Genomic DNA, 55,109 nt, shown 5'->3' with positions numbered 1-55,109 from the left:
GCTGGCGGCGGCCGGGACCCGGATGCGGGGGCACGAGTTCCACCGGACGGTGCTGGAGCCGGGGGCCGGGCCGGTGCCCGCGTGGGGCATGCACCAGCCGGAGCGGCGGGTGGAGGGGTACGTCCAGCGGGGCGTGCACGCGAGCTATCTGCACACCCACTGGGCGGCGTCGCCCGGGGTCGCCCGGAGGTTCGTCGAGCACTGCCGGGCCCGGTGAGCGACCCGCCCGCGTCCGGTGCGGCGGCGCACGCGGCGCGGTGAGGAGCGGTGAAGCGCGGTGAAGCGCGGTGAGGCGCGGTGAGGCGCGGTGAGGCGCACAACGGCGTACGCGCGGCTCACTCCGCGATGCCCACGACCAGCCAGATGAAGCCCACGCCCCCGATGGTGCAGAGAAGGGTGGAACGGGCGGGATGGGTGTGGTGTGCCTCGGGAAGAATCTCCGCAGCGGCCAGGTAGAGCAGGGCTCCGCCGAAGAATCCGAGATAGCCGCCGAGCAGTTCCTCCGGAAGGGTGAACAGCAGCGTCGTCGCGGCACCCACGACCGGTGCCGCGGCAGCCGCGAACAGCATCAGGAGCGCCTTGCGGCGGGCGTTCCCGTAAAGACTGGTGAGGGTGTACGTGTTGAATCCGTCGGCGAAGTCATGACTGATCACCGCCAGGGCGACGGCCACGCCCATGGCCCCGCTGACCTGGAAGGCCGCGCCGAGCGCGATGCCGTCCATCAGGCTGTGGCCGACCATCGCGGCGGCCGCCGTCAGCCCCACCTGCGGGACGCGTTCGCCGCTCGCCCCGTGTGCCACCTGGCGTACGGCGAGCAGCCCCTCGACCAGATGGGCCACCAGGAAGCCGCCGACGAACAGCAGCAGGGCGGCCGGCACGCCGAACACCGGGCGGCCCGCGGCCTCCATCGCCTCCGGCAGGAGGTCCAGGCCGACCACGCCGAGCATCAGCCCGCCCGCGAAGCCGAGCACCAGATGGCGGCGGTCGGTGACGCGTTGCGCGACCCAGCCGCCGGCCAGAGTCATCAGGAACGCGCCGAGCGCGACGAACACCGCCATGGGCTCTTGCTAGTCGATCGAACCGGTCGACCGCATCTCAGGGTGTCCTTACCCGTGCCCCTGTCCTTACCCGTGTCCCTGCCCCTGCCCCTGCCGGTGTCCCTGCCTTTACCGGTACACCTGCCCGTGCCCCTGCCTGTGTCCCTGCCCGTGTCCCGGCCCGTGACGGCCTCACCCGCCCGTACGACGAACCGTGCGACCGCCGGATCCGTGACCGTATACGGAACGGCTCCCCCACCGCCTGATGTGACAGCCGCTTGAAAGGCAGGCTCCGCCATGACGAGAATCCCCCCTCCAGGAATCCGCCCATGACCGGAGCCTCCGCCCGCCCCGCCCCTCTCGCCCCCGAGCCCGGCGCGCGGAACCTGGTCGTCGGGGTCGGCGCGCGCCGGGGTGCGCCGCTCGACGAGGTGTTCGGCCTGATCGAGGAGACGCTGCGGAGCGCCGGACTGCGCACCGCCGACGTCGTGGAGCTGGCGACCGTCGAGGCGAAGGCGGACGAGCCGGGCATCGTGGGGGCCGCCGCCCGGCTCGGGGTGCCCGTGCGGGCGCATCCGGCGGCGGCGCTGGCGGCCGTGCGCGTGCCGAACCCCTCGGGTGCTCCGGCCGCCGCCGTGGGCACGGCGTCGGTCGCGGAGGCGGCGGCGCTGATCGACGCGGACGAACTGGTGGTGGAGAAGTCCGTCGCGCCGGGGGCGACCTGTGCGGTGGCGCGCCGGTTTCCGGCCGTCCTCGCGCCTTTCCCTGTTTCCGGCGAGAAAACTTCCCCCCCGCTCGTGACGGAAGGCCCGCGTCCGTTCACCATGGCAGCCATGAATCCCCCCACGCAGAACATCGAGAGCGCCGGGCCCGACCTGCGCCACCACGGTGACGCGGAGGTGCGCGGCGAGAATCTGACCGATCTCGCCGTGAACGTCCGTACCCATACGCCGCCGGAGTGGCTGCGGCAGCGGATAGCCGCCTCGCTCGTGTCGCTGGCCGCCTACCCGGACGGCACCGCGGCCCGGGCGGCGGTCGCCGAGCGGCACGGACTGCCGGTGGACCGCGTCCTGTTGACGGCGGGCGCGGCCGAGGCGTTCGTGCTGATCGCCCGGGCGCTCCCGGTCCGGCATCCGGTGGTCGTGCATCCGCAGTTCACCGAGCCGGAGGCGGCGCTGCGGGCGGCCGGGCACGGGGTGGGGCGGGTGCTGCTGCGGGCGGAGGACGGCTTCCGGCTCGATCCGGCGGCGGTGCCCGATGAGGCGGACCTCGTGGTGGTCGGCAACCCGACCAACCCGACGTCCGTGCTGCACCCGGCGGCCCTGCTGGAGCGGCTGGCCAGACCGGGGCGGACGCTGGTGGTGGACGAGGCGTTCATGGACGTCGTGCCGGGCGAGCGCGAGGCGTTGTGCGGCCGTACGGACATCCCGGGGCTGGTCGTGCTGCGCAGCCTCACCAAGACGTGGGGGCTGGCGGGGCTGCGGATCGGTTACGTGCTGGCCGATCCGGAGACCGTCGCGCTGCTCGCCGACGCGCAGCCGCTGTGGCCGGTGTCGTCCCCGGCGCTGGCGGCGGCCCAGGCGTGCATGGAGCCTAGGGCGCTGGTGGAGGCGGCGCAGGCGGCGGACCGGATCACCGTGGACCGGGCCCATCTGCTGGCCGGGCTCGCGGAGTTCAGCGAGGTGGAGGCGGTCGAGGAGGCCCGGGGGCCGTTCGTCCTGGTCCGGCTGGAGCGGGCGGCGGAGGTCCGTGAGCGGCTGCGGCTGCTGGGTTTCGCGGCCCGGCGCGGCGATACGTTCCCGGGGCTCGGGCCGCGGTGGCTGCGGCTCGCGGTGCGCGACCGGGCCACCACCAACCGCTTCCTCCAGGCCCTGGACCAGGCCGTCCAGGCGCTGCCCGCGCGAACGGGGCGCTGAGGGAGGCTTCATCGCGAAGGAGGCTTCCCTCCGGGGCTTCCCCGGGAGGCTTCCTCACGAGGGGGCCTCGCGAGGAAGCCTCCCGGCCCGTCACGGGGCGGCGTCCGTACGATGGAACGCCGCCCCGCAAGGGCCCGTGGCCGGGATCAGCTCTGGCTGCTGCCGCGCCTGCGCGCGACCACCGTGGCGCCCGCGCCGACCGCCAGCAGCAGGACCGCGCCGCCCGCGATGTACGGGGTGGAGGAGCTGCCGCCGGTCTCGGCGAGGTTCGCCGTGGCGGGGGCCTTGCCGGCGTCGGAGCCGGTCTGCGGCTTCACATCGGGGCCGTCGTCGCCCGGCTTCTCGGGCGTGTGCGGCTTCTTCGGCTCCTTCGGGGTCTCGCAGGTCGCCCCGGCCAGCGTGATCTCACCCTCCACCTCGGCCACGTTGAGTTCGAGCGGGTTCACCGCGACCTTGAGGCGGAGCGCGGTCGCCGCGGCCGTGCGCGAGGTGGTCTCCGTATGCGACAGGTCGAGCGTCACCTCGCCCACGCCGGGCACCGCCACCCGGGTCGGGCCGCCCGCGCTCAGCGTCACCTTCTTGCCGAGCACCGAGACCTGGCCGAGCACGTTCGACTCGGCGACGGGCTCCTCGCCGACCTCGCAGAGCGCCTTGGAGGTCACCTTCTCGACCTCGATGAGCGAGAGCAGCGGCAGTCCGGGGACATGGACGCGGGCCTTCGCCAGGTTGGTGTACCCCTCGGCCTTCTTCTCGTCGACGGTGGCGTTCGCGGTGGCCACGTCGGCGCGCAGGACGTTGACCGGCGCTCCGCCCTCCACCCCGTCCAGGTTCACGGTGAGCGCGGTCCGCTCGGCGCTGGCCGGGGCCTGCACCTCGTTGAGCGCGACCTTGAGGGGTACAAGGACGGACTTGTTGAGAAGGGACACGTCGAGCCCGGTGCGGAGCACGACCGCGCTCGCCCTGCCCTCGCCGCCGGTGGCGGGCGTCGCCGGGGCCGCCTGCGCGGGGACGGCCGCGGCGAGCAGGGCGACGGGAGCGGCGACGGCCGCCAGGGCAGCACGACGGAAGGTGTTGCTGTTCACGATGGTGGAACCCCCACAGGAGACATGGAGCCACCGGTGCCGTCAATGGGGGACATCGCGTGCACCGGTGGCCTCGACTCCGTGAATCTTTACGCACTGAGGGTGAACCGGCGGATACCTGAGGTGAGTTCACCCCAAAGGGGGGTTTCCGCGCGCATATTCGAATCTTTCGGCACGTACGTTTGCCGGTGTCACCCCTTCCCCACGGAACGGGCCGAACAGCGTGCGACTGCGCCGGAGCGTGCGCGGAAGTGCTTCAACGAGCGGGGACCGGGTCCGTCACTGCCTGTCAACACAGCGCCGCCTCACCCGATCACCCGCCCGTTCAGCACGATGTGGCGCGGGGCCGCCAGCACCCGGACGTCCGCGCGCGGGTCCTCGTCGTACACGACCAGGTCCGCCGGTGCGCCCTCCTCCAGCCCCGGCCGCCCCAGCCAGCGCCTGGCTCCCCACGCGGTGGCGGACAGCGCCTCCAGGGGCGGGATGCCCGCCTTCACCAGCTCCGCGACCTCGCCCGCGACCAGGCCGTGCGCCAGCGAGCCGCCCGCGTCGGTGCCGACGTAGACCGGGATGCCGGCGTCGTACGCGTTGCGCACGGTGTCGTAGCGGCGCTCGTACAGCCGGCGCATATGGGCGGACCAGCGGGGGAACTTGGCCTCGCCGCCCGCCGCGAGGTCCGGGAACGTGGCGATGTTGACCAGCGTCGGGACGATCGCGACGCCGCGCTCCGCGAAGAGCGGGATGGTGTCATCGGTCAGCCCGGTGGCGTGCTCGACGCAGTCGATGCCCGCCTCCACCAGATCGCGCAGCGCGGCCTCCGCGAAGCAGTGCGCGGTGACCCGGGCCCCCAGCCGGTGCGCCTCCGCGATGGCCGCCTCGACCTCGCCGCGCGGCCAGCAGGCGGTCAGGTCGCCCGCGTCCCGGTCGATCCAGTCCCCCACCAGCTTGACCCAGCCGTCGCCGCGCCGGGCCTCCCGGGCGACGTGGGCGACGAGGTCGCCGGGCTCGATCTCATGGGCGTAGTTGCGGATGTAGCGGCGGGTCCTGGCGATGTGGCGGCCGGCCCGGATGATCTTGGGCAGGTCCTCGCGGTCGTCGATCCAGCGGGTGTCCGAGGGCGATCCGGCGTCCCGGATGAGCAGCGTTCCGGCCTCCCGGTCGGTCAGCGCCTGTTGCTCGGCGGTCGCCGCGTCGACCGGGCCGTGCCGGTCCAGGCCGACATGGCAGTGCGCGTCGACCAGGCCGGGCAGCGCCCAGCCCGTGACGGTCCGCGCCCCGTCCGCGCCCGGCGGCCGGTCGAAGGCGATCCGTCCGTCCACGGCCCACAGTTCGTCGCGCACCTCGTCCGGGCCGACGAGGACCCGTCCCTTCACCCGCAGCACCCGCTGCCCCTCCCGGTCACGCACCTGATCACTCATAGGCGGCACTGTACGAGGCCCTCGATAGGCTGCCGGGGGTGTCCGGAGGGACCCGCCCGACCGTCGACCGGCCGACCGACCGCCGGCTGACCGACTACCGACCGCCAACCGGCCGACCGACTGCAGGCCGCAGGCGGACCGCATCCGACCCGACCGCCGACCGACCGAATCCGAAGAGAGCACCACCGTGACGCACCCCTTCCTCGACCTCCCCCCGCTGACCGCCGCGCACTTCGCGGCCATCGAGCGGCGGGTGGCCGCGCTCCTCGCCACCGAGCAGGACGTCGTCATCACCCAGGGCGAGGCCCTGCTCCCCCTGGAGGGCTGCATCCGCGGCGGCGCCCGGCCCGGCTCGACCGCGCTGAACGTGGTGACCGGCCCGTACGGGCAGACCTTCGGCAACTGGCTGCGGGACTGCGGCGCCGAGGTCGTCGACCTCACCGTGCCCTTCCACACGGCGGTGACCGCAGCCCAGGTCTCACAAGCGCTGGCCGGGCACCCGGAGATCGACTTCGTCTCCCTGGTGCACGCGGAGGCGGCGACCGGCAACACCAACCCGGTCGCGGAGGTCGGCGAGGCGGTCCGGGCGCACGGTGCGCTGTTCATGCTGGACGCGGTCGCCTCGGTGGGCGCCGAGCCGCTGCTCCCGGACGCCTGGGGCGTCGACCTGTGCGTGATCGGCGCGCAGAAGGCGATGGGCGGCCCCGCCGGGGTGTCGGCGGTGTCGGTGAGCGCGCGGGCCTGGGAGCGGTTCGCCGCCAACCCGGCCGCCCCGCGCCGTTCCTACCTCTCGCTCCTGGACTGGAAGGAGCGCTGGATCGACGGGGGCCGCAAGGCGCTGCCGCACGCCCCGGCGCAGCTGGAGATGCTGGGCCTGGAGGCATGCCTGGAGCGGATCGAGGCGGACGGCCCGGAGACGGTGATGGCCCGCCACGCCTCCGCCGCCGCGGCGACCCGGGCGGGCGCGGCGGCCCTGGGCGGCGGTCTGGAGCCGTACGTCCACGAGGCGCGGGACGCCGCTCCGGTGGCCACGACGCTGCGCGCCCCGGCGGGGACCGACGCCGCCGCGCTGGTCGCGCGGGCGCTGGCGGCGGACCCCTCGCTGCCGCTCGTCGCGGGCGGCGGGGCGCTCTCCAAGGAGATGATCCGGGTCAATCACTACGGGGCGGATGCGACGCGGGACGTGGTGCTGTCCTCGCTCGCGGCTCTGGGGGCGGCGCTGGCCGACGGGGGCCGGCGGGTCGACTCGGAGGCTGCCCGGCGCGCGGTGACGGAAACCTGGCCGGGCTTTTGATATTCATAATGCGGGGAGCTGCTTTATCGAAAGCAGCTCCCCGCATTCTTCTGCCCGCTTTCCCGCCCCCTAAACCCGGAAGTTTCCACGGGGCTCGAACTTCATGATTCGGACACGTCTCGCGAGAGTTACAACCCTGTGACCGACTCCACACGAGCGGCGTTATGCCCGAAAAATTCAGGACAAAGGATGCGAAATAGTACCCGCATCTCGGGGGAGCTCACGCCCGCCTGATAACACATATCGATGCCTCATCCAACCCTTTGCCTCGATGCAATTTAGAAATTTGCTGGGTAAATTCAATTCGCATGACCGCCGCACCAGCAGATTTTGCCCGTGCCCGAAGCGAATTCCTGAGCATCGACACCCCACGAGTGGAGGACGGAGCCGCGATCTGGCGCATCGCCCGCGACTCCCAGGTCCTGGACCTGAACTCCTCGTACAGCTACCTGCTGTGGTGTCGTGACTTCGCCGCGACGTCCGCCGTGGCCCGCGGCGAGGACGGCGAACCGATCGCCTTCGTGACCGGCTACATCAGGCCCGACCGCCCCGAGACCCTCGTCGTCTGGCAGGTGGCCGTCGACCAGGCGCACCGCGGCAAGGGACTGGCCGCCACCCTGCTGGACGCACTGACCGCTCGCGTCGCCGCCGACCAGGGGCTTTCCTGCGTCGAGACGACGATCACCCCGGACAACACCGCTTCCGACCGGCTGTTCACGTCGTACGCCCAGCGTCATGACGTACCGCTGGAGCAGGAGGTGCTGTTCGACGGCGGGCTGTTCCCCGAGGGGACGCACCTGCCGGAAGTGCTCTACCGGATCGGCCCCTTCGCCGCCTGAGCCCCGAGCCCCTCCGCCGCCGAGCCCCCGAGCCAGCCGATCCCCCGAGCCGCCGAGCCCCCTGAGTCCTCAGCGCCGCACGGCCGCATGGGCCGCACGGCCAGGGTCGCGCGTACCCGACCCGTACGCCCGGTCCTCCACGACTTTTCGCGCCGGTCCACCACCCGGCGCGGTCCCGGCCGTCTCCGTACGGCCGGGAGCACCGACCACACCGTCCGTCACACCCCCTCACGCAGGAGATCCGCTGTGACCATCACCCCGCCCGCACTGAGCGTCTTCGAGACCCTGGAGTCGGAGGTCCGCAGCTACTGCCGCGGCTGGCCCGCCGTCTTCGACCGCGCGCAGGGCGCCCGGCTGACCGACGAGGACGGCCACTCCTACCTGGACTTCTTCGCCGGGGCCGGCTCGCTCAACTACGGCCACAACAACCCCGTGCTGAAACGAGCGCTGATCGACTACATCGAGCGCGACGGCATCACCCACGGCCTGGACATGGCGACCACCGCCAAGCGGGCCTTCCTGGAGACGTTCCAGAACGTCGTCCTGCGCCCGCGCGACCTTCCGTACAAGGTGATGTTCCCCGGCCCGACCGGCACCAACGCCGTCGAGTCGGCGCTCAAGCTGGCCCGCAAGGTCAAGGGCCGCGAGTCCGTCGTCTCGTTCACCAACGCCTTCCACGGCATGTCGCTGGGCTCGCTCGCCGTCACCGGCAACGCCTTCAAGCGGGCCGGCGCGGGCATCCCGCTGGTGCACGGCACGCCGATGCCGTTCGACAACTACTTCGACGGTACGGTCCCCGACTTCCTCTGGTTCGAGCGTCTGCTGGAGGACCAGGGTTCCGGGCTCAACAAGCCCGCCGCCGTGATCGTGGAGACCGTCCAGGGCGAGGGCGGCATCAACGTGGCCCGCGCCGAGTGGCTGCGCGCGCTCCAGGAGCTGTGCCACCGCCAGGACATGCTGCTGATCGTCGACGACATCCAGATGGGCTGCGGCCGCACCGGCGGCTTCTTCTCCTTCGAGGAGGCCGGGATCGTCCCGGACATCGTCACGCTCTCCAAGTCCATCAGCGGCTACGGCCTGCCGATGTCGCTGTGCCTGTTCAAGCCGGAGCTGGACATCTGGGAGCCGGGCGAGCACAACGGCACCTTCCGCGGCAACAACCCGGCCTTCGTCACGGCCGCCGCCGCGCTCCAGGCGTACTGGGCCGACGGCCAGATGGAGAAGCAGACCCTGGCCCGCGGCGAGCAGGTCGAGCAGGCGCTCCTGGCGATCTGCGCCGAGGAGCCGACCGCGCAGTTCCGCGGCCGCGGTCTGGTCTGGGGCATGGAGTTCCAGGACCCGGCGCGTGCCGCCGCGGTCTGCGCCCGCGCCTTCCGGCTGGGCCTGCTGCTGGAGACCTCCGGCCCGCAGAGCGAGGTCGTCAAGCTGCTGCCGCCGCTGACCATCACCCCCGAAGAGCTGGACGAGGGTCTGCGCACGCTGGCCCGCTGCATCCGCGAAACGGCCTGACCCGGCACGTCCGGGGCAGGCGAGAAGGAGAGCCCGGGCCGCGAGGCCCGGGCCGCGCACGAGAGAAAGGCACCGCTCACCGTGATCGTCCGATCGTTCAGTGACATCGAGAACACCGACCGGCATGTGAAGTCCGCGTCCGGCACCTGGGAGAGCAAGCGCATCGTGCTCGCCAAGGAGAAGGTGGGCTTCTCGCTCCACGAGACCGTGCTCTACGCGGGTACGGAGACCTCGATGTGGTACGCGAACCACATCGAGGCGGTCCTGTGCACCGAGGGCGAGGCCGAGCTCACCAACGACGAGACCGGCGAGACCCACTGGATCTCGCCCGGCACGATGTACCTGCTGGACGGGCACGAGCGGCACACCCTGCGGCCCAAGACCGACTTCCGCTGCGTGTGCGTCTTCAACCCGCCCGTGACCGGACGGGAGGACCATGACGAGAACGGTGTCTACCCACTGCTGACCGAGGAGGTTTGAACCATCATGACCACCGAAGTACGCGCCGATCTGTACCCCTCGCGCGGCGCCGCCGAGATGACCACTCCCCGCCAGGACCCGGTCATCTGGTCCGCGCCGGGCGCACCGGGCCCGATCGCCGCCAAGGATCTCCAGGGCTACGAGCAGGACGGCTTCCTCACCGTCGACCAGCTGATCACCCCTGACGAGGTCGCCGGCTACCGCGCCGAGCTGGACCGGCTGGTGTCCGACCCGCTGATCCGCGCCGACGAGCGCTCCATCGTCGAGAAGCAGACGCAGAACGTCCGGTCCGTCTTCGAGGTCCACCGGATCAGCGAGGTCTTCGCCGGTCTGGTCCGCGACGAGCGGGTGGTGGGGCGGGCCCGCCAGATCCTCGGCTCGGACGTGTACGTCCACCAGTCCCGGATCAACGTGAAGCCGGGCTTCGGGGCCTCGGGCTTCTACTGGCACTCGGACTTCGAGACGTGGCACGCCGAGGACGGTCTGCCGAACATGCGGACCGTGTCCGTGTCGATCGCGCTGACCGAGAACTTCGACACCAACGGCGGGCTGATGATCATGCCCGGTTCCCACAAGTCGTTCCTCGGCTGCGCGGGCGAGACGCCGAAGGACAACTACAAGAAGTCGCTCCAGATGCAGGACGCCGGCACCCCGTCCGACGAGGCGCTGACGAAGATGGCCGACCGCCACGGCATCAAGCTCTTCACGGGCAAGGCCGGTTCGGCGACCTGGTTCGACTGCAACGCCATGCACGGTTCGGGCGACAACATCACCCCGTACGCGCGCAGCAACGTCTTCATCGTCTTCAACAGCGTGGAGAACGCGGCGCAGGAGCCCTTCGCGGCTCCGATCCGCCGCCCCGAGTTCATCGGGGCGCGGGACTTCACGCCGGTCGAGTAGCGTATAAGCGCAGGCAGTTCAGGGCCCGGGACGGTACGCCGTCCCGGGCCCCGCCGCGTAACTCGCTGGACCCCGCCGGCGGCCACGAGCGAGGGTGGCGGCCATGACTTCCCACGTACGGCACATCACCGTCGACTGCGCCGACGCCCACGCGCTCGGCAGCTTCTGGTCCCAGGTGCTCGGCGCGCCGCTCTCCGACGAGGACCTCCCCGGCGATCCGGAGGCTCTGCTCGAAACCCCCGGCGCGGCGATCCTCTTCGTGCAGGGGCCCGACGCCAAGACCGTCAAGAACCGGGTCCACCTCGACGTCCAGCCGCAGGACCGCACCCGGGACGAGGAGGTGGAGCGGCTGCTCGCGCTCGGCGCGACGCTGGTGGGCGACCACCGGAAGCCGAACGGGCGGGGGTGGGCGACGCTGGCGGATCCCGAGGGCAACGAGTTCTGCGTGGAGTGCTCCGACGCCGAGCGGGCCGCCCTGACCGCATCCCGGCTGCCGGTGACCGCCGACGACGTGACGGCCGCCGTCCGGCTCGCGGTGGACGCGCTGGCCGGAGCGCCCGCGGACCGCTGGGACACGCCCGCCGGGACGCTGGAGTGGACGTGCTGGGAGACGGTGGAGCACCTGAGCGACGACCTCTTCGCGTACGCCGTCCAGTTGGGCCCGCGTACGCCCCCGCTCGACAGCGACGTGCCCTACCGGTACGCGCCGCAACGGCCGGGCGGGCCGCGCAACGCCGTCTTCGCCGACCGCGACGCCGGGCCCGCCGGGCTGCTGGCGACCCTGGAGGCGAGCGGTGCGCTGCTGGCCTCGATGGCGCGGACGACGCCGCCCGGGGTGCGCTCGTACCACGGGTTCGGGGTCTCCGACCCGGAGGGCTTCGCCGCGATGGGCGTGCTGGAGACCCTGGTGCACACCCATGACCTCGCCGAGGGGCTGGGGCTCGCGTGGGCCCCGCCCGCCGCGCTCTGCGACCGGGTGCTGACCCGGCTCTTCCCCGAGGCCCCGGCGGGCGGCGACCGGTGGGCGGTCCTGCTCTGGGCCACCGGTCGCGCCGCGCTGCCGGACCACCCGCGCCGCGCCTCGTGGCGGTGGGACGGCAGGCCGCCGGGGGACGGTCAGACAGCGTCCAGCGCCGGGTAGTCGGTGTAGCCCCGGGCGTCGCCGCCGAAGAAGGTCGACGGGTCGGGGGCGTTGAAGGGGCCGCCGGCCTTGAGCCGGGCGGGCAGGTCCGGGTTGGCGAGGAAGAGCACGCCGTACGAGATCAGGTCGGCGATGCCGTCGTCGATCACGGTGTGGTGCTCCGGCCCGGTCGGCCCCTCGGAGTGCACGTTGATCAGGACGGCGCCGGTGAACGTCTTGCGCAGCTGGAGGGTCAGCTCGCGGATCGGGACCTGCTCCAGGATGTGCAGGTAGGCGAGGCCGAGCGGCTCGATCTCCTGGACCAGGGCGGTGTACACGGCGTCCGGGGCGGGCTCGTCGATGTCGTTGTACGGGTTCCCGGGCGAGATGCGCAGCCCCGTGCGGGCGGCCCCGATCTCGGCCGCGACCGCCGTGACGACCTCCACGGCGAACCGGATGCGGCCGGTCTCGGAGCCGCCCCACTCGTCGGTGCGCAGGTTGGTGTTGGGCGCGAGGAACTGGTGGATGAGGTAGCCGTTCGCGCCGTGCAGCTCCACGCCGTCGAAGCCGGCCTCGATGGCGTTGCGGGAGGCGGAGACGAAGTCGGCGACGGTCTGCCGGATCTCGGCGTCGGTCAGCTCGTGCGGCTCGACGAACTCCTTGGGTCCCTCGGCCGTGTAGACCTGGCCCGCCGCCTTGACCGGGGAGGGGCCGACCGGGACGAGGCCGTCCGGCAGCAGGACCGGGTGGCCGATGCGGCCCGCGTGCATGATCTGGGCGAAGATCCGGCCGCCCTCGGCGTGCACCGCGTCGGTGACCTTGCGCCAGGAGGCGACCTGCTCGGGGCTGTGCAGCCCGGGCGTGGAGGGATAGCCCTGACCCACGGCCGAGGGCTGGACGCCCTCGGTGATGACGAGGCCGGCCGAGGCGCGCTGGGCGTAGTAGGCCGCCGTGAGCTCGGTGGCCGTACCGCCGTCGCCCGCCCGGCTCCGGGTCATCGGGGCCATCACGATGCGGTTGGCCAGCGGGGTGCCGGACAGGTCGATCGGGTCGAAAGCGGTGGTCATGAGGGCTCCCAATACATTATATGGTCGGCCAAGCATTGGCGTTGAGGGCAACTGTAGCCCATTGCTTGGCCGACCAAGTTAAGCTGGCATGAAACCGTCGGGCATCATCGGAGTCCGACCGGCGCACCACCGAGGAGCCCCCATGAACACCGGCCCCGTCGTCCCCGCGGAAGCCGTCTGTACCGACGCGCTGCCCGGAGCGGCGCTCGGCGGACCCGTGGGCCACGCCGTCACCCGCGTCGCCCGGCTGCACCGGATCGCGGCGGGCAAGCTGCTGAGGGGGCTGGGGCTCTACCCCGGGCAGGAGCTCCTGATGACGCACCTGTGGGACTCGGGGCCGGTGCGCCAGGCGGAGCTGATCAAGGCCCTGGACCTGGACCCGTCCACGGTCACCAAGATGCTCCAGCGCCTCGAACAGACCGGGCACGTGCGCCGCCGCCCCGACCCGGACGACCGGCGGGCCGTGCTGGTCGAGGCGACGGACGAGAGCTGCGCGCTGCACGCGGCGGTGCGGGACGCCTGGGGCAGCCTGGAGGGGCACACGCTCGCGGGCCTGGACAGCGCCGAGCGCACGGAGCTGACGCGGCTGCTGGCGAAGGTGGAGGGGAACCTCTGCCGGGAGACCGAGGGGTGCCCTGAGCGGGGCTGAGGCTTCCCGGGGGAAGCGGGGATGGCGGGGCTAAGGCTTCCCCGGGGGAGGCGGCGCTGAGGGGGCGTTCCGCTCGTCGTCCCGTCCCGTTCCGCGCATCCTGAGCCCTCAACACCTCATACGTCGACGCGCAGCCAGGTGTCGCCCGCGCGGAGCCAGAGGGAGCCGTCGCGGCCTTGGTCGCACCGCAGGACGACTCGACCGGGCGCCCGAAGCCGACAGCGGCTGGTCGCTCCCCAGGCGCGCCATCGAACGCGGCACGTGTGAGCTCCACGAACCGCTTGCCGTGGTCTCGGCGGGTGGGCACCGCCCGGTTGCCGCGGACCGCGAATCCGTCCGGCTGCCGGACGGGGCCGAGGTAGCCGACCACCGCGTCGGTGGACGGAGTGATCCATGTCTGGCAGGCGCCGCCCCTGCCGCTGATGGCTCCGTGCACGTCGGTGACGAGCGCGGGGATGTCGTCGCCGACGCAGAACTCGGCCTCGGGCGGGCCCGATCGGGAGTACACCACAGCGTTGGGCGTCCAGAGGTCTTCGGTCTCGTTCCGGAAGGTGCGGCCGCTCACCAGCAGGAATCGGGAATCCGGGAGCAGGGCCAAGTGGCTGGGCCGCATCCGCATGCTCTCGGCCGGCTCGGACGCGCGGTGGCGATCTCCTCCGGCGGGGAAGGCGGGGGCCGGGGGCGCCGCGTCAGCCCATGACGTCCAGCAGCCGGTCCACGTCCGCCTCGGTGTTGTAGAGGTGGCAGGAGATCCGCAGGTTCCCGGCCGGGGCCGAGACCGCGATCCGGGCCTCGACCAGTTCCGGCTCACGGTGGCCGAACCCCGGTACGGAGACGATCGCGGACTCCCCGGGGACGGTCCTGTGCCCCAGCTCCGCCAGCCCCGAGCGCAGCCGCGCGGCGAGCCCGGTGGCGTGGGCGTGCAGCGCGTCGGTCCCGATCTCCGCGAGCAGCGCCAGGGAGTGTTGGGCCCCGTGGTACGAGAGGAAGGCGGGCGGTTCGTCGAAGTCCCGGGCGGTGGGGTCGAGGCGCTCCAGCGGTCCGTAGTTGCTGTTCCAGGGCGCGCCGGCGGCGACCCAGCCCGCGAAGAGCGGCGGCAGGGTGGCCTGGGCCTCCTCGGTCACGGTGAGGAACGACGTACCCCGGGGGCAGAGCAGGAACTTGAAGCCGCCGGTGACGGTGTAGTCGTACGCCCCCGCCTCCAGCGGCAGCCAGCCCGCCGACTGGGTGGCGTCCAGCAGGGTCCGGGCCCCGTGTGCGGCCGCGGCGGCCCGGACGGCGGCGAGGTCGGCCACCCGGCCGTCCGCCGACTGGACCGAGGAGAAGGCGACGAGCGCGGTCGTGGGCCGTACGGCGTCGGCGAGGTCCGCGAGCGGGACGTACCGCATGCGCAGGTCGCCGCGGAGCGCGAACGGACTGACCACGGAGGCGAACTCCCCCTCGGGGGCCAGCACTTCGGCACCCGCCGGCAACGAGGCGGCGATCAGCCCGACGTGGACGGTGACCGAACTGCCGGTGGCGACCCGGTCCGGGTGGACCCCCACGAGCCGGGCGAACCCGGCCCGGGCCGCCTCCACCGCGTCGAAGCTGCCCGCGCCGATCCTCCGGCCCACGGCGTTCTCGTCGGCGAGGGCCTTGACGGCGGCGATGGTGCGGCGGGGCAGCAACCCCCAGCTGGAGGTGTTGAGGTAGGTGACCTCGGGTGCGAACTCGGCGGCGGCCGCCCGACTGAGCGTGGAGATCGTCATACGACCAGCCTGGAGTCCCCGTGACCTCTCGTCAATTGCGAGGATTCCCGGGGTGCACCCAAGGAATTCTTATGGACGGGGCTGTCACGGGACATGCGGCCGCGCATACGCCTGCGGCCCGGGCTTCGGCCCGGCTTCGACAGCGCGGCTTCGGCCCGGCTGCGGCTGCGGCTGCGGCTGCGGCTGCGGCTGCGGCTGCGGCTGCGGCTGCGGCTGCGGCTGCGGCTGCGGCAGGATCAGCTCTGCGGGATCTCGCAGGCGCCGTCCGCGTCGCAGGCCGCCGCGTCGCCGCCGACAGTGGTCAGCGCGGTGGCCGGGCGGTCCTTCCACGCCTGCTCCAGCGCCTGGACGAAGACCTCCGAGGGCTGGCCGCCGGAGATCCCGTACCGCCGGTCGAGCACGAAGAACGGCACGGCGTTGGCGCCCAGCTCGGACGCCTCGCGCTCGTCCGCCCGGACGTCGTCCGCGTACGCCTCGGGGTCGGCGAGCACCGCACGCGCCTCGTCGGCGTCGAGCCCGGCCTCCACCGCGAGGGCGAGCAGCACGTCGTCGTCGAAGACGGAGCGCTCCTCGGCGAAGTTCGCCCGGTACGCCAGGGTCAGCAGCTCGTCCTGGCGGCCTCGGGCCTTGGCCAGGTGCAGCAGCCGGTGGATGTCGAAGGTGTTGCCGTGGTCACGGCCCTCGGTGCGGTAACCGAGCCCCTCGGCCTGCGCGTTCGCCGCGACGTTGGCCTCCATCATGGCGGCCTCCTCGCGGGTCCGGCCGTACTTGGCGGCCAGCATGTCGACGACCTGTTCCCTCTCGCCCTTGGCCCGCCCGGGGTCGAGCTCGAAGGAGCGGTGCACGACCTCGACCTCGTCCCGGTGGGCGAACTCGGCGAGGCCCTTCTCGAAGCGGGCCTTGCCGATGTAGCACCAGGGACAGGCGATATCGGACCAGATCTCGACGCGCATGACTCTTCTTCTCTCCAGAGGCCGGGGACGGGGCGCGGAGGCTTCCTCCGCAGGTCAGACCTCTGGTCGAACGCGGAATCGGGCCGGGTGATTCCCGCGGCCGGGGGCGGATCCGCAGCCGGGGGCGATCGGGCCCCGGCCGAGGGCCCACAGGGCGAAGGAGCCCCGGGCGGGGGTCACGCGGGGCGTCCGTCCACGCGGCGGGGCAGGTTCAGGGGGTTGGCCTCGCGCAGTTCCGGTGGCAGGAGCGCTTCGGGGGTGCTCTGGTACGTCACCGGGCGCAGCCAGCGCTCGATCGCGGTCGCGCCGACCGAGGTGGAGGGCGAGGTGGCGGCCGGGTAGGGGCCGCCGTGGTGCTGGGCGGGGGCGACGGCGACGCCGGTCGGCCAGCCGTTGACCAGGACGCGGCCGGCGAGCGGGGCGAGGGCCGGGAGGAGGGCCGCCGCCTCGGGGTCGTCGCCCTCCGTCGCGGTCTGGAGGGTGGCGGTGAGGTTGCCGGGGAGGCGCGCGAGGACGGCGGCGGCCTCGGCGGCGGAGCCGTACCGGGCGATCACGGTGACCGGCCCGAAGCACTCCTCCAGGAGCGCGTCGTGCGGGCCGTCGGCGGTCAGGTGGTGCGCCGGTACGGTCAGGAAGCCGGCGGAGACCGTGTGCTCGCTGCCCGCGCCGGGGGTGACGGGGGCCTCGACGTCCGGGAGTCCGGCCCGGCTCCGTACGCCGTCGAGGAAGGCGTCCCGCATGCGGTGGTCCAGCATCACCCCGGAGCCGGTGTCGCTGACCGTCTCGGTGAGGGCCTTGACCACCCGGTCGCCCGCGTCGCCGGACGGAGCGAGGACGAAGCCGGGCTTGGTGCAGAACTGGCCGACGCCCAGGGTCATCGAGACCCCGAGCCCGCCGCCGATCTGCTCGGCCCGCTCGGCGGCGGCGGCCCCGGTGACGACGACCGGGTTGAGCGAGCCGAGTTCGCCGTGGAAGGGGATGGGGGCGGGGCGGGCCGCCGCCGCGTCGAACAGGGCGCGTCCGCCGCGGACCGAGCCGGTGAAGCCGGCCGCGGCCACCAGCGGGTGGCGGATCAGCTCGACGCCCGCGTCGAAGCCGTGGACCAGGGTGACGACGTCCTCGGGCAGCCCGGTGCGGGCGGCGGCCCGGCGGAGCACCGAGGCGCAGAGCTCGGAGGTGGCCGGGTGGCCGGGGTGCGCCTTGACGACGACGGGGCAGCCGGCCGCCAGGGCGCTGGCGGTGTCGCCGCCGGGGACGGAGAAGGCGAGCGGGAAGTTGCTCGCCGCGTAGACGGCGACGACCCCGAGCGGGATCTTGTAGCGGCGCAGGTCGGGCCGGGGCGGGGTGCGGGAGCCGTCCTCGTGGTCGATGCGGATGTCGAGGTGGGCGCCCTCGTCGACGACCTCCGCGAAGGCCCGCAACTGGGCTGCCGTGCGCGCGAGTTCCCCGGTGAGCCGGGCCGGCCCGAGGGCGGTCTCCGCGTCGGCGGCCTCGATGATGTGCGGGCCGGACTCCTCCAGGAGCTCCGCCGCGGCGCGCAGGAACGCGGCGCGCGCCGTGCGGTCGGCGAGGGCGTCGCGCACGGAGTGGGCCGCCCGGACCGCGCGGTCGACCTCGTCGGCGGTGGCCTCCACGGCGACCTGCTCGCGCGGGTTCCCGGTGCGGGGGTCGACGCTCCAGACTGGTGCTGCGCTCACCGTGATTCCCTCCCGGTCCGGGGTCGCCCGCGCGGTCCGGACGGCCTGCTGCTGTGGTCTTGGACGGCTTGCCGTGGCCCTGGACGGCCTGTTGTGCCGCCCTGGACTGCCTGCTGTGTGGTCCCGGACTACCCATGACAAGCGTTCGGTATTCTGAACAGAGTTCCTGATCGTGAATATGATCGGACTCTATTTCCGGGCGTTCCGTGTTGGCAATCGGTGTCGGCAATCCCAGGGCGGCGAGCTTTCCGGGCGCTGGTCCGGGGCCGTTGCGGGGCCGATTCGGAGCCGATTCGGAGCCGATCGCGGCTCGTTCGAGGGCCGTTCGAGGCCCGTTCGGGCGCGGAGCCGAAGGCCGAGGAAGGGGCGTGGGCGATGTCGGTCGCCGATTCGGGCGGGGCGCAGGTCAAGTCCGCGGTAAGGACGGTGGAGTTGCTCGAGTACTTCGCCGGACGCCCCGGACTGCACTCGCTGGCGGCCGTGCAGGAGGCCGTGGGCTACCCCAAGTCCAGCCTCTACATGCTGCTGCGCACCCTGGTCGAGCTCGGCTGGGTGGAGACGGACGCGACGGGCGCCCGGTACGGGATCGGGGTGCGGGCCCTGCTGGTGGGCACCTCCTATCTCGACGGCGACGAGGTCGTGGCCGCCGCCCGGCCCACCCTGGACCGACTCTCCGACGACACCACGGAGACCATCCACCTGGCCCGGCTCGACGGCACGAACGTGGTCTACCTCGCCACCCGGCAGTCCCAGCACTACCTGCGCCCCTTCACCCGGGTCGGCCGCCGGCTCCCCGCCCACTCCACCGCGCTCGGCAAGGCGCTGCTGGCCACCCACACCGACGAGCAGGTCCGCGAGCTGCTCCCCGAGACGCTGCCCGCGGTGACCGAGCACACCATCACCGACCGCGAGAAGCTCATCGGGGAACTGCGCCTGGTCCGCGAGCGGGGGTACGCGGTGGACCGCGAGGAGAACACCCTCGGCCTGCGCTGCTTCGGCGTCGCGCTCCCCTACCGCACGCCCGCGCGCGACGCCGTCAGCTGCTCGGTTCCGGTCGCCCGGCTCACCCCCGGGCACGAACAGACGGTCAAGGACGCCCTGTTCGACGCCCGCGACCGGCTCACCCTCGCCACCCGGAGGCTGTGAGCCCTCCCCGGGGCTCTCCCCCGCGCGGCGGAGGCGGATCGTCTCCGGGCAGGAGGTGCGGACGGCGGCCGCGCGGAAGCGTGGTCGTCATGACCCCGAACCGGACCTCCCTCCCGCACCCACCCCCGTACCGCACCCACCGCACCCACCGCGCGCGGTCCGTGCTGCGGGCGCTCGTGATCGTCTCCTGCGTGCCCTATGTCGGCCTCAAGACCGCCTGGATGGCGGGCAGCCGGCTCGGCATCCCGGACGGCAGCCCGCTGCTGGACGGCGGCGCCACGCTGGTCATCGGCAACGCGGCCACGGTCCTGATGGCCGGCTGCGTCGTCGTCCTCGCCCTGCTCCTCACCCGGCCGTGGGGCCTGCGGACGCCCGCCTGGCTGCCGGCGGCGCCGATGTGGGCGGCGAGCGGTCTGCTGCTGCCGATCATGACGGCCTATCCGCTCCAGATGGCCGTGCGGCTCCTCGGCGGCGACGGCGGGCAGACGTCCGGCCGGGACGGCGGCGGCGGTGACCCGTTCCTCGACCCGTGGGTCTTCGGCGTCGTCTACGGCGGCTTCATCGTCCAGGGCCTCGCGCTGGGCGCTCTCTTCGCGCTGTACGCCAAGGGGCGCTGGGGCCACCTCTGGCAGGGCCCGCTGCGGGAACTCCCCGAGACGCCGGCCTCCCCCGCCCTGCGCGTCACCGCCGTGGCCGCCGCCCTGCTCGCCGCGGCCCCGGGCCTCGCCCATCTCCTCTGGGCCACCGGCTCGACGGCCGGGCTCAACGAGGGCCGCGCGGCGCAGCGCACCAGCGACTTCTACGTTCTCGAAGCCGTCAACGCGCTCTTCGTGGCCGTCGCCGTCACCGGGGTCCTGTTGCTCGCCTTCCGGCGCGGGGGCCGGCTGCCGCTGCGGACGCCGCTCGTCCTGGCCTGGGCCGGTTCGGCGCAAGTGGCCTGCTGGGGCGGCTGGTTGACCCTCGCCGCCCTGATGGGCGCGGGCGGGACCGCGGATCGACCGACGACGCCGATGCTGCTGATCTACGCTGTGCAGATGCTGGTCGGGGGGTTCATCGCGGTGGCGGGCGCGCGTTTCCTCGCGGAACGCGCGGCGGCGAGCCGCGTCGGCGCGCCGGTCGCCGGGGCTCCCGGAGCCGCGCAGACCTCCGGCACCCGCCCATGAGGGTGCTCGTCCCGCTGTTCGGGCGGCGGGCGCGGCTGCGCTGGCTGCATCTGATCGTCGGCGGCGCGCTGCTGATGCCGTACTTCCTGGTCGGCACGATCCTGATCGGCATGGTGGGCGGCGGGGCGGGGCTCTTCTCCTCCGTGCCCGCCCAGCTGGCCGCGTTCGCCTGCGCCCTGCCGATGGTGGCGGTCAGCGGCTTCTTCCCGCTCGTCCGGCCGCTGTCCGTGGCCGCCGCCCGGGCCCTGTGCGGGGTCCCGCCCGCGCTGCTGGCCGAGGGGCCCGCCCGGACCCGGCAGGCCCGGGTGCGGACCACCGCCTGGTTCACGCTGCACCTGGCGCTCGGCGGGATCGTCAGCGGGATGACGCTGGCGCTGCCGCCGTTCGCGGTGGCCGTGATGGGCCTGCCCTTCTCCGCCGGGTTGCGCGACTCCTGGCTTCTCCAGGGCCCCGAGGCGCTGGGGACGCCGTGGGCCCAGGCCCTCGCGCCGTTCGCCGGGCTCGCGATGCTGGGGGCGATGGCGCTGGTGGCGGCGGGGGCCGGGAAGCTGCTGGCCCGGCGGGCCCCGGTGCTGCTGGGGCCGACGCCCGAGGACCGGCTCGCCGCCGCCGAGCGCCGGGCGGCGGACCTGGCCGTACGCAACCGGCTCGCCCGGGAGCTGCACGACTCGGTGGGCCACGCCCTGAGCGCGGTGACCCTCCAGGCGGGGGCGGCCCGGCGGGTCCTGGACCGGGACCCGGAGTTCGTCCGCCGGGCGCTGACCGCGATCGAGGAGACGACGCGGCGGACGGTCGGCGAGCTGGACGCGGTGGTCGGGCTGTTGCGGCGGGACGGGGAGCCGGGGGACGGGGAGGCCGGGGGCGGGGACGCGGCGAACGGTCCCGGGCTCGACGCGCTCGACGGGCTGCTGGAGCGTTGCGGGACGCCGGTGGCGTACGAGCGGGTGGGCGACCCGGGCGGTTCGGGGGCGGTGGATCCGGTGGTCTCGCGGGAGGCGTACCGGATCGTGCAGGAGGGGCTGAGCAACGCCCTGCGGCACGGCGGGGGCTCCCCGGTCCCCGTGCGGCTGCTGGTCGCGGTACGGGAGAGGGAGCTGGAGATCGTGCTGGAGAACCCGCTGGGCGAGCGGCCCGCCGTGGTGCGCCCCGGGGGCGGCCGGGGGCTGCGCGGCGTCGCGGAGCGGGCCGCGCTGCTGGGCGGCCGGAGCGAGGCGGGACCGCACGACGGCGGCTGGCGGCTCACCGCCCGGCTGCCGCTGACGGCCGGGGCACCGCCGACCGCCCGCCGCGAGAACACCGAGGAGGGGTCATGAGCGGGACGCCGGACCGGGGCGCGGTCGCGAGCGGCGCATCCGTCCGGGTCGTGCTCGCGGACGACGAGGAGATGGTGCGTACGGCGCTGCGCGCGATCCTCGACGCCGAGGAGGGCATCGAGGTGGTCGGGGAGGCCGCCACCGGGGCGGAGGCCGTCTCCGTGGTGCGGGCGCTGCGGCCCGACGTGGTGCTGATGGACGTGCGGATGCCGGAGATCGACGGCATCCGGGCCACCGAGCAGATCCTCGCCACCCTGGAGGACCCGCCGCGGATCGTCGTCGTCACGACGTTCGAGAACGACGCGTATGTGTACGACGCCCTGCACGCCGGAGCCGCCGGGTTCCTGCTGAAGCGGTCGGCGGCCGAGGAGCTGGTGCAGGCGGTGCGCCTGGTGGCGTGCGGCGACTCGCTCCTCTACCCGGCGGCCGTGCGCACCCTGGCCGCCGGCCACGCCGGGCGGCGGGCGGCCCCGGCCCCGGCACCCTGGGTGGCGCGGCTGACCGGGCGGGAGGCGGACGTGCTGCGGCTGATGGCGGCGGGGCTGACCAACGCGGAGATCGCGGGGCGGCTCGCGGTGGGCCCGGCGACGGCGAAGACGCATGTGGCGGCGGTCCTCGCGAAGACCGGCGCCCGGGACCGTACGCAGGCGGTCATCGCGGCGTACGAGTCCGGGTTCATCACCCCCGGCTGAGCCCCGGGCCGGCCTTCACACCTCTGCGGGCCACGTGAGAAATCGGTGAGAAGCGGCACAAGCGGGAACGGGCGGAACGCCGCCGCTCGTCCCTCCAGCGGGATGAACAAGACAATCAGGCGCGCTTCGGTCTTCTGTCTGCTCATGGTGCTCGCCCTGCTGGTGCGGGCGACCTGGGTGCAGGCGTACGAGGCCAAGGCGCTCGCAGACGACGAGCACAACCGGCGGAACACCATCGCGCAGTACGCGCATCCGCTCGGGGACATCATCGTGGCCGGTTCGCCGGTCACCGGATCGAAGGGGACCAGTGGCGGCGACCTCCGGTACAAGAGGACCTACACGCAGGGCGCGCTGTACGCGGCCGTGACGGGCTACAGCTCCCAGGCGTACGGGGCGACCCAGCTCGAAGGCATCCACAGCGGCGTCCTGGACGGCACGGACGACCGGCTGAAGAACCCGGCGGACCTGATCACCGGCAAGCAGGCCGCCCCCGGCAACGTCCTGACCACCATCGACCCGGGCGTCCAGAAGGCGGCGTACGAGGCGCTCGGCGACGACAAGGGCGCGGCGGTGGCCATCGACCCGAAGACCGGCCGCATCCTGGGCATGGTCTCCACCCCCTCGTACGACCCTTCGGCCATCAGCGGCACGGGCGACGGCGACGCCTGGAAGAAGCTGCTGGACGACCGGGACAAGCCGCTGGTCAACCGGGCGCTGCGGCAGCCGCTGGCCCCGGGCTCCACGTTCAAGCTGGTGGTCGCGGCGGCGGCGCTGGAGAACGGGCTGTACGGGTCGGTCGACGAGGCCACCGACAGCCCCGACCCCTACACCCTCCCCGGCACCCGCACCGTCCTGCGCAACGAGAACGCCTCCGCCCCCTGCGAGAACGCCACCCTGCGCACCGCCCTCCAGTACTCCTGCAACAACGTCTTCGCCAAGGCCGCCGCCGACCTCGGCCAGGACGAGGTCAAGGAGATGGCGGACGCGTTCGGGTTCGACACCGAGAAGCTGGACGTGCCGGTTCGGGCGTCGGAGAGCGTCTACCCGACCGGGATGGACAAGGCGCAGACGGCACTGACGGGGATCGGCCAGTTCGAGGTCACCGCGACCCCGCTCCAGATGGCGATGGTCACCTCGGCGCTCGCCAACGGCGGCGAGCTGGCCGCCCCGCACATGGTCTCGTCGGTCACGGACGGGGACGGCTCCCCGCTGGAGACGACCGAGGACGGGAGGACGAAGCGCGTCGTGGAGGAGTCGACCGCCGAGCAGTTGCGCAGCGCGATGGTGACCGTCGTCGAGGAGGGCACCGGGACCAACGCCAGGATCGCCGGGGCCGAGGTCGGCGGGAAGACGGGGACCGCGCAGAACGGCGTGGACAACAGCAACACCCCGTACGCCTGGTTCACCTCGTACGCGAAGGACGACAGCAGCGGCAAGGAGGTCGCCGTCGCGGTGATCGTCGAGGACTCCGGCTCGGCGCGCTCCGAGGTCAGCGGGAACGGCCTGGCGGCGCCGATCGCGCAGAAGACGATGAAGGCGGCGCTGGAGCGGTGAGAGGGGGCGGGGTCCGGTGGTACGACCCCACAACCGGGCTCAAGTTAGGTTACCCTTCCCTTACTTGACGCCGGGCGGCCTGCCGCGCGTCCACGGCCGAGCGTGCGGGAGGCGCAGGGATGGGTCCGACGGAGCACGGTGCCGGATCGGGGCGCGACCCGTCCGTCGCCCCCGCCCACAGCCAGGGCGGGCCGGGGCTCGCGCGCACCCGCGACGGGCGGGAGCTGTACTACCAGCGGCTCGCGGGCCCGGCCGGGGCGGCGACCGCGCCCACCGTGGTCTTCGAGGGCGGGCTCGCCGCCGGGCGCTCCTACTGGGCCCCCGTCCAGGCGGCCCTGGCCGACGTCGCGGCGACCGTGGTGTACGACCGCAGCGGTCTCGGCCGCAGCCCCGCCGCCCCGGCCGGGGCCTCGCGCCGGCTGCACGCCCTCGCCGACGACCTGGGCGACCTGCTGGACCACCTGGGCGCTCAGGGCCCCTACGTCCTGGTCGGCCACAGCTGGGGCGGCCCCCTCGTGCGGCTGGCCGCCGCCGCACGGCCCGCGCGGGTGGCGGGGCTGGTGCTCGTGGACCCCGCCGACGAGGCGTGCGAGCTGCTGTTCCAGCCCTCGACGCGGCGGGCCGAGCGGGTCGGGCAGCTGGCGACGGTCTGCCTGGCGCGGCTGGGGCTGCTGGGCCGCGCCTACCGCTCGCTCACCGCCGCGCTGCCGCCCGACGCCGCCGCCGACATGCGGGCCGAGGGCTACACCGTCGCGATGACCCGCACCCGGGGGCGCGAGCTGGAGGACGCGGCGGGCGATCTGCGGGCACTGCTGGAGAACCCGCCGGGGCTCGCGGGGCTGCCGGTGACGGTGGTGTCGGCGGGGCGCACGTCGGCGGGCATGCCGGAATCCGTACGGGAACGGGCCACGCTCTCCCACGCGTACCGGGCCCGGCAGTCGCCGCACGGACGGCATGTGATCCTCCCGGAGGCGGACCACATGGCGCTGACCACCTCGGCGGCGGAACTCGCGGAGGAGATACGGCGGTTGGTGATGAGCACCGGCGGTTAGCGCACCCCGCCCGCGCTTCCGCACCCTCCACCGCTCACCGCGCCCGTCTCCGCCTCCGCACCTCCTCCCCCACCGCGACCGCTCACCTGCCTGCGACCGCTCACCGCGCCCCGCCCGCGAACGGGATCTCCGGGGAGCCGCCCGCCCCCACCGGTCCCGCCGGGTGCGTCCAGAGGCCCGCCTCGGCCAGCCGGGGCAGGACGCCCTCGCCGAACCAGTACGCCTCCTCCAGGTGCGGGTAGCCGGAGAGCACGAACTCGTCGATGCCCAGCGCGTGGTACTCCCGGATCCGGTCCGCGACCTCCGCGTGGCCGCCGACCAGGGCGGTGCCCGCGCCGCCCCGGACGAGGCCGATGCCGGCCCACAGGTTGGGGTGGATCTCCAGGCCGTCCCGGCCGCCGCCGTGCAGCCCCAGCATCCGCCGCTGGCCCTCGGACTCGCTGCGCCGCAGCCCCTCCTGGACCGAGCGCACGGTGGCCGGGTCGAAGCCGGCGAGCAGCCGGTCCGCCTCCGCCCAGGCCGCCTGCGAGGTGTCCCGGGTGATCACGTGCAGCCGGATGCCGAACCGTACGGTACGGCCCTGTTCGGCGGCCAGGCCCCTGATCCAGGCGATCTTCTCCGCGACCTGGGCGGGCGGTTCGCCCCAGGTGAGGTAGACGTCCGAGTGGCGGGCGGCGACGCGTCCGGCCGCCGGGGAGGAGCCGCCGAAGTAGACCTCCGGCACGGGGTCGGGGAGCTGGGTGAGGCGGGCCTGCTCGACGTGCAGGTGCTCGCCGTCCAGGTCGACGGTCTTGCCGTCCCACAACTGCCGGACGATCTCCAGGAATTCGCCGGTGCGGGCGTAGCGGGCGTCCTTGTCCAGGAAGTCCCCGTAGGCGCGCTGCTCGTGGCTCTCGCCGCCGGTGACGACGTTGAGCAGCAGCCGGCCGCCGGTCTGCCGCTGGTAGGTGGAGGCCATCTGGGCGGCCAGCGTCGGCGAGATGAAGCCGGGGCGGAAGGCCACGAGGAACTTCAGCCGCTCGGTGTGCTGGCTGACCATCGCGGTGGTGAGCCAGGCGTCCTCGCACCAGGCTCCGGTGGGGGTGAGCACCCCGGTGAAGCCGACGTCCTCGGCGGCGCGGGCGATCTGGGCGAGGTAGCGGACCGTGGGCGGGCGGTCGCCGCCCGCCGCCGTGACCGGCGTTCCGTGGCCGCCTCCCACGACGTGGCGGCTGTCGCCGTTGGTGGGCAGGAACCAGTGGAAGGTCAGGGGCATGTTCTTCTCCGAACAGGGGTGAGAGGTCACAGGAGGCCGTGGCGGGGCGGGCGGGCGTCGTTCAGGACGTACCGGCCGATGTGCTGGATCTTCCAGCGCGCGGGGTCGTGCAGGGTGTGGGTGCGGGCGTCGCGCCAGTGGCGGTGCAGGTTCAGGCCGTCGAGGGCGGCGCGCGTCCCGGAGACCTCGAACAGCGCGTCCGCGATCTCCAGCGCCGCGCTCCCGGCGTACGCCTTCGCCGCCGCCACCGCGATCGACGCCTCGGCCGCACTGTCGTCGTCCAGGCCCGCCCGTGCGGTGTCCACGGCCCGCGCGGCGGCGGCCAGCAGGGCGTCGGCGGCGCGGTGGCGGACGGCGAGTTCACCGAAGCGCTGAATGAGGAGGGGGTCGTCGGCGGCGCTCTCGTACCCGCTCTCGAACCAGGGACGGCTTCGGGTCCGCACGAACTCCACCGCCTCGGCCAGTGCTCCGGCCGCGATCCCGGCGTCGATGGCGGTGTGCAGCAACTGGGCTATGGCACCGTGGAGTTGGGGGCCGGTGAAGGTGAGGTGGTGCGGTACGACGTGGGCTTTTCGCACCCGTACGGAGTCGAGGCGGACCGTGCCGCTGGCGGTCGTGCGCTGACCCATGCCGTCCCAGTCGTCGGTGACGGTGAGACCGGGCGCGTCGGCGGGGACGTACGCGACATGGAGCAGGTCGTCCCCGGCGCGGGCGAGGACGGGGATCCAGTCCGCGAACAGGGCTCCGGTGGAGTAGTTCTTCACGCCGGAGAGGAGGTACGAACCGTCTCCGGCCTCCGTCAGCCGGGTGCGGATGTCCTGGAGGTGCTGGGTCCCGGCCTCGGACTGGGCGTTGCCGAAGCGGCGGCCGGCCAGCACCTCCGCGAAGAAGAAGGCCCGCTGTTCGGACGTGCCCTGCTGCCGCAGCACGTTGACGTACGCGAAGTGGCTCTGCGGGATCTGCGCCAGGCTGGCGTCGGCGGAGGCGAGCAGTCGGAAGACCTCCGCGAGGGTGGCCGCCGAGACGTCCGCCCCGCCGTGCTCGGCCGGGACGGTGACGGCGAGCAGGCCGGTGGCGGTGAGCCGGTCGAGTTCGGCGCGGGGCAGCTCGCGCCGGGCGTCCCGCCCGGAGGCTCCCGGGCGGAACTCCCCGGCGAGCTCGGCGGCGGTGCGCAGCGCCTCGGCGTCGTCGCGGATCACCCGCGCGGTGATGGGCGGTGGTCGGGTCGACGCGGTCACGGGTCTGCCTCCGGGGGCGTACGGAAAGGGGTCGGCGGGCGGGCTCACGCAAAGGGGTCAGGGCGTCAGGCGTCAGGCGGCGGGCTTACGAGAAGGCGTCGGCCGGGGGGGCTCACGGAAAGGGGTCAGCGGGCGGTGGCCGGTACCGGGGCGGTCCGGTCCAGGGCGGCGGCGAACTGGGCGACGACCTGGTCGAGCGGGGCGGCGGAGGCCGGCTCCAGGACCACTCCCCCGTCGTCGCCGACCGAGATGTGCCGGTCCAGGACGAACCAGCCCGGCACGATGTGCGCCGCGCCCATCGACGAGAGCACCGGGCGCAGCGCGTAGTCGAGCGCCAGGACGTGGGCGGTGGTGCCGCCGGTGGCGAGCGGGAGGACGGTCTTGCCGGTCAGCGCGTACTGGGGCAGCAGGTCCAGGAGCGTCTTGAGGAGCCCGGAGTAGGCGGCCTTGTAGATGGGCGTGCCGATGACGACGCCGTCCGCGCGGGCGAAGAGTTCGGTGACGCGGACGATCTCGGGGTGCGCGAAGTCCGCGCCGAGCAGGGCCTCGGCGGGCAGCGTACGGACGTCGAGCGGTATCACCTCGTGGCCCTGGGCGATCAGGTCGGCGTCGAGGTGGCGCAGGAGGCGGCCGGTGCGGGACGTGGCGGAGGGGCTGCCGGAGACGGACAGGACGGTGGCCATGGGACCTCTTCTCTGGGGGTGACCCGGTTTCTCCGAGGGTGGCCCGGGCCCGGTGCGGTGGAGGCGCGCACCGGGGCGTGCGCGGGGAGCGCGGACAGGGCGGGCCGTACGCGGACGGGGCACGGCAGGACGACAGGGCGACCGCGGTGATCGAGAAACCCGATCAGGGGCGGCGGAAGCGGGAACGGCGCGCCGCGATCACCGCACGGGGCGGAGGCGTACGCGGGAGCGTGAGAGACGCGCGAAGGGCGCGAAGGAGGAGGTGTCTCCTCAGACTTCGCGACAACAGAAGGCGCTGGAAACGCGGCCGAGGTCGATGTGGCGGCGGCGGGTCAGGCGGCGCACATCCCTCTCCTTTCGCGTCGCGCGGCGGGCGCGCGGTGTTCCGGGGACGCCCTCGGGTCCCAGAGTAGGGCGACGTCGCCCTTCAGGTCGAGAAGGCATCGGCGAGGGAGCGATAGGGTTTCCCTTCCACTGGGCCTGGGTGAGGGAGGGACCGGCGTGCGCATCGAGCAGCTGGAGTACATCGAGGCCGTCACCCGGCTGGGGTCCCTGCGCCGGGCGGCGGAGGAACTGCACCTGTCCCAGCCCGCGTTGAGCGAGACCGTACGCAATCTGGAGCGCGAGCTCGGCGTGACCGTGCTGGACCGCAAACGGTCGGGGGCCACGATCAGCGACGCGGGCCGCGAGCTGCTGCCGCACATCATCGGGGTGCTGGACGCGGTCGACCGGCTCCGCCGGGCCGCCGACGAGCAGCACCGCACCAGCCGTACGGTCCGGCTCGGCACGGTGTTCGCGGCGACGGTCCCCCTGCTCGTACCGGCGATCCGGGAGTTCCACGCGCTGCACTCGGCCACCGAGGTGGAGGTGATCGCGGCGCAGCAGTCCGTGATCCACCGGTCCCTGCTGGAGGGCGGCGTCGACCTCGGCCTGGTGAACTACCTGGAGGGCGACGACCTGGCCCCCGACCTGCACACCACGGAGCTGCTCCGGGGCCGCCCGGTCGTCTGTCTGCGCCCCGGCAGCCCGCTGGCGTCGCTGGCCTCGATCGGGGTGGACGATCTGCTGCGCGAACCGCTGATCGTGATGCGGGCCGGCTATCTGATGCACCGTTTCACCCACCGGCTGCTGAAGGGCCGGGCGCCGTCGTTCTCGTACTCCGCGGACGGCGCGGAGATGGGCAAGCTGATGGTGGCGGAGGGGCTCGGGGTCACCGTGCTCCCGGACTACAGCGTCATCGGGGACCCGCTGGAGCGCACCGGCGCGATCACCTGCCGGCCTCTGGCGGGCGACTCGACCACGGTGCTGCTGGTGGTGCAGCGCAGCCGCTCGGGCTCCGTCACCCGCGCCGCCCGCGACCTGCACCGGATCTTCGTCGAGCGCGCGGAGGCGCATCGTACGGGCGGCTCCTAGCGGCTTCTACGGCATCCGCCCGATGCCTCCGGACCGCCTTACTCCCGAGCATGAGCCGCAGCGGCGCCGCGGGGGTGCGGCGTGAGGCGGAGGGGGCGGCGGCGGTATGGGCGGTTCGGCGGTGGGGCGGGTCCTGCGGGACCGGACGGCCGGGCGGTGTCTGGCGGGGGTGGTCGTCTCCGGGTTCGGTACGTCGGCGATGTGGCTCACCGCCGGCATCTGGGTCAAGTCGCTGACCGGCTCGAACAGTCTGGCGGCGCTGACCGTGTGCGCGATGTGGGCCCCGGTGCTGGCGGGTCCCGCGCTCGGGGCCCTCGCGGACCGGCTGCCCCGCAGGGCCCTGCTGGTCCGGGTCAATCTGGCGCTGGCCTGCCTGCTGGCCTCGCTGGTGCTGGTCGGCCCGGCAGGGAGCGTGTGGCTGCTCTTCGTGGTGCTGGTGCTGTACGGCGCGGGCGGGGTGCTGCTCGACGCGGCGGAGTCGGCCCTCGTGGCACGGGCGGTGGACACCCGGCTGCTGGCGGACTTCAACGGGCTGCGGATGACGGCGAACGAGGGCATGAAGCTGGTCGCCCCGCTGGCGGGCGCGGGCCTGTACACACGGTTCGGCGGCCCGGCGGTGGCCCTGCTGGACGCGGCGACGTGCGCGCTGGCGGCCCTGATCTTCGCCCGGCTGCCGGTACGGGAGCCTGCCCGGCCTCCTGTGGGGGCGCGGCGCGGTGAACTCGCCGCCGGGCTGCGGCGGGTACGCACGTCGGCCGCACTGCGCCCGCTGGTGGCGGCGGGGGCGGCGACGATGCTGGTGGCCGGGGTGAACGGGGCGGTGACGTACGCGTACGTGGACGATGTGCTCGGGCGGACCCCGGCGTACGCGGGGGTGCTGTACGCCGTGCAGGGCGCCGGTTCGGTGGCGGTGGGGCTGCTGGCGGGGCCGCTGCTGCGCCGGCTGCCGGAGCGGGTGTTCGCGGCGGGCGGGATGGCGCTGTTCGGGCTGGCGGTGGGGGCGCGGGCGCTGCCGCAGGACGCGGTGGCCCTGGCGGCGAGCGCGGCGATCGGGTTCGGGCTGCCGTGCGTGCTGGTCGCGACGATGACGGCGGTGCAGCGGGAGACCCCGGACGCGGTGCTGGGCCGGACCTCGGCCACGGTCGGCTCACTGCTGACCGCGCCGAACGCGGTGGCCCTGGCGGTGGGCGCGGGGCTGGTGGCGGTGGTGGACGTACGGGTGCTGTCGGCGGTCTGCAGGGTGGCGGGGGTGTGCGCGGCGGGGGCGCTGGCCCGCCGGGCGCGCCCGGGGCGCGGGAGGAGCCGCGCGCCGGGCTGAGGGAAAACCGGGCGACGTCGGGGCCGGGGGGCGGGCAGGATACGGCCATGCCCAGACCTTCCGGATTCCAGTACGAGCAGCACGGCGACCGAAGCGTCACCATCACCCACCACGACCGCCCCGCGGGCACCCTGCGCGGCGGACGGGCGGAGAAGTTCCTGGCCGAGGTGACCTCGGGGGACGCCCAGTTGGTGATGGCGCGGTGGACCGGCGCGTACAAGCACGGAAACGAACGCGCCGCCCGCGACCACCCGCGCAACCGCCGGTGACGGACCGGGACCAGCCCGCGCAACCGCCGGGCGAGAGGCCGGGACCGCCTCGCGCAGCCGCCGGGCCGAGGGTCCGGGACCACGCCCGCGGCAACCGGTGAGAGAACCCCGAAGGTAAGGGAACGGCAAAGCGGGGTCGTTCGTTACCCCCTGCATGACCGCAATGACCCCCGGCTCGAACATCCCACTCTCCGCCGCCCGTGTGGCGGTGGACGTCGCCGCTCCGGTGCGGCTCGACGTCTCGGGCCTGCTGCTCACCGCCGACGGCAAGGTGCGCTCCGACGACGACTTCATCTTCTACAACCAGCCCTCGGGCCCCGGCGTGACCTACCGCGCCGGCGGGGGCTCCGCGCCCGACGCCATCGTGGTGGACACCGCCGCCGTGCCGCCGGGCATCGAGAAGATCGTCGTCACCGCGAGCCCGGACGCCGAAGGACAGACCTTCCAGGGCGTCGAGCCCACCGCCACCGTGCGCAACGCCGACGACGGCTCCGCGCTCGCCACCTTCACCCCGCCCCAGCTGGGCGGCGAGACGGCGCTCGTGGTCATCGAGGTCTACCGGCGCAACGGCGCCTGGAAGGCCCGCGCGGTCGGCCAGGGCTATGCGAACGGGCTGGCCGGCATCGCCACGGACTTCGGCGTGTCGGTCGAGGAGCCCGCCGCCCCGCCGGTCCCGGCGGCAGCCGCCCCGGTGGCTCCGGCGGCCGCTCCGGTCGACCCGCGGATCGCGCCGCCCGCGCCCGCCGCTCCCCCGGCGACGCCCGCCGCCCCGCCCGCCGCGTCCGGGAAGATCAACCTGGACAAGGGCCGGGTCAGCCTCCAGAAGAACCAGACCGTCTCCCTGGTCAAGGGCGGCGCACCGCTGCTCTCGCAGGTCAAGATGGGCCTCGGCTGGGAGCCCGCGTTCCGGGGCAAGGACATCGACCTGGACGCCTCCGTCATCGCCTACGGCCCCAACCGCAACCACCTGGACAGCTGCTACTTCGGCAAGCTCTCCATCCTGAACGGGGCGATCAAGCACTCCGGCGACAACCTCACGGGCGAGGGCGCGGGCGACGACGAGGTGATCGTCGTGGACCTGGGCCGGATCCCCGCCGAGGCGACGGGCCTGGTCTTCACGGTGAACTCGTTCACCGGCCAGAAGTTCAACGAGGTCGCCAAGGCGTACTGCCGGCTGATCGACGCGCGCACCGGGGAGGAGCTGGTCCGCTTCGACCTGACCGGCGCGGAGCCGCAGACCGGCGTGATGATGGCCAAGCTCATCAAGCAGTTCACCGGTGAGTGGGAGATGACGGCCATGGGCGAGTTCGTGAAGTCACGCACCGTGCGCGGCATGGTGAAGCCCGCCGCCAAGTCCCTGTAGCGGCGGAGGGCCGAGGGCCACGACGGCATCCGATGGGCACAACGGAATCCGGGGCGCCTGAATCACTTCAGGCGCCCCGGATCCGGAGAAGACGGACGCTGACGCTGCTGCTCGTGCTCGACTCGCGTCTCAGAGCTTGGTCAGCTTGGAGTACGGGCTCAGGATCCTCCCCTGTCGCCCCGAGAAGTCGATGAGGACTGCGTCGTTGTCGCCCTCGACAGCAAGGATTCTGCCGAGCCCGAACTGGTCGTGCGACACCCTGTCGCCCACATCGAAGCATTCGACCGGTGGGGCCTCCTGGGCCGGGCGGTTGAAGGGACTGGAAGGCAGGTGACGCCGGGATCCGGCTGACTGTTTCATTAAGTCGAGTATGCGCCCTGTGAAGGCCCGACGCCATGCCCGTTTCCTGCCCGGGCCCCAGAAGTGCCGGATTCGTGACCCTCGCTCACCAGGGCCAGTCAGCGCTTGCTCCCGCCTCCAGCAGGGGAACCATGCGGAACGCGGCGTCGGAAAGCCCCCCGAACGTGTGGCGGTTCCCACTGCCGGACGGGGCGTGGCCGAGGCGGTATCCGGCCAGGTTCCAGGTGTAGACGGGCACCGTGTCCGGGACGCCCCAGGTGACGTCGCCACGGTAGGTGAACGCCGCCTGCTCGTCGGTGACGATGATCATCCGGTCGTGGCCGCGGTAGTGGCGCTCCACCGCCCGCACGGTATTCGTGCCGCCCAGACCGCCGAAGCGCTCCAGGACCCTGAGCACCGACTCGCCCTTGCGGTACGCCACCGGCGCGCTGGTCGTGCCGAACTCCACCAGGTCCGCGTCCTCGGCGCGCAGCGCGAGGGCCGCGCCGAAGACGGCGGCGGCGTCCGCCCGGTTCAGCTGCGAGCGCTCGGAGAGCGGCGACCACATGGAGCCGGAGCGGTCGACCAGGACCAGGGTGCGGCCGGGCAGGGCGGGGACCTGGCGCAGGGAGTGCCCGAGGGCCTGCTCCAGCGGGTACGCCCAGCGCAGCGAGGGCGCGTGCCGGTGGGCGGCGAGGTAGCGGAAGGGGAACTGCCGGGACGCGGCAACGGCCTCCGGGTCGCAGATCCGGGCCGCCGCTTCCGCCGCGACCTCGTCGCCGACCCCGGCCTCGTCGAAGTTCCGGAGGTTGCGTACGAGCGCCATCGTGCCCATCGAGGGGATGACCGCCTCCCACGCCTCCGCGTCCATCGGCCCCTGGAGCCAGCCCGCCAGCGACTCCCAGGTCATACCGGCCTCCGCCAGCCGCTCGGCCCCGCCGGGCCCGGTGACGACCGCGCGACGCTCGGTGACCGGCAGCTCCATGAGCGCCCGGTGGGCGGTCAGGGTGCGGTCGCCGGCGGGCGGCACGGCGGTCTTCGGCCGGTGCCTGCGGTCCAGGGCGTACCGGAAGAGCTCGCCCTGCCAGGGGTTGGCGGGGTCGGGCGCCGCGTGCACCAGGTTGAGGACGTCGCCGAAGCGGAACCCCTTGGACGCGGTGTCGTACTTCAGCAGCGCCCGGCCGGTGTAGAGACGGCGTACGGCGTCGGCGAGGCCCCGCTTGAGGGGCTTGGGCAGGGCGCGGCCGTAGCGGGAGGTCCAGTAGCCGAGGAGTTCGCCCGGCTCGTCGGCGCGCAGCAGTACGGAGTCGATGACCTGCCGGTTCGTCGGGCCCTCGGTGCAGCCCGCGTCCAGCCGCGCCTTCACGTACTCCGCGCCGCCGACCAGCGAGGCGGTCCTCAGCTGCCCGTCGCGGCGCAGCCAGTGGAGCAGCCCCGCGGTCCAGGCGGGGTCCTCGACGGCGAGCCGGCGCACGAGCGCGGCGAACCGGTTGTCGCGCTCCTCGCCGTCCTCGTAGAAGGTGTCCTGCGTGACGAAGTTGGCGACGGCGAGCAGGAAGAGCTCGGAGCGGGCGTCGCGGACGCGTCCGGCGCCGCCCCGGTGGTTGGCCGCCAGCGCGCCGGGGACCGTGGCGACGGGCGAGCCGGGCCCCGGCGCGGCGGACGCGGGCGGCGCGGCGATGACCGGCGGCGGGGCGGAACGGGACGACCGGGTGATGCGGTAGTTGAAGCGAGCCATGCGAAATTCCCCCGAATTCCTGGGGGAGGGCGCGGCGGCGGAACGGGGTGCCCGAGATCGGGAGTCGACGACGGAGAACAGTCTGATGCTCTATCCAATTGAGTTACCGGCCGGAGCCGGACGGGGCTCGAACCCGCAACCACCAGATCCAGGAAGTATCCGTCGTCCGCGCACCGGGCACCCCGGCGCTCGCGCCTCCCGAGATCAAAAGCTGCTGCGGCATATTTCGGGGAAAGAAGTAGCCGCCGCATGCGCACCGGGAGGTGCATGCCCATGACCTTAGGGAACAGCTTTCCGATGTGCGAAAGTTTTTCTGGGCGCAACCGCACCGGGTCGTACGGGCGTCGCACAGAATGGCCCGGATGATCGCCCGCCGGACGGCACGGGCGGCCACCCGCGCGATCGCATACCGGCCCGGACCGGTCGGGGCAGGGGGCGGGAGGGGACGGACGGGATCACAGGGGGGACGGGAATGGACGGCGGGGAGCGGGTCGCGGAGTTCCGCCTCGTGGCGCTGCTCGGCGAGGGCGGCATGGGCCGGGTCCACCTGGCCCGGACGGCCTCGGGCCGGCTGGCAGCGGTGAAGACCGTCCATGAACACCTGGCCGCCGAACCACAGTTCCGGGAGCGGTTCCGGCGCGAGACGCTCGCCGCGCGGGCCGTCGCCGGGCCGTTCACCGCCGCGGTGCTGGACGCGGACCCCGATGCCGTACGGCCGTGGCTGGCGACCGAGTTCTGCGCCGGGCCCACCCTCGCGGAGGCCGCCGACGCGCTCGGCCCGCTCGGGGCGGGACCGCCGGCCGCGCTGGGGGCGGCGCTCGCGGAGGCGCTGGCGAGCATCCACCGGGCCGGGCTGGTCCACCGCGATCTGAAGCCGTCGAACGTGGTGCTCACCCGGGGCGGCCCGAAGGTCCTGGACTTCGGCATCGCCCGGCGGGCCGCCGACGAGACCCTGACGGCCACCGGGGAGGTGATCGGTTCGCCCGGGTTCATCGCCCCGGAACTGCTGACGGCGGACGTCGAACCCTCCCCCGCCGCCGACGTGTTCGCCCTCGCGGCACTGCTGGCCCGGCTGACGACGGGCCGGGCCCCGTTCGGTTCGGGGCCCGCGCACCAGGTGCTGTACCGGACGGTGCGGGGAGAGGCCGACCTGGACGGCGCGCCGACGCCCCAGTGGCGTGCGTTCCTCGCCTCCTGCCTGGCGGCCGACCCGGCGGCGCGGCCCACGGTGGCCGAGGTGCTGCGCTGGTGTTCGGAGCGGTTCCCGGCGGAGGGGGCGTGGTGGGAGCGGGAGCCGGCGGCCGGTCTCATCCGGCGACACGAGGAGCGGGTGGCGGCGCTGGTGGAGGCGATGCCCACTACCGGCCTCCCGCGCCCGGCAACGCCCACCGCCGGCCCCTCGCGTCCCGCACCGCCCACCACCGAGGCCCCGCGCACCGCCGAAGCCGCGCGCCCCGCGACACCCACCGCCGAAGCCACCCGCCCCGCCGAGGCCCCGCCCACCGCCGAAGCCACCCCCCAGACCGCCACCCGCACCGCCACCGCACCCCAGGCCCCCCTCCCGTACGACGGTCTCCCCCGCCGGGGCCCGGCCAGGCGGCGGCTGCTCGCGTTCGGCGGGGCCGTGCTCGTGGCCGGGGCGGGGGTCGCCGGGGCGACCCTGCTCGGCCTCACCGAGAAGGACGACCCGACCGGGCCCGCGGCCGCTCCACCGCCGAAGACCCGCCGGCCCCGGGGCCGCCTGCTGTGGACCCGGGCCACGGGCGAGCCCGGCCACACCGCCGCGGTGCTGCGCCACGCGAGCGCGCTCCTCGTCGCCGACGCGGCGGCGGTGACCGCGCTCGACGCGGCGACGGGCGCGGTGCGCTGGCGGTATCCGGCGCGGCAGGTCACCGCCGTCGAGCCCCGGGGCGATCTGGTGTTCGTCCTGCGCTCCGGGCTCCTCTTCACGCCGGAGCTCATCGCGCTCGACTCCCGTACGGGCAACCGGCGCTGGAAGGCCGTACCGGTCCGGCCGATCCGCGCCGCCGGGTCCACCGCTCCGGACGGCCAGTCGGGGTACCTCGCGGTCGACGGGGCGCTGGCCGTTCTGGTCTCGTACGCCTCCGACGCCTCGCAGTGGGCGAAGCGCTCCCTGGGTGACCGCCCCTGGCGGGCGTACGGCTTCGACTCCCGTACGGGAAAGGCCCTCTGGTTCCACGAGGGGACGCGGGCGGCGGTGACCGGCGTCCACGCGGCGGGCGGGCGGCTGGCCGTCGCGCTCGCCCCGCCGACGCGCTCCGGCGCACCCGCCGAGAAGCCCCTCTTCGTGCTGCGGACCTCCGGCGCGGGGCCGGAGCCGGAGCCGGAGATACCCGGCGGCGGCCCGTACCCGCAGGCCCACCCCGGCTCCAGAGGCACCCGGTACTACGCGACGGGCGGCAGGATCGTCGCGCTCGACCTGGCGACCCGGCGCAGCGCTTGGCGCCGGACGCTCGACGGCGCCCCCGCGGTGACGCCCACGGCGGCCGGGGGCCTGGTCCACGCCGCGACGCCGGGCCGGGTCGAAGCGCTGGACGCGCGGAGCGGCCGGACCCGCTGGAGCCGCACGGACGTCGGGCGGCTGTCCGGCGGCGACGGGGACGGGCCTTCGCCGGTGGCCGCCGGCGTCCTGTACGCGACCGGGCCGGAGCCCGGCCCGGGGGCGAAGGCCGGCGAAGGAGCGGTCTGGGGCGTGCACGCCCTGGACGCCGTCCGGGGCCGCCCGCTGTGGTCCGCACCCGTCGAGGCGACGGGCCCGATCAGCGCCGCCGCGGGCGACGGCCTCCTCCATGTCTACGCCGGCGGAACCGTGCAGACCTTCACCGGCCCGGATGCCTCATGACCGGCCCCCTGCTCCCCGGCGACCCCGAACGGCTGGGTTCCGTAAGGCTGTTGGGGCGGCTCGGGGCGGGCGGCATGGGCACGGTCTATCTGGGCCGGACGCCCGGCGGGCTGACCGTCGCGGTCAAGACGGTCCATGAGCACCTGGCCGCCGACCCGCACTTCCGTGAGCGCTTCCGCCGTGAGGCCGCCGCCGCCCGCGCGGTGACCGGGGCGCACACGGCGGCGGTGCTGGACGCCGACCCGGAGTCGGCCCGGCCGTGGCTGGCCACCGCCTATCTGCCGGGCGTGACGCTGCGGCACGCGGTGGCGGCGACCGGGCCGCTGGAGCCGTCCGCCGTACGGTCCCTGGGCGCGGCGCTCGCCGAGGCGCTGGCGGACATCCACGGCGCGGGGCTCGTCCACCGCGACCTCAAGCCGTCCAACGTGCTGATCACCGCGGACGGGCCGCGGGTCATCGACTTCGGGATCGCCCGCGCGATCAGCGACCACGGGCTGACCGGGGCGGGCGACGTGATCGGCACGCCCGGGTTCATCGCGCCGGAACAGATCACCGGGGCCATCGTCACCGGGGGCCCGGAGTCTCCGGACGCCCCGGCGCCGGTCACCGGGGCCGCCGACGTGTTCGCGCTGGGCGCGGTGCTGGTGTTCGCGGCGACCGGGCAAAGCCCCTTCGGCTCGGCGACGGCGGCGGTGCTGCTCTACCGGGCCGTCCACGAGGACCCGGACCTCACCGGCGTACCGGAAGAAGCCCGTGAGATCGCCGCCGCCTGCCTGGCGAAGGATCCCGGGCGGCGGCCCGCGGTGGACGCGGTGCTGGAGGCCACGGCGGATCCGGGCGCGCCGCTGTGGTGGCGCACGGAACCGCTGCGCTCGCTGGTGCTGGGCGAGGCGGCGGACGCGGCGGACGGCGGGGAGGCCGACCGGGACGCTCCGGACGCGGCGGACGGCCGGGAGGCCGACCGGAACGTTCCGGGCGCGGCGGAGGGCAGGGACGCCATGGCCGCGACCGTACGGAGGACCGCGCCCCGAACCCGTACGCTGCCGTCCCCTCCCCCGCCACCCCCGCCGCCCTCCGCGCGGCGGCGTGCGGACCTCACCCGGCGCGGGCTGCTGCTGGCCGGGGGCGGCGGGCTCGCGTCACTCGTCGGGTACGCGTTCCACCGCAGCGGCAAGGACGACGGCGGAAAGGGGAACGACGAAGCGCCGGACCCGCTGACCGTGCGAGGGGGCAGCACCCGGCAGGGGGCCGTGCGCTGGACCCTGACGCCCGCCGACACCGGTTCCACCGTCGACGCGCTGCGGCTGACCAGGAGCGCCCTGCTGGTGCACGGGGTCGGCGCGGTCGACGTCTCGCGCATCGGCGGCAGTCGCGGGTACGTGAGCGCGCGCGGCCTCCGCGACGCCGGGCGGCGGTGGACGACCGGCGCGGCCGAGACCGTACCCACGCGGTGGGGGGTGTCCGGTTCGGTGCTGGCGGCGGGGGATCTGGGGCTGGACGCGGTCGACCTGGCGACGGGCGAACCGCACGGCACCCCGGAGAAGCCGGGCGTACCGCTCTGGTTCTCCGTCGCGGACGGGGTGCTGATCTCCGGTTACGAGGCGGACTCCGGCCCGCCGGTCCTGCGAGCCGTCGACCTGGCCACCGGGGCCGAGCGCTGGACCGAGGACGTCTCGGGCGCCCGGCCGCCCGCCGTGCTGGGCCGGGCGGTGCTGCTCGCCGACGAGGACGGCTCGTCCATCCGGTGCGTCGACGCGGTCAGCGGCCGGATCCGTTGGACGTACGAGGGCTTCGAGGGGCCGGTGGCGGCGCTCGCCGGAGTCCCGGGGGCGGACTGCTTCGCGCTGTTCTCCACCCAGGGCGCACTGCACTTCGTCCGGGCCCCGGACGGCGGCCGCCTCGCCGCCGCGACGCTCAAGGGCGGGGCGAGCGCGGGTTCCAGCGCGCTGGCCGCCGTCGGGTCCACGGTGCTGCTGGCCACCGGAGGCCGGGTGCACGCCTATGCCCCGGCCACCGGCGCGCTGCTCTGGTCGGCCGGGACGGTGGGCCTGGACACCAGCTGGCCCGCCGTCACGGGCGGCGGCCGGGCCCCGGTGACGGCGGGCGGCGCACTGCTGCACTGGGCGCGGGCCGGGGAACTGCGGGCCCTGGACCTCGGCAGCGGCGAGGAGCGCTGGGCGGCCCGGCTGGACGGGGTCGCCCAGGTGCCGCCGGTCGCGGCCGGGCGGACGGTGTACGCGGCGACCGGCGAGACCTGCCGCGCCCTGGACCTGAACCGGGGCACGGGACAGGGCAGTTGGGCGGTGGCGGACATCCGCGACCTGGCGGCGGACGCCTCCGGCTGGTACGCCCGCATCGGCACGGCGACGGTACGGGCGTACAACCACCCCGCCGCCGCGCCCTGAGGGGAGCCGCCGGGCCTGGGGCCTCAGCCCGCCGCGGACCCGGGACCCCGCCCCCTCAACTCCCCGCGCGCGACCGCGCCTTGAACGCGGCCTTTCGGGCCTCCTTGGCGGCCTTCTTGTCGGTGTGCAGCCGGCCCATGGCCTCCAGCACCTCGGCGGTGGCCGGGTGGTCGACCCGCCAGACCTCGTCGAAGAAGCCGCTGTGCTGGGCGGAGAGCCCTTCGATCAGGCCCTGGAGCTCGTCGAGTTCGCCGTCCGCGTCCAGTTGGGCGGCGATGGTGTCGATGGCCAGCCAGAAGATCATCGCCTCGGACGGGGCCGGTACGTCGGCCGCGCCGCGCTCCGCGAGCCAGACCCGGGCCAGACCGCCGAGTTCCCGGTCGTCCAGGACCGCGCGTACGGCGGGTTCGGCCTGCTCCCCGGCCAGCGCCAGCGCCTGCTGACAGTGGAGCCGGCGCAGCGGCGCGCCCTCGTCCGTGCCGCGCGCCGCCGCCAGCAGCTCGGCCGCCGCGGCGACGACCCCCTCGGTCCCGCGCCCGGCGAGCCAGAGCTGGATCTCGGCGCGGGCGGCGGCCTCCGGGTAGTACGCGATGCCGTCGAGGAGGGCGTCGGCGCCCTTGTCCGCGAGGTCGCCGACCGCGGGGGCCTCCACCCCGGCCTCCAGCATCCGGGCCCGCACGCCGTACAGGCCCAGCGGCGTGAGCCTGACCAGGCCGTACCGGGTGACGTCGTCCTCGTCGGCGGAGTCGGGCAGCCCGGCGTCGCTCCCGTCCCCGTCCTCGACCATCAACGCCTCGTCCACCGGCCGGTATTCGACGATCCCGATGGGTTCGAGGACCCGGAACTGGTCGTCCAGGCGCATCATCGCCTCGGAGACCTGCTCCAGGATGTCGTCGGTGGGCTCGCCCATGTCGTCGGGGACGATCATCGAGGCGGCGAGGGCGGGCAGCGGCACCGGTCCGTCGCCCGCGCCGCTGTCCGCGAGGGTGAGCAGGTAGAGGTTGCCGAGCACGCCGTCGAGGAACTCCGCCTCCGCCTCCGGGTCCCAGTCCAGGGCGTCGAAGTCGATCGAGCCGTCCTCGCCGACCAGGTCGGCGAAGTCGTCGAGGACGGGAGCGGTGGCGTCGGCGTGCACGGCGTCCAGGCCGTCGAGCCAGATCCCCAGCACGTCCTGCGGGGAGCCGCCGGTGAGCAGCGCCAGGTTCTCGCCCACCGTGACAGTGCCCTCGGCGCCCGGACCGTCCGAGGCGTCCGAGGCGTCCTCACCGTCCGCGAGCTCCCCCTCCTCCGGGTCCGTGACGTCCAGGAGCCCGGTGTCCACCGCGAGCCGCCATGCCTCGCTGGCGTACGCGGCGCCGTCCTCGTCCGCCGTCAGGCCGAGGTGCTCGGCGGCAGCGGGCAACTGGGCCTCGACGAGCTCGCCGCCGACCCCGACCCGGGTGCCGGGCCCCGCCCAGCGGGCGAGCCGGACCGCGCGGACGAACAGCGGTGCGGCGAGCGCGTCCCGCGCCAGCTCGGCCTCGGAGGGCAGCCGCACCGGCGGCAGGATGGGGCGCTCTGCGGACATCGGGGGTTCTCCTCGGTGCGGGCTCGGGGGAGTACGAGGTGCGTACGCGGTTCAGCCGCTCAAGCCTAGACGCAATTCGCCGCATGCCACCCGCTTCGGGCGACGGACGGCCGCCGTTCACCGAAGGTCCATGGTCGACTCATGTGCGCCGCGGCCCAGTTGCCGCGCACGCCCCCGCCGTACGCACGCCCCCACCCCTCCCTACGCGGCCCCGCCCGGCTCCATGCTGAGGGCGGGCGTGTAGCGGTTCACGCCGCCGCCGGTCATGCCCGGGTACTTCTGGACGCGTTCCCACAGCGGCGAGGGCGACCCGATCCCCTCGCCGGGGGCGGTGAGGGCGTCGATGTGGTGCTGGGCGCTCTCCCACTCGGCGTAGTTGAGGACCCGGTCCCCCTCGGTCCCCACGTGGAAGTGCGCGGCGATCCCGCCCGGAGGCGTCGCCCCTTCCTCGGCGAGCGCCTCGAACACCGTGTCCACCCAGTCCCGTTGCCGCGCCGGGTCGGGTCCGTCGAACTCCACGTCGACGATCACGACGGACCCCGGCTCACGGGTGTCGCCCTCGGTCTGGAACCCCGAGCGGTACAGCTCGTACGTGTGCGGCGCGCTGCGCTCGATACCGGGGACGGCGGCGTCGATCTCGGCGTCGCGGGCCTCGCGCTCCTCCCGGACGAAGTCCTGGAATGCCTGCTCCCCGGTCCACTGGGAGTAATGCAGCAGCGTCCTGCCGTCCTCCCCGACGTGGACGGTGTACGAGAGCGGCCCGGGGCTCGGCCACTCACGGCTCTCCCACGCCTTCCGGACGGCGTCGACGGCCTGCCGCTGCCGTTCGGGGGTGCCGACGTCCCAGGTGCTGACCTTGGCGATCCCGGCGTCGGCACGGGCCGGGTCCGGGCGATCGGTGAACTGCACGGTCATGGTGGCTCTCCCCTTCTCCCCCCGCACCGGTCGGTGCGGCGTAGTCACACCTTCACGCCTCAAGTTCGCTTGAGGTCAAGGGCGGTTCGCCGCACCCGCCCGCGTCCCGGCCGCCCGTTCGCCCACGGCGAGACCGGGTGCGCCCGGCCGGCGCCCGGGGAAGGGGCAGGAGCATGACCGTCTCCGTAGCCCACCTGAGCGACCCCCACCTCACCACCGGCCCCTCGGCCGACGCCCCGGCGGCCGGGCTGCGCGACGCCCTGCGCCGGGTGCTCGCCCTGGACCCCCGGCCGGACTGCGTCGTGATCACCGGCGACCTCACCGAGCGCGGGGAGCCCGGTGAGTACGCGGCGCTGGGCGAGCTGATCGGGTCCTTTCCCCTGCCCCTGCACCTGGTGGCGGGCAACCATGACGCGCCCCGGGCGCTCGTGGAAGCCTTCGGCGGCACCCCGGCGCTCGGCGGCGGCGCGACGACGTCGTACGCGGTGGAGCACCCGGGACTCACGGTCGCCGTCCTGGACTCGAAGGTGCCCGGTGCGCCGGGCGGCCGCCTGGGCCCCGGGCAGCTGGCCCGTCTCGACGACGCCCTCGGCCGGCGTACCGACGTACCGGCCGTCGTCTGTCTGCACCATCCGCCGGTTCCGGTCGGCATCCCGTTCCTGGACGCGATGGGCCTGGCGGACGCCCCCGCGCTGGCCGAGGTGGTCGCCGCGCACCCCCGGGTCGTACGGGTGCTGGCGGGCCATGTCCACCGCTCGGTCACGGCGGCCTTCGCGGGCAGCCTGGCGGCCCTGGCCCCGAGCACCTACCGGCAGAGCGGGCTGGCGCTGCGGGAGGGCGTGCCGGGGTACGTCGACGAGCCCGTGTCGTTCCTGCTGCACACGCTGCCGGACGGCCCGCCCGGCGCGGCCTGGGTCACCCACACCGTGCCGGTGGGCGGCTGACGGGAACGCACGCGGCCGACCGGCTCGGCGCGGCGGGCACGCCCGGTTCAGCGCGGCGGGTCGGGCCGCCAGGCCGTCATGTTCAACTCGTCCATGTACCGGACGTCGTGCCCTTCCAGTGGGAAGACCCGCGCTCCGGCGTCGGGGGCGGCGGCCAGCTCCAGGGCGTCGGCCATGACGAGTTCGCCGCCCTCCTGGGTGGAGACCCAGGCGAGGGTCGACCTCGCGGTGCCGCCGGGCTTCAGGACGAACGACCTGGGGCCCTCGTCCTGGCCGAAGTACGAGCCGGCCGGGTTGACCTTCACGGGCAGGCGTTCGCCGTCCTCGCCGAGCGCCTGGACCGAGGGGTAGCCGTCGACCCGGTAGGGCTCGGCGCCGCAGTTGGTGAGGGTCAGCACGACCGCCCGGTGCATCATCGCGGCCTGCACCTGCCCCATGTCCACCATGGCCCCGGACGCGGGGCAGTCCCCGGTGGGCGTGGGCTCGGGCTCCGGCTCCGGGGCCGGTACGTCGATGATCGACGACGGGGCCGCGCCGGGCGTCGGGGGCGGCGTGTCGGCGTGCGCTCCGGGGCGTTGCGCGGAAACGGACGGGGTGGGGCGGGCCTCGCCCTCGCCGGCCGGGACGAGGAAGCCCGCGCAGCCGGTCAGGGCCATGGCCGCCGCCGTCAGCAGGACCGCCGCCGAGGCAGGTCTCCGGATCCGCAGCCGGCCCCGCACCCGCTCACCCATACGCCCCGCCCCTCGCCGCAGCCCCCGGCCGCATCTCGTCCGCGCGTTCGATCATGCCAGACGGCGTCCGGGGGACGACGGGAGAGCGATCGGGGAACGGACGAGAAGCCGCCCTCCCACCACCACTGTTCAGCAACCCTTCCCCATCCTCGCAAGCAGATCTAAGTGGACCTTCACGGTCCCGCGACCGAGACTGCCGACATGACCACCACCGCACCGCGCCCCTTCGGCCGCACGCTCTGCGCCATGATCACGCCGTTCACCCCCGCCGGGGCGCTGGACCTCGACGCCGCGCGCGCCCACGCCGCCCGCCTGGTGGCCGAGGGCTGCGACGGGCTGGTGCTCAACGGCACCACCGGGGAGTCCCCCACCACGTCGGACGCGGAGAAGTCGGACCTGCTGCGGGCGGTCCGCGCGGAGGTGGGCGACGGGGTGCCGCTGCTCTCCGGCGTCGGCAGCGCGGACACCGCGCACGCGGTGCGCCTCGCGCGGGAGGCCGAAGAGGCGGGCGCGGACGGCCTGTTGACGGTGCCGCCGTACTACAGTCGCCCCCCGCAGGCCGCCGTGGAGACCTACTTCCTGCGGATCGCGGAGGCCACCGGCGTACCGCTGATGCTGTACGACATCCCCGGCCGCACCGGCGTCCGGATCGAGCCGGCCACCCTGCTGCGACTGGCGGACCACCCGCGGATCGTCGCGGTGAAGGACTGCGCGTACGACCTGCTCGGTTCGACGAAGGTGCTGGCGCGGACCTCGCTGGCGTACTACTCCGGCTGCGAGGAGCTGAACCTCCCGCTGTACGCGCTGGGCGGCGCGGGCTATGTCAGCACCGTCGCCAACGTGGCCCCGCGCCAGATGCGGGCGCCGCTGGACGCGTTCGACGCGGGGCGCACCGGTGAGGCGGCCCGGCTCAACGGGCTGACGGTCCGCCTCGCCGAGCTGATGATGGCGAGCGGGCTGCCCGGCACGGTCACCGCGAAGGCCCTGCTGGACGCGGGCCCGGTCCGCGAACCGCTGCAGCCCGCCGGCCGCGGGGCGGTCGACGGGCTGCGCGCGGCGTACGAGGAGCTCCTCCTCGGCGGCCTGGACTAGGGCGTGTCCGGCGGATCTTGACCGGGTCCGCGACGCCCGGCACGGCACCTCGCGGCGTTGCCGAGACGCCCGAATCGCTCCGCGACGAGGACGTTCCAGCGCCTTGCGACGCACCGCACCGGACGCCGCGGCCCATCCGGTCCTGATCCGCCGGACACACCCTAGTTGTGGGCGTGCAGGACGTCGTTCAGCCCGCCCCACACCGCGTTGTTCGGACGGGCCTCGACGGTGCCGGTGACCGAGTTGCGGCGGAAGAGGATGTTGGACGCGCCGGAGAGCTCACGGGCCTTGACGACCTGGCCGTCCGGCAGCGTGACGCGGGTGCCGGCCGTGACGTACAGCCCGGCCTCCACGACGCACTCGTCGCCGAGCGCGATCCCGACCCCGGCCTCCGCGCCGACCAGGCAGCGCTCACCGATGACGATGCGCACGTTGCCGCCGCCGGAGAGGGTGCCCATGGTGGACGCGCCGCCGCCGATGTCGGAGCCGTCGCCCACGACGACGCCCGCGGAGATGCGGCCCTCGACCATGGAGGTGCCGAGGGTGCCCGCGTTGAAGTTGACGAAGCCCTCGTGCATGACGGTGGTCCCGGCGGCGAGGTGCGCGCCGAGGCGGACCCGGTCGGCGTCCGCGATGCGCACGCCCTTGGGGGCGACGTAGTCCGTCATCCGCGGGAACTTGTCGACCGAGGTCACCTGGAGGTGCAGCCCCTCGGCGCGGGCGTTGAGCCGGACCCGCTCCACGTCGTCGACGGCGACCGGGCCGAGCGAGGTCCAGGCGACGTTGGCGAGCAGCCCGAAGAGGCCGTCGAGGTTCTGGCCGTGCGGCTGGACGAGCCGGTGCGAGAGCAGGTGCAGGCGCAGGTACGCGTCGTGCGCGTCGAGCGGCTTGTCGTCGAGGGAGGAGATGACCGTGGAGACGGCGACGACCTCGACGCCGCGCCGGGCGTCCACGCCGATGGCCTTGGCCGCGCCCTCGCCGAGCCGGTTGACAGCCTCGTCCGGAGTGAGCCGCTGCGTACCGGCCGGGCCGGGCTCGGGCTTGAGCTCGGGGGCGGGGAACCAGGTGTCGAGGACGGTGCCGTCACCGGCGACGGTGGCGAGGCCGGCGGCGACGGCGCCGGTGGTACGGGAAGTGGCCTGGGAAGTCGTGTCGGTCATGGACAGAAACCTAACCGGCCGGAGCCCGCCCGGGCCAACCGGTCTCAGCCTCCGGCCCCCGCCCGGCCCGTCAGTCGGCCGCCCCGCCCGCCGGGCCCGCCCCCGCCCGGCCGTCGACGACCCGGGCCAGCATCTCGCGGGTGTACGCGGCGTCGAACGCGGAGCCGGTCAGCAGCACCTGGAGGCAGACGCCGTCCATCAGCGCGACGAGGGCGCGCGCGGTGGCCGGGTCGGTGCGCCGGGACAGCACCTCCACCGCCGCCTCGGTCCACTCGGCGGCGACGGGGCGCAGGGCCGGGCGGCGCAGGGCCGCGAGGTACAGCTCGTACTCCAGCTCGATCGCGCCCCGCTCACCCGCGAACCACTCCTCCAGCACCCGGGTCAGCTCCCCGGCGAGGTCGGCCCCGGGCAGCCCGCCGGTGCCCGCCCCGCCCCCTTGGCCGGGAGCGGGCACGGCGAAGGCGTCGCTGTCGCGCAGGGTCCGGGCGAAGTTCTCGTTGGACCGGCGCAGGGCGGCGATCAGCAGTTCGTCCAGCGAGCCGAAGTGGTACGTGGTCGAGCCGAGCGGCACATCGGCCTCGGCGGCCACGGTGCGGTGGCTCAGCCCGGCTATGCCCTCGGCCGCGATCACGCTCAGCGCCGCGTCGATGATCCGCGTCCGCCGCTCGGGGTCGTACCGCCGGGCCATCAGTGGGCCCCTCCCAGGTTGAGCACGACGACTCCGGCGACGATCAGGGCGACGCCCGCGATCTTGACGAGGCTGCCGGACTCCCCCAGGAACAGGATGCCGATGAGGGCGACGGCCGCCGTGCCCACACCGGCCCAGATCGCGTACGCGGTGCCCACGGAGAGCGTCTTGAGGGTCTGCGCGAGCAGGGTGAAGGCGATGAGATAGCCCACCGCCGTGCCGATCGAGGGCCAGAGGCGGGTGAAGCCCTCGCTGTACTTCATGGCCGTCGTCCCGGCCACCTCCGCCGCGATCGCGGCGGCGAGCAGTCCGTATGCGTATCCCATGTGTACGAGTGTACGCATCGATGCGTACAGCTGTACATATCATCGGCTCACGTCGGGGGCGCTACGGTGTCCCGACCGACGACAACGGCCCGGCGGCACAGCCACGGGCCGACGACATGACGGAGACGCAGTGGCGCAGGATGCAGGGTGGGGCGGCGGCCCGTACGGGGGCGCGCCTCACGGCGGGGGGTCCCTCTACGGAGGCGCGCCGGGGCCGGGCGGCTGGCACGGCGGCTGGACGCCGCCCAAGCCGGGGGTGATACCGCTGGGCCCGCTGGGGCTCGGGGACATGCTCACCGGCGCCTTCTCGACGATCGGGCGCTACTGGAAGCCGCTGACCGGCATGGTCCTGGCGCTCTTCGGCGCGGCGACCGCCGTGATGGCCGCCGCGGTGCTCGTCGCGATCTCCGCGATCGAGACCGACTGGGACGCGCTGACGGATCCCGGCACCCCGGCCGAGGAGCAGCTGGTCCCCCTGGGGATCGCGCTCGGCGTGCTGATGGCCGTCGGCGTCCTCGTCTACCTGCTGGCGTCGGCCGTCATGCAGGCGGCGGTCCCGGTGATCCTCCAGGAAGCCGTCCTGGGCCGTCCGCTTCGCTTCGCCGCCGTCTGGAGCCGTGCCTGGTCCCGCGTCTGGGCCATGATCGGCACGGTGTTCCTGGTGGGGCTGATCATCGCCGTCCCCCTGCTGTTCATCGTGACCGCCTTCCTCGCGTTCATGGTCTACGTGCTCACCCTGGGCGACGAGGGCGGTTTCCTGCCGCTGGTGTGGGTCGGCCTCCTGGGCTGGCTGGCCCTCGGCCCGTTGGCGCTCTGGCTCTGGACGAAGTTCTCCCTGGCCCCGACGATCGTGGTCTTCGAGGGACAGGGCCCGGTCGCGGCCCTGCGCCGCTCGGCGCAGCTGGTGCGCGACAACTGGTGGCGGATCTTCGGCATCTCGCTGCTCGCCTACGCGATAGCGGGCGTGGCCGGCTACCTGGTGCAGATGGTGTTCCAGATGATCGGGATGCTGCCCGGCGTGCTGGACACCCCGAACATGGACGCTGAGCCGACCAACGGGGAGATCGCCGTCCTGTTCGGCGGGATCCTCGTGCTGGCGCTGCTCAGCCACCTGGTGAGCTACGTCTTTTCGGCGGTCTTCCCGCCACTGGTGATCGGACTGCTGTACGTGGACCGGCGCATCCGCGCGGAGAACCTGGGCCCGGTCCTGGCGGAGGCGGCTGACCGGACGCAGCCGCCGCAGTACGGCTCACCGCCGCCCGCCCACGCGTAGAGCCGCGGAGGGCTCGCGGGCTCAGTCGGTCAGCGTCCGCTTCGGGCGCAGCACGCAGAACTCGTTGCCCTCGGGGTCACACCCAACACAAGGAACTAGACGTTCTGGAGTGTTGTTGTGGTCGCATCGACGCTGGTCAAGCCTGGTAATGGGAACTCGTCGCTCTCTACAGAGAGCATGACGACTGCACACCCAACGAGCCCTCTCGCGGGCACGGCGTTCGAAACGCGAACCCTCCGGGGTGTGCGGTGCGTACGTCTGTCTGTCTTGACCGACGAGACAACCAGCCCCGAGCGGCAGCGCGAGGCCGACGACAAGATTGCGGCCGAACTCGGCATCACCTTCGGTAGGGTGACCAGCTCCGTGAAGCCGTGGACCTTGACGTGTCCGCGAGCAGGATTGCCCCGTTCGACCGTCCGGAACTCGCTGGAGCTGGTCGCATGAGTGCCCCCGCCCGTACGTTTCCCCTCGGCCGCGAGAACCGAGACGAAGCGTGGACCGAAACCGTGCGGCTCGCCGAAGTGCTCGTCCGCCACCCCATCACCGCCCGGTACGGCGTGAGCCGTCACGCAATCAAGGGCCGTCGTGGTGCGTGGAGTGTCTACCTCACCGACCGGTGCCCCGAACTGGGCCCGCCCTCGCTGCCCGCCGTACGCGCGTTCCGTGACTTCGGACTCGCTGCCTGGCCTACCGCCCCGCCATGCTCCCAACCCGGGGTGTGGCGGGGCTTTTCCGTTTTCGCGCTCCGGGACGCAGCGGGCGGCGTGGCCGTACCCTGGCCTTATGACTGACGTCGGGAAGAAAGTCAAGCAGGCCCGCAAACTAAGCGGACTGACGCAAACCGAGTTGGCTGAATCGTCAGGTGTCTCCCTTTCCACCATTCGGAAGCTGGAGCAGGGGGAACGGGGCCGGGCACGAATGGAGACGCTGCGGTCTCTCGCCCTGGTGCTCCGAGTCCCCACCATGTCCCTGGTGACCGAACCCTCCGAGGATGGTCCCGTGCCCGGGACGCCCGAACTGTGGAGCCCCGTGCGCGCGGCACTGATCCGGCCGCACGCTACTGGTGAGGACGAAGAAGCCCCGACCCGCCACGGAGTAGCGGAAGCCGTGACAGCGGCCGTTCCCTATTACCGGGCCCACCGCTTCACAGAGCTTGCGGCGATACTGCCGAGTCTGATCAAGGACGCCGAGGCTCTGGAGAGCGAAGGGCGCGCCGAGCGGCTGCGTGTCCTGCAACTCGTCGCCGGAGCCCTGACACACACCCGGCAATTTGATCTTGCTGAGATTGTGCTGCGTCGCGCTATGGACGACGCATCAGACCGTATGGTCACTGCCGCAACCGTCAACACACTGTGCTGGCTACTTATGCGGCAGGGGCGCTTGGATGAGGCGCTACAGACTGCCTCGCACTGGGCTGACGAGTTGGAACCGCGTATCAGTCGGGCCACTCCCGACGAACTTGGAGCGTGGGGGCTGCTGCTACTGAACGTCTCGGCCGCTGCTATCCGCAACAATCAGCCCGGCGTCGCCACGGACGCCCTGAAGTTCGCTTCCAGTGCGGCTACTGCGCTCGGGAGGGAAGTCCGCCCGACGCATGAGCAGATGCGCACGTTCGGCCCTATCTCGGTCCGCATGAAGACCGTCGAGGATGCGTTGGTTCGGGACGAGCCTGACCGCGCCCTACGTCTCGCGGGACCACTCACCAAGTCCCGATCCGCAGTGCTTCCCTCGGCAAGCGTGCGGGCCCGTCATGGCTTGTCGGTGGCAGGCGCATACTCACGACTCGGGCAGTACAACGATGCTTTCGGCAAGCTGTCCGCTGTGCAAGCATCCTCGCCCGAGTGGTTCCCCAACCAATCACCAGCGCGCGACGTGCTCCGTACGGTGGTCGAGGGGCGACGTACCCTCACCCCTGAAATGCGCCACATGGCCGATACGCTGCAACTGGCCCTGTAGAAAGGGCACTTCCACGCCGCGAGTAGTGGAAGTGCCACAGACAGCATCGGCGGGGCAGTCCTAGCGTCATGCCATGGCCCCCCGACGAACCCCCGCTGATCGTGCACGCCGACGCGCGCTCTCTGACGCCGCGTCGGGTCCGTGGCCCTCCGGGCCCTACCTGTACCCGGCACCCTTGCGCCGTCCCGCTCGGGTGCTTAGGAAGCGAGCGTCCGAAGGTGGGGACGCGCAGTGACCGCGCTGCCGGACATCGGCACGCTTGTGGTCGACACCAGCCGCGCCGACCGCGTGGGCGAGTTCCGCGGGGTCGCCTGCTTCTACTGGTCGCTGCGGCCCATGCGCGGCGGGGTCGAGTGGGAAACCGAGCCCGACCGGGTACGCCCCGCGACGCCCGCCGAGCGCCTGCACGCCGAAACCGCCCGCGCGAACGCCCGCAGCCGGGGTGAAGTGCTGTGACCACTACAGCTCGCCGGTTCGCGTTCGTGGACTGGACACTGCGCCCGGACCAGGACGACGACGCCCCGCCGAGCACCTATGCGTTCCGGTGTCTGACGCTTACCGAGGACGACACCGAGTGCGCCGCAACGTCACCCGCGAGCGAGGACCCGACCGAGCCACAGGCGTGGGCGTTCGACCACATGCGCGAGCACCCCGAGCACACCAGCTATGCCGAGCTGATTGACCGCCCGTGGGTCATGTGGCGGGGGTGCCCGTCATGACGGTCAGATCGGAGCCGGCGGGCTACTGGGCCGAGGTGCGCGCGGAAGGACCGGTGTATGGGACGCGCGAGACAGTCCCGCACGTCCTCGGCACCTTCCAGACGATCTCACCGAAACTTGCGCTTCGGTGGTTACAGGGCGAGGCCGCGCGCATCGCGGACCGACTCGACCCCGACCCGCAACGTTCCGAGTGGGTTCATCAGTCCATGCGCGCGCAAGCGGTGTTGGTACCCGACTGCCCCGCCGAACTCCGAGTCTGGGCAGACGAGTTTGACGAGCCCGCAGAGCGCGAGTACATCAAGGCCGGTCATCCGCTGTCCGAGAAGTTCCCGGATGCGGACTGTACGTACAGCCTGTCCGTCTGGCCGGTGACACTTCCCGCCGACGACCACCAGTCGATACCCGTACCGCAGACGCAGCGCATGGCCGAGCTGTCATACCCCCTCTACCTGCTCGCAGACTCCGGAGTCCGGCCCTTCTGAGATTCCGCCCCCGCCACATGACTCGCTCTGTGGCAGGGGGCGGGCCTACTCCGGTCGGCTGTCTGCGTGACGGTCGGCAGCCAACCGGTTGTAAGAGCACCACCAGCACCACACAGACGAACCGACAACGCAGGAGGTACACAGCATGAGCACTGCAACGGCCGTTCCGTTCGGAGTCCGGCACCTGGTGTCCCCGCCCCCGGCGACGGACGAAGCGCCGGTCATCACGTACAGCGAGGGGCTTCAGCTCAACGTCTCCGCCGAGGGCAACCCGTGGCACGCGATCACGGCCGAGATGCCCGAGACGCAGACCGAAACCAGCAACGGGGACGGTTCGGGCCCCGGCTCCGACTCCGGAACCGACCTGTACTGACATGCGACCCATCCTCATCCTGACCGGCCGGAACGATCTCACGGCCGACGCAGTGGTTGAGGAGCTGGTGAAGCGCGGGGAGGAAGTCGTCAGGTTCGACACTGCCGACTTTCCCACCGCTTCCCGTCTGGCCGTCTCCCTCACCGGGGACGGCTGGACGGGGCCCCTCGCCGGCTCCCGTACGGTCCGTCTGGAATCCGTCAAGTCGGTGTGGTGGCGACGCCCCAACGAGTTCCGCACTCCCGGTAATTGGCCCGGACATGCTCGCGCCCTCGCGGTGTCGGAAGCGCGCTCGGGACTGCTCGGCGTACTCGGCTCATTGCCGGTCCGCTGGATCAACCACCCCTCCCGGGACGCTGCCGCGAACTACAAGCCCGTTCAACTCGCCGTTGCTGCTCGCTGCGGACTCGACGTTCCCCGTTCCGTGATCACGTCCGACCCCGAGCACGCCCGCACGTTCATGGGCGACGACACGGTTGTCTACAAGGGGCTCGGCGGTGGCGTGCTCGGTCCCGGGGGGAAGCGTCAGTTCCTTCCGGTCGCGCTCGTCTGTGCTGACCAAGTGGACGACGGAGTGAGCGGCACCGCCCACCTGTTCCAAGAGCGCGTGGAAAAGGCGTACGAAGTGCGCTTGACCGTGATCGGGGACCGCATGTTCCCCGTGGCCATCCACGCGGGCAGCGAGGCCGCACGGCTCGACTGGCGGACCGACTACCAGTCCCACACGTACGAGGTGGTGAGTCTGCCCCCGAGGTTGAGAAGGGGGTCCGCCGACTCATGGACGAACTCGGTCTGTTCTTCGGCGCGCTGGACTTCGCCGTCACCCCAGATGGCCGTTGGGTCTTCTTCGAGGTGAACCCGAATGGTCAGTGGCATTGGCTCGCTGTCAAAGCCGGGGTGCCGCTCGTTGCAGCCATGGCCGACGCACTACAAGGAGAGACCGTATGACCGAAGCAACCACATGGACCAACGCTGCTCGCGCCCTCGCCGGCAAGGTGACTGCGAACGCGCCCGGATGGCATGAAGCCGTCAGCAACACCCCCCGTCACAAGCTCGTCCCGCGCTGGTGGCAGCGAGTCCCGAACAGCCCCACGCAGGAGTGGGAGTTGGTGAGCCCGTCTGAGGACTCCGCCGAGCTGTTGCACTCCGCCTACACGGACGAGACGCTTGTAACCCGCGTCGGTCCCAGGCATGCCGACCACGCGGCCCCGGGCGAGCATGGGAAGGGGGACCCCACGTCATCCAGCACCCTTCCGGGGCTCGTCGTGTCCATGGCTCATCGGCTCGACGTGAAGCCCGGTCATCGCGTGCTCGACGTGGGTACGGGCTCCGGGTACTCCGCCGGTCTGTTCACGTACCGCTTCGGCGACGAGAACGTGACAAGCGTGGACGTGGACCCGTACTTGGTTGAGGCTGCCCGTAAGCGTCTCGCCGAGTTCGGGCGAACCCCTCGACTGGAAGCCATCGACGCGACCGGGGAACTTCCGGACGCCGAGTACGACCGCATCATGGCGACCGTTTCCGTACGGCCCGTCCCCGCGTCGTGGCTCCGCGCGCTACGTCCTGGCGGACGGCTGGTCACGACGATTGCTCACACCGCCCTATTGATCACGGCGGACATGGGCACGGACGGGATCGCGCGGGGCTCCGTCCAGCCGGACCCGGCCACGTTCATGGAGACCCGGCAGGAAGCGGACTACCCGGCGAAGCTGAACGATGTGTTCGTGAGGGCCCGCGTACGGGAGGGCGAGGACGTACGGCCCCCGGACGGGCCGGTTCCCGACCTGTGGCAGGACTGGCCGCTCCGGTGGCTGTACGAGCTGGACACGCCCGGAGTCGAGACCCGCGCCGCTACCTACCCGGACGACGGACGGCGCGTGGTGTGGCTGCTCGCCACGGACGGCTCATGGGCCCGCGCCGAGGACGGAACTTCGCCCCTGGTCCACCAGGGGGCCCCCGCCGGCTCTGGGATGACCTGGAACGCGTCCGCATCAAGTGGGAGGAGAAGAACAGGTTCTCTCTCCACACGATGCGCGCGGAACTCTCGCCCGAGGGCAGCCACCTGCTGTCCCCGGACGACACATGGCGCTTCCCGATCTGACAACGCCAAAACCGGACCTTGGTACGGCGGACGGGATGACCGTCCGACAGCTCACCGTGCCGGACCGTGGCACTCCCGACCGGACAAGCCCCGAGTAGGGACAGGACGTGTCCCGTCTGAGCTGACGTGTTCAGGCTCCCGCCCCGGTCCTCCCCGCGAGGCCAAAGGGCCTTTCAGGGGTGCCGCGCGGTGCCATGCGCGGTGAGGGAAGCGAGCCCCGCCCGAGTGCTGCCCCCGAAGCGCATGGGCGGGGCTTCGCACTGCCCCGACACACACACGGAAGAGATCCATACCAACGTGCTGCAATGCACCGCCGTTACCGAAATCCCGCAGGGCGAAGCGCTGGTTGCTCTTGTCGATATGCGAGGCGGCCCGGACGATCCGGAAGACCTCCTGGCAGCCAACAACTTCTTGTTGTGCGTGCTGGGCGAGCACGACGAAGAGACCGAGCACGCCGCGCACCTGTGGACCGCTGAAACGCGGGGTTCCCGGGACCTGTGGTTCCTGTGGGCGGGGACTGCTGCGCACCGCGTCTACCGGTTCGCGGTCCTGCGGATGTGCCCCGCCTCCCTGCGCAATTTCGATGAGGGCACCGTGCGCCGGTGCGGATTCTTCGACGAGCACCAACCTCGCGCCCACAGCTTCCAAGTAGCTGACCCGCTAGGTGAGTTGCTGGCCGAACGGGCACGGCGCGAGGCGCAACAGCTCATCGAGGACGACCCCGACGACGGCGACGAGTGAAGAGGCGCACCGACCGATGGACCAGTGCACCGGCATCATGCTGACGACAGCCCCGGCTCACATCATCACCCTGCTAGCCGTAGTCCGAGAACTACGGGCCGGGCACGCCCTTTGCGAACTCGGCGAGAAGCACGACGGCGACCACGCAACCATGCTTTGGGACGAGGACGCGGGCCCCGGTGGCGCAGTCTGGGCAAGGTGGGACGACAGGGGAGTACGCATCACGTCCCTGGACCGGTGCCCCGGGGTCACGGCCGACGAAGAGAACGCGTGCGGGCTGTTCGCGGACCACCCCGCCGCCCACGGGTGGGAGGTCACTGACCCCACCAAAGAGGCCATCTCGCGCGAGTTGGCGAGGAACCACCCGCACTTGTTCCCCGAGTACAACGAAGACGACGGGGGCTAGGTGTATTGATCACGAGCGTTGTTAACGCTGGTGGGGCTTGATCATGACGAGGGCCCCCGTGTGTGGTGGAGGTGTCGAATCTTCACCGGACGGAGGCCCTCGTGTCCCACCGTAATGCCCGG

General features: G+C 73.3%; 52 protein-coding genes and 1 pseudogene (1 of these 53 running past the window's edge). 34 read left to right on the top strand and 19 right to left on the bottom strand.

Annotated features, from left to right (window positions below):
• Nucleotides 1-217 carry the 3' end of a cobyrinate a,c-diamide synthase gene (locus tag ACLJPL_RS31435; protein WP_411084355.1) on the top strand. It extends 1,133 nt beyond the left edge of the window, so 217 of the gene's 1,350 nt are visible here — the last part of the coding sequence; its start codon lies off the left edge, out of view; its stop codon occupies nucleotides 215-217.
• A 118-nt stretch (nucleotides 218-335) separates the two neighbouring features.
• Here the strand turns inward: ACLJPL_RS31435 and ACLJPL_RS31430 are convergent, their stop codons facing one another.
• The gene (locus ACLJPL_RS31430; RefSeq protein ID WP_411084354.1) at nucleotides 336-1,058 is read right to left on the bottom strand and encodes a ZIP family metal transporter; all 723 of its coding nucleotides are present in this window, start codon (nucleotides 1,056-1,058) and stop codon (nucleotides 336-338) included.
• Between the two features lie 308 nt (nucleotides 1,059-1,366).
• Here ACLJPL_RS31430 and cobC point away from each other — a divergent pair, with 308 nt between their 5' ends.
• Entirely contained in the window at nucleotides 1,367-2,953 is a 1,587-nt protein-coding gene (cobC, locus tag ACLJPL_RS31425; RefSeq protein ID WP_411084353.1) for an Rv2231c family pyridoxal phosphate-dependent protein CobC, read from the top strand.
• Between the two features lie 146 nt (nucleotides 2,954-3,099).
• Here cobC and ACLJPL_RS31420 read toward each other — a convergent pair whose 3' ends face one another.
• Nucleotides 3,100-4,035 carry an SCO1860 family LAETG-anchored protein gene (locus ACLJPL_RS31420; RefSeq protein ID WP_411084352.1) on the bottom strand — a complete coding sequence of 312 codons (936 nt, stop codon included), beginning with the start codon at nucleotides 4,033-4,035 and terminating at the stop codon, nucleotides 3,100-3,102.
• 305 nt (nucleotides 4,036-4,340) lie between these two features.
• On the bottom strand, nucleotides 4,341-5,417 hold the full coding sequence (locus ACLJPL_RS31415; protein ID WP_411084410.1) for an amidohydrolase family protein: 1,077 nt from the start codon (nucleotides 5,415-5,417) through the stop codon (nucleotides 4,341-4,343).
• Between the two features lie 223 nt (nucleotides 5,418-5,640).
• On the opposite strand from ACLJPL_RS31415, the gene ACLJPL_RS31410 reads away from it, so the two are divergent.
• From ACLJPL_RS31410 to ACLJPL_RS31385, 6 genes are all read left to right on the top strand, one after another.
• A complete protein-coding gene (locus ACLJPL_RS31410) occupies nucleotides 5,641-6,747 on the top strand; it encodes an aminotransferase class V-fold PLP-dependent enzyme (protein ID WP_411084351.1) in 1,107 nt (368 codons plus the stop codon).
• A gap of 308 nt (nucleotides 6,748-7,055) precedes the next feature.
• Nucleotides 7,056-7,586, top strand: coding sequence for a diaminobutyrate acetyltransferase (gene ectA, locus ACLJPL_RS31405; protein ID WP_411084350.1), 531 nt, complete (start codon nucleotides 7,056-7,058; stop codon nucleotides 7,584-7,586).
• Between the two features lie 246 nt (nucleotides 7,587-7,832).
• Nucleotides 7,833-9,095 (top strand): diaminobutyrate--2-oxoglutarate transaminase, encoded by a 1,263-nt coding sequence (ectB, locus tag ACLJPL_RS31400; RefSeq protein ID WP_411084349.1) that lies wholly within the window; start codon nucleotides 7,833-7,835, stop codon nucleotides 9,093-9,095.
• Between the two features lie 81 nt (nucleotides 9,096-9,176).
• Complete coding sequence (locus ACLJPL_RS31395) at nucleotides 9,177-9,575, top strand: ectoine synthase (protein ID WP_411084348.1); 399 nt, start codon at nucleotides 9,177-9,179, stop codon at nucleotides 9,573-9,575.
• A 6-nt stretch (nucleotides 9,576-9,581) separates the two neighbouring features.
• On the top strand, nucleotides 9,582-10,475 hold the full coding sequence (gene thpD / locus ACLJPL_RS31390) for an ectoine hydroxylase (protein WP_411084347.1): 894 nt from the start codon (nucleotides 9,582-9,584) through the stop codon (nucleotides 10,473-10,475).
• A 103-nt stretch (nucleotides 10,476-10,578) separates the two neighbouring features.
• A complete protein-coding gene (locus ACLJPL_RS31385; RefSeq protein ID WP_411084346.1) occupies nucleotides 10,579-11,616 on the top strand; it encodes a VOC family protein in 1,038 nt (345 codons plus the stop codon).
• On the opposite strand, the gene ACLJPL_RS31380 is transcribed toward ACLJPL_RS31385, so the two are convergent.
• Complete coding sequence (locus tag ACLJPL_RS31380; protein WP_411084345.1) at nucleotides 11,592-12,662, bottom strand: alkene reductase; 1,071 nt, start codon at nucleotides 12,660-12,662, stop codon at nucleotides 11,592-11,594. The two genes, ACLJPL_RS31385 and ACLJPL_RS31380, sit on opposite strands and share 25 nt — an antisense overlap.
• A 142-nt stretch (nucleotides 12,663-12,804) precedes the next feature.
• On the opposite strand from ACLJPL_RS31380, the gene ACLJPL_RS31375 reads away from it, so the two are divergent.
• Complete coding sequence (locus tag ACLJPL_RS31375) at nucleotides 12,805-13,311, top strand: MarR family winged helix-turn-helix transcriptional regulator (RefSeq protein ID WP_411084344.1); 507 nt, start codon at nucleotides 12,805-12,807, stop codon at nucleotides 13,309-13,311.
• Nucleotides 13,312-14,000: 689 nt separating this feature from the next.
• Here ACLJPL_RS31375 and ACLJPL_RS31370 read toward each other — a convergent pair.
• From ACLJPL_RS31370 to ACLJPL_RS31360, 3 genes are all read right to left on the bottom strand, one after another.
• Nucleotides 14,001-15,059 (bottom strand): aminotransferase class V-fold PLP-dependent enzyme, encoded by a 1,059-nt coding sequence (locus ACLJPL_RS31370; protein ID WP_411084343.1) that lies wholly within the window; start codon nucleotides 15,057-15,059, stop codon nucleotides 14,001-14,003.
• A gap of 236 nt (nucleotides 15,060-15,295) precedes the next feature.
• The gene (locus ACLJPL_RS31365) at nucleotides 15,296-16,012 is read right to left on the bottom strand and encodes a DsbA family oxidoreductase (RefSeq protein WP_411084342.1); all 717 of its coding nucleotides are present in this window, start codon (nucleotides 16,010-16,012) and stop codon (nucleotides 15,296-15,298) included.
• A 176-nt stretch (nucleotides 16,013-16,188) separates the two neighbouring features.
• Nucleotides 16,189-17,709 (bottom strand): aldehyde dehydrogenase (NADP(+)), encoded by a 1,521-nt coding sequence (locus ACLJPL_RS31360; protein WP_411084341.1) that lies wholly within the window; start codon nucleotides 17,707-17,709, stop codon nucleotides 16,189-16,191.
• A 375-nt stretch (nucleotides 17,710-18,084) separates the two neighbouring features.
• On the opposite strand from ACLJPL_RS31360, the gene ACLJPL_RS31355 reads away from it, so the two are divergent.
• The 6 genes from ACLJPL_RS31355 (at nucleotide 18,085) to ACLJPL_RS31330 (ending at nucleotide 24,629) form a co-directional block, all read left to right on the top strand.
• On the top strand, nucleotides 18,085-18,855 hold the full coding sequence (locus ACLJPL_RS31355) for an IclR family transcriptional regulator (RefSeq protein ID WP_411084340.1): 771 nt from the start codon (nucleotides 18,085-18,087) through the stop codon (nucleotides 18,853-18,855).
• An 89-nt stretch (nucleotides 18,856-18,944) separates the two neighbouring features.
• Entirely contained in the window at nucleotides 18,945-20,018 is a 1,074-nt protein-coding gene (locus ACLJPL_RS31350) for a hypothetical protein (protein ID WP_411084339.1), read from the top strand.
• Nucleotides 20,015-21,331, top strand: a complete 1,317-nt coding sequence (locus ACLJPL_RS31345) for a sensor histidine kinase (protein ID WP_411084338.1) — start codon at nucleotides 20,015-20,017, stop codon at nucleotides 21,329-21,331. Before ACLJPL_RS31350 ends, ACLJPL_RS31345 begins: the two co-directional genes overlap by 4 nt.
• Nucleotides 21,328-22,023 carry a response regulator gene (locus ACLJPL_RS31340; protein WP_411084337.1) on the top strand — a complete coding sequence of 232 codons (696 nt, stop codon included), beginning with the start codon at nucleotides 21,328-21,330 and terminating at the stop codon, nucleotides 22,021-22,023. Before ACLJPL_RS31345 ends, ACLJPL_RS31340 begins: the two co-directional genes overlap by 4 nt.
• Before the next feature lie 102 nt (nucleotides 22,024-22,125).
• Nucleotides 22,126-23,577: a peptidoglycan D,D-transpeptidase FtsI family protein gene (locus tag ACLJPL_RS31335; protein ID WP_411084336.1), complete on the top strand. Its 1,452-nt coding sequence runs from the start codon at nucleotides 22,126-22,128 to the stop codon at nucleotides 23,575-23,577.
• Between the two features lie 119 nt (nucleotides 23,578-23,696).
• The gene (locus ACLJPL_RS31330; RefSeq protein WP_411084335.1) at nucleotides 23,697-24,629 is read left to right on the top strand and encodes an alpha/beta fold hydrolase; all 933 of its coding nucleotides are present in this window, start codon (nucleotides 23,697-23,699) and stop codon (nucleotides 24,627-24,629) included.
• 100 nt (nucleotides 24,630-24,729) lie between these two features.
• Here ACLJPL_RS31330 and ACLJPL_RS31325 read toward each other — a convergent pair whose 3' ends face one another.
• From ACLJPL_RS31325 to ACLJPL_RS31310, 4 genes are all read right to left on the bottom strand, one after another.
• Nucleotides 24,730-25,884, bottom strand: coding sequence for an LLM class flavin-dependent oxidoreductase (locus ACLJPL_RS31325; RefSeq protein ID WP_411084334.1), 1,155 nt, complete (start codon nucleotides 25,882-25,884; stop codon nucleotides 24,730-24,732).
• A gap of 26 nt (nucleotides 25,885-25,910) precedes the next feature.
• Nucleotides 25,911-27,083, bottom strand: a complete 1,173-nt coding sequence (locus tag ACLJPL_RS31320) for an SfnB family sulfur acquisition oxidoreductase (RefSeq protein ID WP_411084409.1) — start codon at nucleotides 27,081-27,083, stop codon at nucleotides 25,911-25,913.
• A 164-nt stretch (nucleotides 27,084-27,247) separates the two neighbouring features.
• Nucleotides 27,248-27,805 (bottom strand): NADPH-dependent FMN reductase, encoded by a 558-nt coding sequence (gene ssuE / locus ACLJPL_RS31315; RefSeq protein WP_411084333.1) that lies wholly within the window; start codon nucleotides 27,803-27,805, stop codon nucleotides 27,248-27,250.
• A 270-nt stretch (nucleotides 27,806-28,075) separates the two neighbouring features.
• Nucleotides 28,076-28,249, bottom strand: coding sequence for a putative leader peptide (locus ACLJPL_RS31310; RefSeq protein WP_411084332.1), 174 nt, complete (start codon nucleotides 28,247-28,249; stop codon nucleotides 28,076-28,078).
• A gap of 57 nt (nucleotides 28,250-28,306) precedes the next feature.
• Here ACLJPL_RS31310 and ACLJPL_RS31305 point away from each other — a divergent pair, with 57 nt between their 5' ends.
• The 4 genes from ACLJPL_RS31305 (at nucleotide 28,307) to ACLJPL_RS31290 (ending at nucleotide 32,168) form a co-directional block, all read left to right on the top strand.
• On the top strand, nucleotides 28,307-29,218 hold the full coding sequence (locus tag ACLJPL_RS31305; RefSeq protein WP_411084331.1) for a LysR family transcriptional regulator: 912 nt from the start codon (nucleotides 28,307-28,309) through the stop codon (nucleotides 29,216-29,218).
• Nucleotides 29,219-29,324: 106 nt separating this feature from the next.
• Complete coding sequence (locus ACLJPL_RS31300; protein ID WP_411084330.1) at nucleotides 29,325-30,536, top strand: MFS transporter; 1,212 nt, start codon at nucleotides 29,325-29,327, stop codon at nucleotides 30,534-30,536.
• A 47-nt stretch (nucleotides 30,537-30,583) separates the two neighbouring features.
• Nucleotides 30,584-30,805, top strand: coding sequence for a hypothetical protein (locus ACLJPL_RS31295; protein WP_411084329.1), 222 nt, complete (start codon nucleotides 30,584-30,586; stop codon nucleotides 30,803-30,805).
• 154 nt (nucleotides 30,806-30,959) lie between these two features.
• Complete coding sequence (locus ACLJPL_RS31290) at nucleotides 30,960-32,168, top strand: TerD family protein (RefSeq protein WP_411084328.1); 1,209 nt, start codon at nucleotides 30,960-30,962, stop codon at nucleotides 32,166-32,168.
• A 129-nt stretch (nucleotides 32,169-32,297) separates the two neighbouring features.
• Here the strand turns inward: ACLJPL_RS31290 and ACLJPL_RS31285 are convergent, their stop codons facing one another.
• Nucleotides 32,298-32,528 carry a hypothetical protein gene (locus tag ACLJPL_RS31285; protein WP_003969918.1) on the bottom strand — a complete coding sequence of 77 codons (231 nt, stop codon included), beginning with the start codon at nucleotides 32,526-32,528 and terminating at the stop codon, nucleotides 32,298-32,300.
• Nucleotides 32,529-32,613: 85 nt separating this feature from the next.
• The gene (locus ACLJPL_RS31280) at nucleotides 32,614-34,245 is read right to left on the bottom strand and encodes a TROVE domain-containing protein (protein ID WP_411084327.1); all 1,632 of its coding nucleotides are present in this window, start codon (nucleotides 34,243-34,245) and stop codon (nucleotides 32,614-32,616) included.
• Between the two features lie 472 nt (nucleotides 34,246-34,717).
• Here ACLJPL_RS31280 and ACLJPL_RS31275 point away from each other — a divergent pair, with 472 nt between their 5' ends.
• Nucleotides 34,718-37,108 carry a protein kinase domain-containing protein gene (locus tag ACLJPL_RS31275; RefSeq protein ID WP_411084326.1) on the top strand — a complete coding sequence of 797 codons (2,391 nt, stop codon included), beginning with the start codon at nucleotides 34,718-34,720 and terminating at the stop codon, nucleotides 37,106-37,108.
• Nucleotides 37,105-39,513 carry a protein kinase domain-containing protein gene (locus ACLJPL_RS31270; protein WP_411084325.1) on the top strand — a complete coding sequence of 803 codons (2,409 nt, stop codon included), beginning with the start codon at nucleotides 37,105-37,107 and terminating at the stop codon, nucleotides 39,511-39,513. The genes ACLJPL_RS31275 and ACLJPL_RS31270 overlap by 4 nt, the downstream gene beginning before the upstream one ends.
• Before the next feature lie 55 nt (nucleotides 39,514-39,568).
• Here the strand turns inward: ACLJPL_RS31270 and ACLJPL_RS31265 are convergent, their stop codons facing one another.
• Entirely contained in the window at nucleotides 39,569-41,080 is a 1,512-nt protein-coding gene (locus tag ACLJPL_RS31265; RefSeq protein ID WP_411084324.1) for a hypothetical protein, read from the bottom strand.
• Between the two features lie 201 nt (nucleotides 41,081-41,281).
• On the bottom strand, nucleotides 41,282-41,995 hold the full coding sequence (locus ACLJPL_RS31260) for an antibiotic biosynthesis monooxygenase (RefSeq protein WP_411084323.1): 714 nt from the start codon (nucleotides 41,993-41,995) through the stop codon (nucleotides 41,282-41,284).
• A 173-nt stretch (nucleotides 41,996-42,168) separates the two neighbouring features.
• Here ACLJPL_RS31260 and ACLJPL_RS31255 point away from each other — a divergent pair, with 173 nt between their 5' ends.
• Complete coding sequence (locus tag ACLJPL_RS31255) at nucleotides 42,169-42,939, top strand: phosphodiesterase (protein WP_411084322.1); 771 nt, start codon at nucleotides 42,169-42,171, stop codon at nucleotides 42,937-42,939.
• A 47-nt stretch (nucleotides 42,940-42,986) separates the two neighbouring features.
• Here the strand turns inward: ACLJPL_RS31255 and ACLJPL_RS31250 are convergent, their stop codons facing one another.
• Nucleotides 42,987-43,670, bottom strand: a complete 684-nt coding sequence (locus ACLJPL_RS31250; protein WP_411084321.1) for a DUF4232 domain-containing protein — start codon at nucleotides 43,668-43,670, stop codon at nucleotides 42,987-42,989.
• Between the two features lie 201 nt (nucleotides 43,671-43,871).
• On the opposite strand from ACLJPL_RS31250, the gene ACLJPL_RS31245 reads away from it, so the two are divergent.
• Nucleotides 43,872-44,762 carry a 4-hydroxy-tetrahydrodipicolinate synthase family protein gene (locus ACLJPL_RS31245; RefSeq protein ID WP_411084320.1) on the top strand — a complete coding sequence of 297 codons (891 nt, stop codon included), beginning with the start codon at nucleotides 43,872-43,874 and terminating at the stop codon, nucleotides 44,760-44,762.
• A gap of 161 nt (nucleotides 44,763-44,923) precedes the next feature.
• Here ACLJPL_RS31245 and dapD read toward each other — a convergent pair whose 3' ends face one another.
• From dapD to ACLJPL_RS31230, 3 genes are all read right to left on the bottom strand, one after another.
• Complete coding sequence (gene dapD / locus ACLJPL_RS31240; RefSeq protein ID WP_411084319.1) at nucleotides 44,924-45,922, bottom strand: 2,3,4,5-tetrahydropyridine-2,6-dicarboxylate N-succinyltransferase; 999 nt, start codon at nucleotides 45,920-45,922, stop codon at nucleotides 44,924-44,926.
• 70 nt (nucleotides 45,923-45,992) lie between these two features.
• A complete protein-coding gene (locus ACLJPL_RS31235; RefSeq protein ID WP_411084318.1) occupies nucleotides 45,993-46,610 on the bottom strand; it encodes a TetR/AcrR family transcriptional regulator in 618 nt (205 codons plus the stop codon).
• Nucleotides 46,610-46,936: a DMT family transporter gene (locus ACLJPL_RS31230; RefSeq protein WP_411084317.1), complete on the bottom strand. Its 327-nt coding sequence runs from the start codon at nucleotides 46,934-46,936 to the stop codon at nucleotides 46,610-46,612. Before ACLJPL_RS31230 ends, ACLJPL_RS31235 begins: the two co-directional genes overlap by 1 nt.
• Nucleotides 46,937-47,225: 289 nt before the next feature.
• Between ACLJPL_RS31230 and ACLJPL_RS31225 the strand changes: the two genes are divergently transcribed.
• The 11 genes and pseudogenes from ACLJPL_RS31225 to ACLJPL_RS31175 all read left to right on the top strand — a co-directional run bounded on the left by ACLJPL_RS31225 (nucleotide 47,226) and on the right by ACLJPL_RS31175 (nucleotide 54,987).
• A complete protein-coding gene (locus ACLJPL_RS31225; RefSeq protein WP_411084408.1) occupies nucleotides 47,226-48,209 on the top strand; it encodes a hypothetical protein in 984 nt (327 codons plus the stop codon).
• A gap of 177 nt (nucleotides 48,210-48,386) precedes the next feature.
• Nucleotides 48,387-48,634, top strand: a pseudogene (locus ACLJPL_RS31220) (recombinase family protein); the annotation flags it as partial.
• Between the two features lie 358 nt (nucleotides 48,635-48,992).
• Entirely contained in the window at nucleotides 48,993-50,165 is a 1,173-nt protein-coding gene (locus ACLJPL_RS31215) for a helix-turn-helix domain-containing protein (protein WP_411084316.1), read from the top strand.
• A 231-nt stretch (nucleotides 50,166-50,396) separates the two neighbouring features.
• Complete coding sequence (locus tag ACLJPL_RS31210; RefSeq protein ID WP_411084315.1) at nucleotides 50,397-50,621, top strand: hypothetical protein; 225 nt, start codon at nucleotides 50,397-50,399, stop codon at nucleotides 50,619-50,621.
• Nucleotides 50,618-50,884 (top strand): hypothetical protein, encoded by a 267-nt coding sequence (locus ACLJPL_RS31205; RefSeq protein WP_411084314.1) that lies wholly within the window; start codon nucleotides 50,618-50,620, stop codon nucleotides 50,882-50,884. The genes ACLJPL_RS31210 and ACLJPL_RS31205 overlap by 4 nt, the downstream gene beginning before the upstream one ends.
• Nucleotides 50,881-51,366: a hypothetical protein gene (locus tag ACLJPL_RS31200; protein WP_411084313.1), complete on the top strand. Its 486-nt coding sequence runs from the start codon at nucleotides 50,881-50,883 to the stop codon at nucleotides 51,364-51,366. Before ACLJPL_RS31205 ends, ACLJPL_RS31200 begins: the two co-directional genes overlap by 4 nt.
• A gap of 145 nt (nucleotides 51,367-51,511) precedes the next feature.
• Complete coding sequence (gene tgmA / locus ACLJPL_RS31195; RefSeq protein WP_411084312.1) at nucleotides 51,512-51,739, top strand: putative ATP-grasp-modified RiPP; 228 nt, start codon at nucleotides 51,512-51,514, stop codon at nucleotides 51,737-51,739.
• Nucleotide 51,740: 1 nt separating this feature from the next.
• Nucleotides 51,741-52,595, top strand: coding sequence for an MvdC/MvdD family ATP grasp protein (locus ACLJPL_RS31190; RefSeq protein ID WP_411084311.1), 855 nt, complete (start codon nucleotides 51,741-51,743; stop codon nucleotides 52,593-52,595).
• A gap of 88 nt (nucleotides 52,596-52,683) precedes the next feature.
• On the top strand, nucleotides 52,684-54,045 hold the full coding sequence (locus tag ACLJPL_RS31185; RefSeq protein WP_411084310.1) for a methyltransferase domain-containing protein: 1,362 nt from the start codon (nucleotides 52,684-52,686) through the stop codon (nucleotides 54,043-54,045).
• A gap of 92 nt (nucleotides 54,046-54,137) precedes the next feature.
• A complete protein-coding gene (locus tag ACLJPL_RS31180; protein WP_411084309.1) occupies nucleotides 54,138-54,581 on the top strand; it encodes a hypothetical protein in 444 nt (147 codons plus the stop codon).
• 16 nt (nucleotides 54,582-54,597) lie between these two features.
• Complete coding sequence (locus ACLJPL_RS31175) at nucleotides 54,598-54,987, top strand: hypothetical protein (RefSeq protein WP_411084308.1); 390 nt, start codon at nucleotides 54,598-54,600, stop codon at nucleotides 54,985-54,987.
• Nucleotides 54,988-55,109 lie beyond the last annotated feature (122 nt).

Source organism: Streptomyces sp. cmx-18-6, assembly GCF_046548915.1.
GTDB lineage: Bacteria > Actinomycetota > Actinomycetes > Streptomycetales > Streptomycetaceae > Streptomyces.
Note: the sequence above shows the minus strand (reverse complement) of the source record. Positions and strands in the feature narration are given on the sequence as shown.

What these genes read in the sequence shown, in the direction of transcription:
- ACLJPL_RS31430 (WP_411084354.1), bottom strand. Translation starts at nt 1,058, where the DNA reads ATGGCGGTGTTCGTCGCGCTCGGCGCGTTCCTGATGACTCTGGCCGGC.
- cobC (WP_411084353.1), top strand. Translation starts at nt 1,367, where the DNA reads ATGACCGGAGCCTCCGCCCGCCCCGCCCCTCTCGCCCCCGAGCCCGGC.
- ectA (WP_411084350.1), top strand. Translation starts at nt 7,056, where the DNA reads ATGACCGCCGCACCAGCAGATTTTGCCCGTGCCCGAAGCGAATTCCTG.
- thpD (WP_411084347.1), top strand. Translation starts at nt 9,582, where the DNA reads ATGACCACCGAAGTACGCGCCGATCTGTACCCCTCGCGCGGCGCCGCC.
- ACLJPL_RS31385 (WP_411084346.1), top strand. Translation starts at nt 10,579, where the DNA reads ATGACTTCCCACGTACGGCACATCACCGTCGACTGCGCCGACGCCCAC.
- ACLJPL_RS31380 (WP_411084345.1), bottom strand. Translation starts at nt 12,662, where the DNA reads ATGACCACCGCTTTCGACCCGATCGACCTGTCCGGCACCCCGCTGGCC.
- ACLJPL_RS31375 (WP_411084344.1), top strand. Translation starts at nt 12,805, where the DNA reads ATGAACACCGGCCCCGTCGTCCCCGCGGAAGCCGTCTGTACCGACGCG.
- ACLJPL_RS31370 (WP_411084343.1), bottom strand. Translation starts at nt 15,059, where the DNA reads ATGACGATCTCCACGCTCAGTCGGGCGGCCGCCGCCGAGTTCGCACCC.
- ACLJPL_RS31365 (WP_411084342.1), bottom strand. Translation starts at nt 16,012, where the DNA reads ATGCGCGTCGAGATCTGGTCCGATATCGCCTGTCCCTGGTGCTACATC.
- ACLJPL_RS31355 (WP_411084340.1), top strand. Translation starts at nt 18,085, where the DNA reads ATGTCGGTCGCCGATTCGGGCGGGGCGCAGGTCAAGTCCGCGGTAAGG.
- ACLJPL_RS31350 (WP_411084339.1), top strand. Translation starts at nt 18,945, where the DNA reads ATGACCCCGAACCGGACCTCCCTCCCGCACCCACCCCCGTACCGCACC.
- ACLJPL_RS31345 (WP_411084338.1), top strand. Translation starts at nt 20,015, where the DNA reads ATGAGGGTGCTCGTCCCGCTGTTCGGGCGGCGGGCGCGGCTGCGCTGG.
- ACLJPL_RS31340 (WP_411084337.1), top strand. Translation starts at nt 21,328, where the DNA reads ATGAGCGGGACGCCGGACCGGGGCGCGGTCGCGAGCGGCGCATCCGTC.
- ACLJPL_RS31335 (WP_411084336.1), top strand. Translation starts at nt 22,126, where the DNA reads ATGAACAAGACAATCAGGCGCGCTTCGGTCTTCTGTCTGCTCATGGTG.
- ACLJPL_RS31330 (WP_411084335.1), top strand. Translation starts at nt 23,697, where the DNA reads ATGGGTCCGACGGAGCACGGTGCCGGATCGGGGCGCGACCCGTCCGTC.
- ACLJPL_RS31325 (WP_411084334.1), bottom strand. Translation starts at nt 25,884, where the DNA reads ATGCCCCTGACCTTCCACTGGTTCCTGCCCACCAACGGCGACAGCCGC.
- ssuE (WP_411084333.1), bottom strand. Translation starts at nt 27,805, where the DNA reads ATGGCCACCGTCCTGTCCGTCTCCGGCAGCCCCTCCGCCACGTCCCGC.
- ACLJPL_RS31310 (WP_411084332.1), bottom strand. Translation starts at nt 28,249, where the DNA reads ATGCCTTCTCGACCTGAAGGGCGACGTCGCCCTACTCTGGGACCCGAG.
- ACLJPL_RS31300 (WP_411084330.1), top strand. Translation starts at nt 29,325, where the DNA reads ATGGGCGGTTCGGCGGTGGGGCGGGTCCTGCGGGACCGGACGGCCGGG.
- ACLJPL_RS31295 (WP_411084329.1), top strand. Translation starts at nt 30,584, where the DNA reads ATGCCCAGACCTTCCGGATTCCAGTACGAGCAGCACGGCGACCGAAGC.
- ACLJPL_RS31290 (WP_411084328.1), top strand. Translation starts at nt 30,960, where the DNA reads ATGACCGCAATGACCCCCGGCTCGAACATCCCACTCTCCGCCGCCCGT.
- ACLJPL_RS31285 (WP_003969918.1), bottom strand. Translation starts at nt 32,528, where the DNA reads ATGAAACAGTCAGCCGGATCCCGGCGTCACCTGCCTTCCAGTCCCTTC.
- ACLJPL_RS31280 (WP_411084327.1), bottom strand. Translation starts at nt 34,245, where the DNA reads ATGGCTCGCTTCAACTACCGCATCACCCGGTCGTCCCGTTCCGCCCCG.
- ACLJPL_RS31275 (WP_411084326.1), top strand. Translation starts at nt 34,718, where the DNA reads ATGGACGGCGGGGAGCGGGTCGCGGAGTTCCGCCTCGTGGCGCTGCTC.
- ACLJPL_RS31270 (WP_411084325.1), top strand. Translation starts at nt 37,105, where the DNA reads ATGACCGGCCCCCTGCTCCCCGGCGACCCCGAACGGCTGGGTTCCGTA.
- ACLJPL_RS31265 (WP_411084324.1), bottom strand. Translation starts at nt 41,080, where the DNA reads ATGTCCGCAGAGCGCCCCATCCTGCCGCCGGTGCGGCTGCCCTCCGAG.
- ACLJPL_RS31260 (WP_411084323.1), bottom strand. Translation starts at nt 41,995, where the DNA reads ATGACCGTGCAGTTCACCGATCGCCCGGACCCGGCCCGTGCCGACGCC.
- ACLJPL_RS31255 (WP_411084322.1), top strand. Translation starts at nt 42,169, where the DNA reads ATGACCGTCTCCGTAGCCCACCTGAGCGACCCCCACCTCACCACCGGC.
- ACLJPL_RS31250 (WP_411084321.1), bottom strand. Translation starts at nt 43,670, where the DNA reads ATGGGTGAGCGGGTGCGGGGCCGGCTGCGGATCCGGAGACCTGCCTCG.
- ACLJPL_RS31245 (WP_411084320.1), top strand. Translation starts at nt 43,872, where the DNA reads ATGACCACCACCGCACCGCGCCCCTTCGGCCGCACGCTCTGCGCCATG.
- dapD (WP_411084319.1), bottom strand. Translation starts at nt 45,922, where the DNA reads ATGACCGACACGACTTCCCAGGCCACTTCCCGTACCACCGGCGCCGTC.
- ACLJPL_RS31235 (WP_411084318.1), bottom strand. Translation starts at nt 46,610, where the DNA reads ATGGCCCGGCGGTACGACCCCGAGCGGCGGACGCGGATCATCGACGCG.
- ACLJPL_RS31230 (WP_411084317.1), bottom strand. Translation starts at nt 46,936, where the DNA reads ATGGGATACGCATACGGACTGCTCGCCGCCGCGATCGCGGCGGAGGTG.
- ACLJPL_RS31225 (WP_411084408.1), top strand. Translation starts at nt 47,226, where the DNA reads ATGCTCACCGGCGCCTTCTCGACGATCGGGCGCTACTGGAAGCCGCTG.
- ACLJPL_RS31215 (WP_411084316.1), top strand. Translation starts at nt 48,993, where the DNA reads ATGACTGACGTCGGGAAGAAAGTCAAGCAGGCCCGCAAACTAAGCGGA.
- ACLJPL_RS31200 (WP_411084313.1), top strand. Translation starts at nt 50,881, where the DNA reads ATGACGGTCAGATCGGAGCCGGCGGGCTACTGGGCCGAGGTGCGCGCG.
- tgmA (WP_411084312.1), top strand. Translation starts at nt 51,512, where the DNA reads ATGAGCACTGCAACGGCCGTTCCGTTCGGAGTCCGGCACCTGGTGTCC.
- ACLJPL_RS31190 (WP_411084311.1), top strand. Translation starts at nt 51,741, where the DNA reads ATGCGACCCATCCTCATCCTGACCGGCCGGAACGATCTCACGGCCGAC.
- ACLJPL_RS31185 (WP_411084310.1), top strand. Translation starts at nt 52,684, where the DNA reads ATGACCGAAGCAACCACATGGACCAACGCTGCTCGCGCCCTCGCCGGC.
- ACLJPL_RS31175 (WP_411084308.1), top strand. Translation starts at nt 54,598, where the DNA reads ATGGACCAGTGCACCGGCATCATGCTGACGACAGCCCCGGCTCACATC.